The 57671-nt window shown below is 35.6% G+C and carries 44 protein-coding genes (2 of these 44 cut by a window edge); 41 read left to right on the top strand and 3 right to left on the bottom strand.

What is annotated here, in order from left to right:
- A protein-coding gene (locus tag CPHY_RS01585; RefSeq protein WP_012198325.1) for a DNA gyrase/topoisomerase IV subunit A crosses the window boundary here: on the bottom strand, nucleotides 1–746 show its beginning. The gene continues 1501 nt to the left of window position 1, outside the view; the window shows 746 of its 2247 coding nt (coding positions 1–746); it begins with the start codon at nucleotides 744–746; its stop codon lies beyond the left edge, outside the window.
- A gap of 244 nt (nucleotides 747–990) precedes the next feature.
- On the bottom strand, nucleotides 991–2919 hold the full coding sequence (locus CPHY_RS01590) for a DNA gyrase/topoisomerase IV subunit B (RefSeq protein WP_012198326.1): 1929 nt from the start codon (nucleotides 2917–2919) through the stop codon (nucleotides 991–993).
- A gap of 593 nt (nucleotides 2920–3512) precedes the next feature.
- Here CPHY_RS01590 and CPHY_RS01595 point away from each other — a divergent pair.
- The 28 genes from CPHY_RS01595 to CPHY_RS01735 all read left to right on the top strand — a co-directional run bounded on the left by CPHY_RS01595 (nucleotide 3513) and on the right by CPHY_RS01735 (nucleotide 36158).
- Nucleotides 3513–6452, top strand: a complete 2940-nt coding sequence (locus tag CPHY_RS01595; RefSeq protein ID WP_041703068.1) for a bifunctional glycosyltransferase/CDP-glycerol:glycerophosphate glycerophosphotransferase — start codon at nucleotides 3513–3515, stop codon at nucleotides 6450–6452.
- Entirely contained in the window at nucleotides 6452–7555 is a 1104-nt protein-coding gene (locus CPHY_RS01600) for a polysaccharide pyruvyl transferase family protein (RefSeq protein ID WP_012198328.1), read from the top strand. Before CPHY_RS01595 ends, CPHY_RS01600 begins: the two co-directional genes overlap by 1 nt.
- Before the next feature lie 24 nt (nucleotides 7556–7579).
- The gene (locus tag CPHY_RS01605) at nucleotides 7580–8608 is read left to right on the top strand and encodes a glycosyltransferase family 2 protein (RefSeq protein WP_012198329.1); all 1029 of its coding nucleotides are present in this window, start codon (nucleotides 7580–7582) and stop codon (nucleotides 8606–8608) included.
- Nucleotides 8609–8657: 49 nt separating this feature from the next.
- The gene (tagD, locus tag CPHY_RS01610) at nucleotides 8658–9044 is read left to right on the top strand and encodes a glycerol-3-phosphate cytidylyltransferase (RefSeq protein WP_012198330.1); all 387 of its coding nucleotides are present in this window, start codon (nucleotides 8658–8660) and stop codon (nucleotides 9042–9044) included.
- 177 nt (nucleotides 9045–9221) lie between these two features.
- Nucleotides 9222–10394 carry a CDP-glycerol glycerophosphotransferase family protein gene (locus tag CPHY_RS01615; RefSeq protein WP_012198331.1) on the top strand — a complete coding sequence of 391 codons (1173 nt, stop codon included), beginning with the start codon at nucleotides 9222–9224 and terminating at the stop codon, nucleotides 10392–10394.
- 465 nt (nucleotides 10395–10859) lie between these two features.
- On the top strand, nucleotides 10860–12119 hold the full coding sequence (locus tag CPHY_RS01620) for a diaminopimelate decarboxylase (RefSeq protein ID WP_012198332.1): 1260 nt from the start codon (nucleotides 10860–10862) through the stop codon (nucleotides 12117–12119).
- Between the two features lie 556 nt (nucleotides 12120–12675).
- On the top strand, nucleotides 12676–12948 hold the full coding sequence (flgM, locus tag CPHY_RS01625; protein WP_012198333.1) for a flagellar biosynthesis anti-sigma factor FlgM: 273 nt from the start codon (nucleotides 12676–12678) through the stop codon (nucleotides 12946–12948).
- A 51-nt stretch (nucleotides 12949–12999) separates the two neighbouring features.
- The gene (locus CPHY_RS01630) at nucleotides 13000–13515 is read left to right on the top strand and encodes a flagellar protein FlgN (RefSeq protein ID WP_012198334.1); all 516 of its coding nucleotides are present in this window, start codon (nucleotides 13000–13002) and stop codon (nucleotides 13513–13515) included.
- A gap of 45 nt (nucleotides 13516–13560) precedes the next feature.
- The gene (gene flgK / locus CPHY_RS01635) at nucleotides 13561–15423 is read left to right on the top strand and encodes a flagellar hook-associated protein FlgK (RefSeq protein WP_012198335.1); all 1863 of its coding nucleotides are present in this window, start codon (nucleotides 13561–13563) and stop codon (nucleotides 15421–15423) included.
- Between the two features lie 91 nt (nucleotides 15424–15514).
- The gene (flgK, locus tag CPHY_RS01640) at nucleotides 15515–17356 is read left to right on the top strand and encodes a flagellar hook-associated protein FlgK (RefSeq protein ID WP_012198336.1); all 1842 of its coding nucleotides are present in this window, start codon (nucleotides 15515–15517) and stop codon (nucleotides 17354–17356) included.
- Between the two features lie 69 nt (nucleotides 17357–17425).
- Nucleotides 17426–18958, top strand: a complete 1533-nt coding sequence (flgL, locus tag CPHY_RS20480; RefSeq protein ID WP_049762278.1) for a flagellar hook-associated protein FlgL — start codon at nucleotides 17426–17428, stop codon at nucleotides 18956–18958.
- 111 nt (nucleotides 18959–19069) lie between these two features.
- Nucleotides 19070–19540: a flagellar assembly protein FliW gene (gene fliW, locus CPHY_RS01650; RefSeq protein WP_012198338.1), complete on the top strand. Its 471-nt coding sequence runs from the start codon at nucleotides 19070–19072 to the stop codon at nucleotides 19538–19540.
- Nucleotides 19534–19752 carry a carbon storage regulator CsrA gene (csrA, locus tag CPHY_RS01655; RefSeq protein WP_012198339.1) on the top strand — a complete coding sequence of 73 codons (219 nt, stop codon included), beginning with the start codon at nucleotides 19534–19536 and terminating at the stop codon, nucleotides 19750–19752. The genes fliW and csrA overlap by 7 nt, the downstream gene beginning before the upstream one ends.
- Before the next feature lie 289 nt (nucleotides 19753–20041).
- On the top strand, nucleotides 20042–20530 hold the full coding sequence (locus tag CPHY_RS01660; protein ID WP_012198340.1) for a hypothetical protein: 489 nt from the start codon (nucleotides 20042–20044) through the stop codon (nucleotides 20528–20530).
- Between the two features lie 215 nt (nucleotides 20531–20745).
- Nucleotides 20746–21120: a flagellar protein FlaG gene (locus CPHY_RS01665; RefSeq protein ID WP_012198341.1), complete on the top strand. Its 375-nt coding sequence runs from the start codon at nucleotides 20746–20748 to the stop codon at nucleotides 21118–21120.
- A gap of 14 nt (nucleotides 21121–21134) precedes the next feature.
- Nucleotides 21135–23210 carry a flagellar filament capping protein FliD gene (gene fliD, locus CPHY_RS01670; RefSeq protein ID WP_012198342.1) on the top strand — a complete coding sequence of 692 codons (2076 nt, stop codon included), beginning with the start codon at nucleotides 21135–21137 and terminating at the stop codon, nucleotides 23208–23210.
- Between the two features lie 28 nt (nucleotides 23211–23238).
- On the top strand, nucleotides 23239–23619 hold the full coding sequence (gene fliS / locus CPHY_RS01675; protein ID WP_012198343.1) for a flagellar export chaperone FliS: 381 nt from the start codon (nucleotides 23239–23241) through the stop codon (nucleotides 23617–23619).
- 144 nt (nucleotides 23620–23763) lie between these two features.
- A complete protein-coding gene (locus CPHY_RS01680; RefSeq protein ID WP_012198344.1) occupies nucleotides 23764–24234 on the top strand; it encodes a hypothetical protein in 471 nt (156 codons plus the stop codon).
- A 168-nt stretch (nucleotides 24235–24402) separates the two neighbouring features.
- The gene (locus CPHY_RS01685; RefSeq protein ID WP_012198345.1) at nucleotides 24403–25239 is read left to right on the top strand and encodes a flagellin N-terminal helical domain-containing protein; all 837 of its coding nucleotides are present in this window, start codon (nucleotides 24403–24405) and stop codon (nucleotides 25237–25239) included.
- Nucleotides 25240–25417: 178 nt separating this feature from the next.
- Nucleotides 25418–26578 (top strand): flagellin lysine-N-methylase, encoded by a 1161-nt coding sequence (gene fliB, locus CPHY_RS01690; protein WP_012198346.1) that lies wholly within the window; start codon nucleotides 25418–25420, stop codon nucleotides 26576–26578.
- A 253-nt stretch (nucleotides 26579–26831) separates the two neighbouring features.
- A complete protein-coding gene (locus CPHY_RS01695; protein WP_012198347.1) occupies nucleotides 26832–28619 on the top strand; it encodes a hypothetical protein in 1788 nt (595 codons plus the stop codon).
- A 119-nt stretch (nucleotides 28620–28738) separates the two neighbouring features.
- Complete coding sequence (locus CPHY_RS01700; protein ID WP_012198348.1) at nucleotides 28739–30142, top strand: amidophosphoribosyltransferase; 1404 nt, start codon at nucleotides 28739–28741, stop codon at nucleotides 30140–30142.
- Between the two features lie 51 nt (nucleotides 30143–30193).
- A complete protein-coding gene (locus tag CPHY_RS01705) occupies nucleotides 30194–30760 on the top strand; it encodes a glycerol-3-phosphate responsive antiterminator (protein WP_041703071.1) in 567 nt (188 codons plus the stop codon).
- A 543-nt stretch (nucleotides 30761–31303) separates the two neighbouring features.
- Nucleotides 31304–32761: an NAD(P)/FAD-dependent oxidoreductase gene (locus tag CPHY_RS01715; RefSeq protein ID WP_012198350.1), complete on the top strand. Its 1458-nt coding sequence runs from the start codon at nucleotides 31304–31306 to the stop codon at nucleotides 32759–32761.
- Entirely contained in the window at nucleotides 32762–34024 is a 1263-nt protein-coding gene (locus CPHY_RS01720; RefSeq protein WP_012198351.1) for an NAD(P)/FAD-dependent oxidoreductase, read from the top strand.
- A gap of 12 nt (nucleotides 34025–34036) precedes the next feature.
- Nucleotides 34037–34405, top strand: coding sequence for a DUF1667 domain-containing protein (locus tag CPHY_RS01725; RefSeq protein ID WP_012198352.1), 369 nt, complete (start codon nucleotides 34037–34039; stop codon nucleotides 34403–34405).
- A 90-nt stretch (nucleotides 34406–34495) separates the two neighbouring features.
- A complete protein-coding gene (locus CPHY_RS01730) occupies nucleotides 34496–35521 on the top strand; it encodes a glycosyltransferase family 2 protein (protein ID WP_012198353.1) in 1026 nt (341 codons plus the stop codon).
- Nucleotides 35522–35708: 187 nt separating this feature from the next.
- Complete coding sequence (locus tag CPHY_RS01735) at nucleotides 35709–36158, top strand: signal peptidase II (protein ID WP_012198354.1); 450 nt, start codon at nucleotides 35709–35711, stop codon at nucleotides 36156–36158.
- 178 nt (nucleotides 36159–36336) lie between these two features.
- Here the strand turns inward: CPHY_RS01735 and CPHY_RS01740 are convergent, their stop codons facing one another.
- Complete coding sequence (locus tag CPHY_RS01740) at nucleotides 36337–37941, bottom strand: CTP synthase (protein WP_012198355.1); 1605 nt, start codon at nucleotides 37939–37941, stop codon at nucleotides 36337–36339.
- A 599-nt stretch (nucleotides 37942–38540) separates the two neighbouring features.
- Between CPHY_RS01740 and ftsH the strand changes: the two genes are divergently transcribed.
- The 13 genes from ftsH to CPHY_RS01805 form a co-directional block, all read left to right on the top strand.
- Nucleotides 38541–40586, top strand: coding sequence for an ATP-dependent zinc metalloprotease FtsH (gene ftsH, locus CPHY_RS01745; RefSeq protein ID WP_012198356.1), 2046 nt, complete (start codon nucleotides 38541–38543; stop codon nucleotides 40584–40586).
- A 218-nt stretch (nucleotides 40587–40804) separates the two neighbouring features.
- Nucleotides 40805–42691, top strand: coding sequence for an excinuclease ABC subunit UvrC (gene uvrC / locus CPHY_RS01750; RefSeq protein ID WP_012198357.1), 1887 nt, complete (start codon nucleotides 40805–40807; stop codon nucleotides 42689–42691).
- 208 nt (nucleotides 42692–42899) lie between these two features.
- Complete coding sequence (hprK, locus tag CPHY_RS01755) at nucleotides 42900–43829, top strand: HPr(Ser) kinase/phosphatase (RefSeq protein WP_012198358.1); 930 nt, start codon at nucleotides 42900–42902, stop codon at nucleotides 43827–43829.
- A gap of 193 nt (nucleotides 43830–44022) precedes the next feature.
- Nucleotides 44023–44961 carry an ROK family glucokinase gene (locus tag CPHY_RS01760; protein WP_012198359.1) on the top strand — a complete coding sequence of 313 codons (939 nt, stop codon included), beginning with the start codon at nucleotides 44023–44025 and terminating at the stop codon, nucleotides 44959–44961.
- 159 nt (nucleotides 44962–45120) lie between these two features.
- Entirely contained in the window at nucleotides 45121–46053 is a 933-nt protein-coding gene (gene murB / locus CPHY_RS01765; RefSeq protein ID WP_012198360.1) for a UDP-N-acetylmuramate dehydrogenase, read from the top strand.
- 41 nt (nucleotides 46054–46094) lie between these two features.
- On the top strand, nucleotides 46095–46952 hold the full coding sequence (gene rapZ, locus CPHY_RS01770; protein WP_041703843.1) for an RNase adapter RapZ: 858 nt from the start codon (nucleotides 46095–46097) through the stop codon (nucleotides 46950–46952).
- Between the two features lie 6 nt (nucleotides 46953–46958).
- Nucleotides 46959–47900, top strand: coding sequence for a DNA-binding protein WhiA (whiA, locus tag CPHY_RS01775; RefSeq protein WP_012198362.1), 942 nt, complete (start codon nucleotides 46959–46961; stop codon nucleotides 47898–47900).
- Between the two features lie 16 nt (nucleotides 47901–47916).
- Nucleotides 47917–48174: an HPr family phosphocarrier protein gene (locus CPHY_RS01780; protein WP_012198363.1), complete on the top strand. Its 258-nt coding sequence runs from the start codon at nucleotides 47917–47919 to the stop codon at nucleotides 48172–48174.
- 323 nt (nucleotides 48175–48497) lie between these two features.
- Nucleotides 48498–49889: a polysaccharide deacetylase family protein gene (locus tag CPHY_RS01785; RefSeq protein ID WP_012198364.1), complete on the top strand. Its 1392-nt coding sequence runs from the start codon at nucleotides 48498–48500 to the stop codon at nucleotides 49887–49889.
- A 201-nt stretch (nucleotides 49890–50090) separates the two neighbouring features.
- Nucleotides 50091–53651 (top strand): DNA polymerase III subunit alpha, encoded by a 3561-nt coding sequence (locus CPHY_RS01790; protein WP_012198365.1) that lies wholly within the window; start codon nucleotides 50091–50093, stop codon nucleotides 53649–53651.
- Between the two features lie 411 nt (nucleotides 53652–54062).
- Entirely contained in the window at nucleotides 54063–55067 is a 1005-nt protein-coding gene (pfkA, locus tag CPHY_RS01795) for a 6-phosphofructokinase (RefSeq protein WP_049762450.1), read from the top strand.
- A gap of 260 nt (nucleotides 55068–55327) precedes the next feature.
- Nucleotides 55328–57076 carry an ABC transporter ATP-binding protein gene (locus CPHY_RS01800; RefSeq protein ID WP_012198367.1) on the top strand — a complete coding sequence of 583 codons (1749 nt, stop codon included), beginning with the start codon at nucleotides 55328–55330 and terminating at the stop codon, nucleotides 57074–57076.
- A gap of 267 nt (nucleotides 57077–57343) precedes the next feature.
- Nucleotides 57344–57671, top strand: the 5' portion of a protein-coding gene (locus CPHY_RS01805) for a Tex family protein (protein ID WP_012198368.1). 1841 nt of this gene lie beyond the right edge of the window; the window shows 328 of its 2169 coding nt (coding positions 1–328); it begins with the start codon at nucleotides 57344–57346; its stop codon lies off the right edge, out of view.

A 57671-nucleotide genomic window follows, 5' to 3' on the forward strand; every position in this document is an offset into this window, starting at 1 on the left:
TCGATTTCAGTCTTTGCACGAACCTTGAGACGACCTTCACCAGTTTCATAAATATTCCTAATATCTTCGCTATTAATAATTGTTCCACCAGTCGGGAAATCTGGCCCTGGTATATATTTCATTAACCCTTCGGTAGTAATATCGGGATTGTCAATATACGCTATGACACCTTCGATAACCTCACTTGGATTATGCGGTGGCATATTGGTTGCCATACCAACTGCAATACCAGTAGTTCCATTAATTAATAAATTTGGAAGCATCGCTGGTAAGACAGAGGGTTCTTTCTCACTTTCATCAAAGTTAGGTACAAATTCAACAAGTCCCTTATCAAGATGATCAAGTAAAGTCATCGCGCCATCGGATAAACGTGCTTCCGTGTAACGCATCGCGGCTGCACCATCACCGTCAATGGAACCAAAGTTACCGTGACCATCGACAAGAGGGATTTGCATTGAATAAGGCTCTGTCATATGAACGAGTGCATCGTATATGGAGCTGTCACCATGAGGGTGATATTTACCCATCGTATCGCCAACAATACGGGCACTCTTTCTGTGTGGCTTCTTTGGATCAAGTCCTAGCTCTATCATGGAATAAAGGATTCTTCGTTGAACAGGTTTTAAACCATCACGTACATCTGGTATGGCTCTAGCCATGATAACACTCATCGCATAGTTACGAAATGAGGTTTTCATTTCTTCAGAAAAATCCAACTGTATTATATTTTCTGCTTCTTTTTTCATTTTAACTCCAATCCGCATGCTCTAGCACGCATAAAATTTGGAGGTTGATAAATCATTTTCTATTTTTCAACCTAATTCCATTTCGCGTGCTTTTGCACACATATTAATTAAGATAACTCTCAATCGTGTGACTTAGCACACGGACTAATCAAGAGTTTAACAACCAGTGTATGCCATAAGTAAGAAGTTCAAAAGCTTGCTATAAGTAGTGTACTAACGTTATCTTAATGAAGTGGTATTCTACTTATATATCAAGTTTTGCATATTTTGCTTCGTCCATGATAAATGCACGACGTGGAGGTACATTATTACTCATTAGCAATGTTGTAGTTTCGTCTGCATCGACAGTATCTGTGATGGATACTTGTGCCAATACTCTTGTTTCTGGATTTAAGGTGGTTTCCCACAACTGCTCTGCATCCATTTCACCAAGTCCTTTGTAACGCTGTATATGAATTATTTTATGCTTGGTATTTTTTCTAAACTTGTCCAATTCGAAATCATTGTAGATATATTCAAACTTCTTTTTCTTCTTTCCTTCCGAAGTTTCATATTCTACACGGTATAGTGGTGGAAGTCCGCGGTAAATTTTTCCCTCCATAATGAGCTCTGGCATAAATCGATAGAAAAAGGTGAGAAGTAAGGTACTAATATGTGCTCCATCGACATCGGCATCCGTTAGGATAATAATTTTATCGTAACGCAATTTTGAGATATCAAAATCCTCGCCAATTCCACAACCAAAGGAAGCAATCATGGATTTGATTTCATTATTAACTAAGATCTTTTCCAATGTTGCTTTTTCAACATTAATGATTTTACCACGTAGCGGAAGAACTGCTTGTGTACGACGATTTCTTGCTGTTTTTACAGTGCCTCCCGCGGAATCACCCTCTACGATATACACTTCACATTCCTCTGGTTTTTTAGAGGAGCATGAAGCAAGTTTACTCTTGGTGTCAATGTCATTTAGTTGCTTTAGTACAGCGCTACGTGCTTTGTCACTGGCCTTTCTAGCCGTGTAGGAGCGCATTGAGTTTTCTAAAATAGCCTTTAAAATCTCCACATTTTTATCAAAAAATCTGGTTACTTCCCCAGAAAAAACATCTTCGACTGCACTTTTTGCATCGGTATTACCAAGTTTTGTTTTGGTCTGTCCTTCAAATTGAGGGTCAGGATGCTTTATTGATATGATGGTTACAAGTCCATTACGAATGTCCTTTCCATCAAAATTTTCATCTTTTTCTTTCAGTACGCCAAGTTCTCTTGCATATTGATTCATGACACGTGTTAGAGCGGTTTTAAATCCAGTTACTAAGGTACCACCATCAACAACGTTGATTCGGTTACAATAAGCATTAATTTGCTCTGAAAAACTATTCGTATATTGAAGCGCAACTTCAACTTCGATGTCTCCGCTCTTTCCTTCAATATAGATGGGTTCTTCGTGGATTACGGAAGCCTCTCGGTTAATATAGGAAACAAAACTTTTAATACCGAACTCTTCACAATAGGTTTTCTTAAACCCAGTATTCTGATCGTAAAATACGATGGATAAGTTCTTATTTAAAAATGCCACTTCTTTTAGTTTTTTTGTTATGGTTTCTGCTTTAAATTCTACTGTCTCAAAAATAGTTGGATCTGGATAAAAGGTTACTTTTGTGCCAGTATCAGATTTGTTACACTTTCCAACGACAGGTAACATTCCGTTCTCAAGTTCTACACATGGATGTCCGCCATGCTCATATTCATCACGATAAATTTTCCCATCTCGTCTAATTTCTACAATCATACGAGTGGAAAGTGCATTTACGACGGAAGCACCTACACCGTGAAGACCTCCGGATACTTTGTATACGGAACCTCCAAACTTACCGCCGGCATGGAGTATCGTATAGACAACTCGTGCAGTAGGTATTTTTTTTGTTGGATGGATGTCGACAGGAACTCCTCGACCATGATCTGCGATGGAAATTCCGCCATCTTTTAGTAAAGTAATCTCAAGCTGGTTGCAAAAACCCGCTAAATGCTCGTCAATACCATTATCAAGAATCTCCCATATAAGGTGGTGTAGACCTCTTGTACCAGTACTACCGATGTACATACCAGGTCGTTTCCTAACGGCTTCTAAGCCTTCCAGTACTACAATTTGACTGCCATTGTATTGCTCCATAGTAAATTCCTTTCTATTTCTATATTCCTATTACTTTTAAATATATCGAATCCTAAATCTTAATCTGTAACAATAAGAGGTAAGGTGTCATAACGAAAAAATGAGATGTGTAAACACATCCGTATCCTAGTATTATAGCATAAAACATCTGTTCTTATCAAGCAAAGTAAGTATAGTTTGTGTTTAACTAGAAAATTAATATAACCTTAATTTACCAGATATATTTCAAAAATTCTATGTTACGATTACTTAAGTGCTTTTAAAGTAAGTTGGAAGAAAAGTGTATGGCAAAGTAAGAAAGTACAAAATTTACGTTAAAATGGAAAAAATATGTAAATAATAGAAGAAAGAAACCTAATCAAAATCTAGGAAGAGTGCTTAAATGTAAGTAAAACGCCTAGATTTCCTATTGAATAAGGTTTACAAAGGTTATATAATGAATTTAATGTAAATCTTTTGTAGTATTATAGGGATGTATACAATTTTAAAATCAGAATACGACAAGCTAAAATTGTATAGGAGTAATACGAATTTCTTGCGGAAATTCGTAGTCGATAACTTAGAATAGGATTTGAAATGAGGAGGAAGTTCAATTGGCACAATGTAAGGTTAGTATAATTATGCCGGTTTATAACGTAAGTCGTTATTTACGCAACTGTTTGGACAGTATTGTTGCTCAAACCATGGAGGACATTGAACTTATCGTGGTGAATGACGGAAGTACGGATGATAGTTTAAGTATTTTAAAGGAATATGAAGTACAATATCCAGAATGGATGCATGTATATACCACAGAGAATCGTGGTGTTAGCCATGCAAGAAATTATGGTATTGAACGTGCATCTGGGGAATATCTTTTGTTTGTAGATAGTGATGATTTCGTGGAACCAGAAATTTGTGAGAAGTTATATGAAAAGGCAGCACAGGATAATAATGATGTTGTTATCTGCCGTTATAACGATGTTTATGAAAATGCAGATAGTGATATGCTAACTGTAAAACAGGGAAAAGCATTCGAAATTGTGATTGGTAGAAATTTCAATATTCATGAAACAAAATTTGAATTGACACATATTTCTCCATTCCCATGGGACAAGCTTTATCGAAGAACATTATTTGAGACTATTCGTTTTCCTGAAAAGTTACGTTTTGAAGATCTTGCGATTATGTACTGCCTAATGACAAAGGCAACGAGTATAGGAGTCATCGAAGACAGACTTTATAACTATCGTAGAGCTAGTGAAGGAAGTTTTCTAAGTAATTTTAGTGAAGGAACCTTAGATATTGTCACTTCGTTAAGACTTTTCTTGAAGCAGATGAAGGAGCAGGGCAATTATGAAGAATTTAAAGAAGAAATCGAGTACATCTGTACAAGACATCTTTTAGTTCGTTATGATGCCATTTTTGATACTGCGACAAAGGGGAAATTGGACATAAAGAAGGAAATGATTCATAACTGCGTGGACTTCTTTCATGAATTCTTTCCAAAATGGAGAGAGAATCGTTATTTACTATATACTGCATCTGGAGCATCAAGAAAAAAGATGAGAAAGTATACGAGCAGAGGAAAGATGATTCGATCAGCAACTATGTGCGAGTATACTCCAGTGTTTGTTACGAAAACCCTTCGTAAGATGAAGAAGATACAAGATAAAATAAAGAAAAAGTGGAAGAAGTTCTCGAAAGCAAAGAATAAGTTTCGCTTTATCTATAACCATATCCCTGGAATCAAGTTACTTCATCTTCCAAACGATGTTCAATATACCATGTTCTATGAAAAACTTGGTGTGAATGAAAATGATGTGCTATTTGAATCAAAGCATGGCGATGATATTGCAGGTAATATCTTTATGATGTTACAAGCTATGGGGGATGATAAGTATCGTGATTTTCACATTATGGTTACCCTAAAGGAAGAGAATATCAGCGCATACAGTGCTTTACTTGCACGCTATGGGATTGATTATGTAGATATCATTACCACGGATAGCAAGGAATATCTAAAAGTTCTTGCAACTGCAAAATATCTGATTACGGATACTAGTTTTCCACCTTATTATATCAAACGTCCTGAGCAGGTATACTTAAATACTTGGCATGGAACTCCTTTAAAGGCGATGGGACGTATTGTACCAAAGAGAGAGTATGCGCTTGGTAATGTTCAGCGTAACTTTTATTTGGCAGATTATCTTTTATATCAAAATAAATTCTCCAGAGACATTTTCGTGGAGGATTATATGCTTGCGCCTATATTTAATGGGAAAGTTATGCTATCTGGTTATCCAAGAAACTCCGCTTTCTTTAATACAGAGCGTTATGATGCAATTCGTAGTGAGCTTGGTGTAGAGGATATGCAGGTCATGGGTTATATGCCAACATGGCGTGGTTTATTAAATAAAAAGGAAAATAAAAAACAAGTCTCTGAATTAATAAATTATTTTTATGAACTGGACATGTTACTTCGTGATGACCAGGTACTTTATGTTAAGCTACATCCATTTGTAAAATCGGAAGTAAATTATGACGACTTTACACACATTGTGCCGTTTCCAGAAGAATATGAAACTTATGATTTCTTAAATGCTACGGACTTATTAATAACAGACTACTCCAGTATTATGTTTGACTATGCCGTATCGAAAAAGAAGATTATTTTATTTACTTATGATCGTGAGGAATACCTTAACGATCGAGGTATGTACTTGGATTTAAATGATTTGGAGTTTCCAATTGCGGATACCGTAGAACAGTTAGTGAAAGAAATTAAAAAAGATTCCTCATATCCAAAATTCCATGAAGAGTTTTGTAGTTTAGACTCTGCGGATACTGCGGAAGAAGTATGTGAGACCTTATTCCTTAAGAAAGAGCCAAGTTTCTCGTTAGAACCAATACAAAGAGAGAACAAGAAAAAGGTATTAATTCTTATCAGTGGACTTAGAAATAATGCAACTTCAGAGCAATTAATGGAGCGTATTAACGAACTAGATACCGATCGTTATGACGTATTCCTTTGTGCAAAAGCATCCACGATTCGTAAGGCTACTTCTGTGTTGTCTAAATTAAGAGATGAAATTAATTACATTCCGCTAATGTTTGATGTAAACTATACGATCAAAGACCGTATAGCTTGTCTTAAGTCCTTTAAATTTGGATATAGTTCTAAGAGAACAGAAGGTTTAATCCGCAGGTTAGCAGAGCGTGAGAGAGTAAAATATTTTGGAGCTATTAATTTTGATATTGTAATTAACCTATCTTCTTTGGATCAGATTTTGTTCCATATGTGCAAATCCTTTGATGGAGTGAAGATATTCAATATGAAATCATTTGAATATAAAAAATATACACAGAACAAAGACTATCGTAAGTTTATGGATTACTTCCTAAATCGTTTGGACGGTTATGATTATGTTACGGGTACTAAGCAGATTCTCAAGTTAAATCAGGCAGTATTTGAACAAAATCAGGTAAAACATCTTATTGGCCATGAGTCAAAGCTTGAATTACCAGAGTTATTAAAGGAGGTTGACAGATAATGAAGGTAGGAGTTGTAACATTTCATAGTGCACATAATTATGGTGCAAGTCTTCAAGCTTGGGCACTTCAAAAAGTATTGAAAAATCTTGGGACAGAGCCAGGTGTAATTCATTATCATCCTGAAATTATTGATAAGCTTTATGTTGCACCTAAGCTAGATACTACAAAGAAGAAACTAAAATATCTACTTAAGAAAGAGTATCGTTCCCGTATACAGACTCAGGTTTATAAAAATAAGCGTTATTCAAAGTTTATTCGTGAAAAATTTCATCTCATTGGTGATTATAAGACATATGAAGAGTTGTTAAATGCCAATTTATCTTTGGATGCATATATCACAGGTAGTGATCAGGTATGGAACAGTGATCACACGGGAGGATTTGACCCTGCCTATACTCTAGACTTTGCAAAACCTGGGGCCAAGAAAATATCTTATGCAGCTAGTGTAGGAAGAGAGTATATTTTACCGCAGTATAGAGAACAATTCCGTCAGAGTCTTGAAAGCTATACTTCAATCTCGGTTAGGGAAGCTAGTTCAAAACCAGGCATTGAAGCACTGACAGATAAGCCAGTAGAGGTTGTACTTGATCCAACCTTATTACTTGAGAGAAAAGATTATGAGGAATTAAAAAAGCCAGGAAAGTTTAAAGGCCGCTATATTTTGGTTTATATGATGGAGTCGAATAAGGAACTTGTTCAGTTTGCAAATCGTCTATCTGTTGCAATCGGTCTTCCAATTATTCAAAGAAAATTACCTGGAGTATTTCGTAATGAACTTGGATCTTATTACGAAGATACAGCTGCTGAATTTTTAGGTGAAATTGAGAATGCAGAGTATGTGCTAACAAATTCTTTTCATGCAACAGTATTCTCTTTAATATATGAAAAACCATTTATCTCCATGCTCCATACGAGTACTGGAGCAAGAACGAGCGATTTGCTTAAATCAGTAGGATTAGAGTCGCATCTGTTGTATCATATCGGAGATTTTCATGACATGAATCAATTTGATATTGAGGATGTAGAAGCGTTAAGACAGAGAATACGCGAATTAAGAGAGTCCTCTATTGACTTCTTAAAACGCGCGCTTGATAAGAAATAAGGAATAGATTCTTGGAGGAAAGCTATGAAACGGTTAACGGCGGTTGTACCTTGTTTTAATGAAGAAGAAGTTCTTCCGATGTTTTATGAGGAAATCATGAATGTTGCAGAATGTTTGAAGAATGAAGTTGAATTCGAGGTATTGTTTGTTAATGATGGTTCCACCGATGGAACGTTACAGGAAATCCGAAAATTAAGAGAGAGAGACAAGCGGGTAAAGCTTGTCTCCTTCTCGCGTAATTTTGGTAAAGAAGCGGCAATGTACGCTGGCCTTGAACATTCAACCGGTGATTTCGTAGCTATCTTGGATGCTGATTTGCAGCATCCACCTAAGATGTTAATTGAGATGTATCATGGAATTGTCTTGGAAGGATACGATAGTGTAGCAGCAAAGCGTGTCACCAGAGATGGAGAACCAAAGATCCGCTCTTTTTTCTCTAAAAAATTCTATAATATCTTATGTAAGTTAAGTAAAATAGAGATTGTCGAAGGTTCTGTAGATTATCGTCTTATGACGAGACAGATGGTGAAAGCTGTTCTATCCATGAGTGAAAGGAATCGTTTTACGAAAGGAATCTTTGGATGGGTAGGTTTTCATACCAAATGGATTGCTTATGAGAATGTAGAGAGGGCAGCAGGGCAAACCAAGTGGTCGTTCTGGAAATTATTTAAATACTCTCTGGAAGGAATTATAGGATTTTCAACAGCACCTCTTGCGATATCATCTATACTTGGACTTGCTTTTTGTGGGTTTTCCGTTTTGGCTATCATTTATATTGTTATAAAAACAATAATATGGGGTGATCCAACAAGTGGTTGGCCATCCTTAGCTTGTATTATCTTGATGGTAGGCGGTATCCAATTATTCTGTATGGGTATTTTGGGACAATATATGGGTAAAACTTATATTGAGGTAAAAAATCGCCCAATATATCTAGCAAGCCTTGTAGAGACAGAGGAAGAGCAAGACGATAGGATGTCGGAAGCTAATCAAAAGCAAGATGAGATGTTGCCAGAAACTATATCAAAAGCAACAAATAAGGAAATAACGTAAGATGATAATAAACGACAAGATTAGGGCTTAGAAAGGAAGGGCAAATAAAATGAAAAAAGTAATTACCTACGGTACTTACGATTTATTACATGTTGGGCATATTAATTTGCTAAGAAGAGCGAAAGAATATGGAGATTATCTCATTGTAGTATTATCTTCGGATGAATTTAACGCAATAAAGCATAAGACCGCTTATCATTGCTATGAAGATAGAAAAACAATTCTGGAAGCAATTCAATATGTAGATGAAGTAATACCAGAATATAATTGGGAACAAAAAATCAAGGATGTTGTAGATAATAATGTAGATGTATTTGTTATGGGAGATGACTGGAAGGGGCAATTTGACTTTTTAAAAGATTATTGTGAAGTCGTATATCTACCAAGAACAGAAGGGATTTCAACATCAAAGATTAAGAATGATTTGCATAAGTAATAATGTTAGACTCAGTTTCAAAAGGTAGTACAAAAATAAAATTATAAGTAAAAAAGAAAAGCTTTGGCTAGTAAGATTACTTAGATGGTATCATTTTGAGATAGAGCATCAAATGTTAACCACATTAGTAGTGGGTTTAAATGTGCGTGTAGATAACGCACAGGAATAGGAGTGTTAATGCTACGAAAAATCATGAAAAAAGGGATATTGGCTATATACAGAATCCTAAGATTTTTACCACTCCAAAAGAGAACCATATGCTTTATGAGTAACTTAGGTAGAAGTTATGGTGGAAATCCAAAAAGTATTTACGAAGAAATGGTAAGGGAAGGACTCGATAAGGAGTTTCGTTGCATTTTTTTCCTTGAGGATACGAATGCGCCAATTCCTGGTAGGGTATGGAAAGTAAAGCTTTCTCGTTTTCGCTATTATTATTTCTTGGCTGTAGCCGGTATCTGGGTGAGTGATACAAGATTTCCGAACTACATAAAAAAACGAAAGGGTGTTACCTACCTACAAACATGGCATGGTACACCTTTAAAAAAGTTAGCCTTGGACATGACGTCATTAGTGATGGCTGGTGAGGAAACCTTAGAACAATATAAAGAAGAATTTAAGAAAAACTCTGCAACATGGGACTATCTTATTTCTCAGAATCCATTTTCTACGGAAACCTTTAGAAGAGCATTTGACTTTCAAGGAGAAATATTAGAATATGGATATCCAAGAAATGATGTCTTATTTCAAAAAAATAATTCTTATGATATTGATCAGATAAAGAAGAAACTAAATATACCTAGAGATAAAAAGATAATTCTTTATGCACCAACATGGCGAGATAATGAATACCACGATAAAGCAAACTATAAATTTAATGCTCCACTTGATTACAATTATTTATATGAGCAATTAAAAGATGAGTATGTGATATTGTTAAAGTATCATTATATGGTAAGAGAGAAGCTTCCGTTGGAGCAATACCGAGGATTTTACATGGTAGTGGAACAAGAGATTGATATTTCAGAATTATATCTTGTATCGGATATGTTAATTACAGATTATTCTTCTGTTATGTTTGATTATAGTCTTTTATATCGCCCAATACTTTTTTATGTATATGATTTAAAGGAATATGAGGATAATCTTCGAGGCTTTTATTTTGATTTTGTAGAGGAGGCTCCTGGACCATTATTTACTTCATCAAGAGAACTTGTTTCTATGGTAAAGAATTATTATCCAGAAGACTATGCTGACAAATATAAAGCGTTCTGTGATAAATATCATACATTTGAGAATGGAAATGCAGCGAAACGTACGGTTAGACTTCTATCAGAAAAGGGAATGAAGTAATTGCATGAGCTAAGATAGAAATTAATAGTATATAGAATGATTTTAATAAATAGAAAGAAGGGAGCTGTTGTTATTGACAGTCCCTTCTTTCTGTTTATCAAGTATGGACTGAGTTTTACGTTTTACAAAAGAGCAGTATAGGAAAGCTGACTTAAAATGAAGTTCGCGAAGTTACTTCCTTATACAATAATTCGTAAAATGAATAGTAGATATCAATATAATCTATTTTACATATGATGAGAAGGTATCTATAATGATACTAAGTAGCATGTGATATGATGTGATATAAATAATATAAATTTTCTATAAATTTGATAGAAGAATACAAGATTAAGTGATATGCTGCAGGTTAGTATAGTTCCTAGATGTTAGTATAAAATTAGATGATTTAGATATAAGTTTGTTTTTAGGATATTTGTCAATAGTCTTAAGAGATGCTATATATGCGCAGAAATGAGGATAAAGATGAAAAAACCGTTTGTCACGCTTGAAAAAGTGAATGAAATTGTTAATACACATAGTACACCGTTTTATATTTATGATGAAAAAGGAATCAGAGAGAATGCTAGAAAATTAAAAGAAGCATTTTCATGGAATAAAGGGTTTAAAGAGTATTTTGCAGTTAAGGCAACACCAAACCCATTTATATTACAGATTTTAAAGGAAGAAGGTTGTGGTAGCGACTGTTCTTCTGAGACAGAGCTTATGATATCGGAAGCTGTTGGAATTACTGGAAGTGAAATAATGTTTTCCTCCAATAATACACCGGAAGGTGAATTTACAAAGGCTAAAGAGTTAGGTGCTATTATCAATTTAGATGATTATACCCATATTGACTTCTTAAAGGAAGAGTGTGGAATACCTGAAACCATTTGTTGTCGATATAATCCAGGTGGTGTATATGAAGTAAGCAATGGTATTATGGATAATCCAGGAGATGCAAAGTATGGTTTTACAAAGCAACAGCTCATTGACGGATATAAGAAATTAATGGAGTTAGGTGCGAAAAACTTTGGTATCCACTCCTTCTTAGTAAGTAATACTGTTACCAATGATTATTACCCGGCCTTAGCAAGAACATTATTTGAACTTGCAGTGGAGTTGAAAAATGAAACCAATGCAAATATTACATTTATAAACCTATCCGGTGGAATAGGAATACCTTATTTACCAGAGGAAAAGGGAAATGACATCATGGTAATTGGCGAGGGTGTTCGTAAGGCTTATGAAGAAATCTTGGTACCAAATGGTCTTGGTGATGTTGCTATTTTTACAGAACTAGGACGATATATGCTAGCTCCATATGCTCACCTTGTAACAAAAGCAATCCATGAGAAGCATATCTATAAAGAGTACCTAGGTGTAGATGCGTGTGCAGTTAACTTAATGAGACCAGCGATGTACGGAGCTTATCACCATATTACGGTGCTTGGTAAAGAGGAGACTCCACTTGACACCATGTATGATGTGGTAGGTTCCCTATGTGAGAATAACGATAAGTTTGCTATTGATCGTATGTTACCTAAGGTTGACATGGGGGATTATCTTGTAATTCATGATACTGGTGCTCATGGTTTTGCTATGGGTTATAATTATAATGGTAAATTAAAATCTGCGGAACTCTTATTAAAGGAGGATGATTCGGTACAATTAATCCGAAGAGCAGAAACTCCAGAGGATTATTTCGCAACTTTTGATTTTTGCGATATCTTGAAACAAAAATAAGGGGCGGTTAAATGTAATATACTAAAGGAATAAAAATCATGTTCCGATAATCGAATTTACGATGCAAAAAATGCACCTTTTATCAGAATCTGCTTCGCATCTTCTGAAAGGTATTATTAGTGGTTATAAGATTTTTGTTGGACTTAATGACAACAAAAATCTTGTAACCATTTTTAGTTCAATAAGAAATAAATAAGATTCTAGCAGACCTTGTCGAATTATTGATAGAAACTAAAAATTACCGTTATTTCCTTTATTAGCCCTAATGTAAAGATTAAATTAGTACGATATAATAGCTGTTAATAAGATATAAGGCACACCATAAACAAAAGAAATTAGGAAAAATAAAAAAAATTATTTAATCTTCCTAATATAAAATAAAAAGGATAACTACAAAAGAAACTAGGCATATAGAATAAGAATAAAGCAATAAAATTATTTCTACTTAGTATAAAGTAAAAGAGAAAACATCCGATAAATAAGGTAGTTGAAGTTATTTATTGAAACCAAGAGCGTGTTTCAATAATCAAGAATTTTTAGTTAGGCGGTGAGTTGTATGCGTATTGATGCATTAAGTAAAATTAATCAACTTTATCAGACAAACGATACAAGAAAAGTATCCAAAACACAGAATGGAAATAAAAAGGACAGTGTGGAAATCTCTCAGATGGGTAAGGATTTTCAGATAGCAAAGCAAGCAGTGTCTTCGGCACCGGATATACGTCAGGAAAAGGTAGACGAAATAAAGAAAAAACTTGCGTCGGGTAATTATGAGATTAACCTTGAGGAGTTAGCTGATAAGATGATAAACGACTTCTTTGAAGAATAGTGGTTATCACAGAAAGAAGCTTGTAGCTACAGGTAGATCGGAGGTAATTCATTGGCAAGCCTGATACAGGAATTAATAACAACGCTTCGCGAAGAGGAACAACTTTATCAAGAGATGATTCCGATTGCAGCGAAAAAAACCAGAGTAATTATAGACAATGACCTCGCTTCCTTGCAGCAAATAACAGAAGAAGAGCAAGTTACTGTAGAAAAAGTAAATGCTCTGGAGCGCAAGAGAGAAGAGGTTATTGTAAACATTGGAACAGTGATAAATCGAAAGTCAGATACATTGACTATGAAAACGATTATCACGCTATTAGAGAATCAGCCAGAGGAGCAAAAAGAATTATCATTAATCCACGATTCTCTAACAACTACAATTAATCAATTAGTAGAACTAAATCATAAAAATAAATCTTTAATTCAACAGTCCCTAGAGATGATTGAATTCAATATGAATTTAATTCAGAGTACACGGATGTCACCGGGGAGCACCAATTATACCAAAGGCGCATCTCAGCTTGAGATGCCAGCTGCGCAGACAGGGATGTTTGATGCGAAGCAATAGGTAGAGATATAGCAAAGAAATGATGCAAAAGAGAGGTGAGATTCCATGAGCTTAATGAGTAGCTTATATGTAGGTGTATCTGGATTACAAGTCAGTCAAAATGGTCTGAATACCACAGGACATAATCTTGCAAACGTAGAAACGGAAGGTTATGTTAGACAGCAAACGGTATTACAGACATCTCAATATCGAACAATAGGACAATCGTATATTTCCCCAATGCAATTAGGCCTTGGAGCAGAAACAGCTGCTGTTCGTCAGGTTAGAGATATCTTTTTAGATAAATCTTATCGACAAGAGCTTGGGCGTCGAGGGTTCTATGATTCTCAGTATGAAACAGTATCCGAGATTGAAAACTTAATGGGTGAGCTTGAGGGCGTTGCGTTCCAGGATTCTATTGCTGACTTTTGGAAAAACTTACAAGAACTCGCGAAAGAACCGGATAGTTTAGTAAAGAGAGCTTCACTTGTAGAAACAAGTGTCGGCTTTGTTGAACGCTCTGAGAATTTATTCAAACAGCTTCGGGACTATCAATTAAATTTAAATTTAAAAATAACGAATACGATCTCTCGTATTAATGAAATTGGAGATCAAATCTCGAGTTTAAATGATAGAATTTGTGCTTATGAAAGCAATCGAGTAGAGCACGCGAACGACTTAAGAGACACGAGAAATAAATTATTAGATGAGTTGTCTCAAATGATTACCATTACATATCGTGAAAATGCAGATGGTAGAGTTACTGTAAATGCGGAAGGAGTTCCATTTGTAACAGAAGATCTTACACATCATATGGGGAGCATGACAGTAACACAAATCAGACAACGACAGCTTGACGAGGATGAATTTAATTCAACCGGTATGATGGAAAATTCGGATATGTTAATTCCGATTTGGCCAACGTATGGTAATGTAGAAGTATTCAATCGTGATTTGATACCAAATCCAGTAGATAATTCTGATATTGGTTCTTTAAAAGGCTTGATTTTAGCGAGAGGAACAAAAGTAGCAAAAGCTACGGATATTCCGATCGCACCTAATAAAGATAATTACTTGGACGAGTTTGGCGACTTAAAGGAAGATGAATATAATCTTGCATTAAAAGATTATAAAGAGGCTGTTAAGACATACAACAAAACAATAGAACCATCCATTGTTATGTCAACTCAGGCACAGTACGATCAGTTAATCCATGGTATTGTAACAAAGATTAATGACATCTTATGCCCTAACAAAGAAGTAGTTATCGCAGCAGGAACTACGATTCAACTTTCAAATGGTGATACGTATACTTACGATAAGGATACGGTAATTAAGATTTTTGATGATGAGAATGCTCCAATTGGAATCAATGGTGAAGGTGGTACGGAGTTATTTAGTCGTAAATCCATGCCTCGTTATATGGATTACCAAGAGATTACTTTGGCTAATGGGGATACCATTCTTGCTAAGATTTACAATGAGGAAGACGAGGCAAACAATTATTCCTTGTATACGGTTGGTGAACTGGTAGTAAATCAGGAGATGATTGAGGATAAGTCAAAGATTCCATTAAGCCAGAGTTCTAACACTGGAGATTATGATATCAAGACTACGGAGAGATTATTAAAAGCATGGCAGGAACCATTTGCAACCCTTTCTCCAAATACATTAACAAAATCAAACATTAATGATTATTACAATGCATTAATCGGAGGTATAGCAACTACCGGTGAGCGTTATCATACGATTGTTAAGAGTCAGGAAGGTATGGTAACAAGCATTGACAATCAGCGTCAATCAGTTCTTGGAGTAGCCTCTGACGATGAACTTACAAGTTTAATTAAATTCCAACATGCGTATAACGCAGCTGCTAGATATATAAACGTAATAGATCAAATGCTTGAGCATATTGTAACGAGAATATAGCTTATTAGAAGTTTGATTTTTAACTTCTAATAAAAGGTGTGTAGTATGCACCGTAAATATAACTTTAAGATAACAAGGGAGAGGTGAGTAAATGCCATCTACATTTTTTGGACTTTCCATAGGAAATAGTGGATTATATGCTTCGCAGGCAGGTTTAAATACCACTGCGCATAATATAGCAAATATTGAAACAGAGGGTTTCTCAAGACAAGTGGCAAAACAACAAGCTGGAACAGCTCTTCGAGTAAATAGTTCCTATGGTATGGTTGGTACTGGTGTTGATATCAAGGGTGTAACTCAGATACGTGACTCGTACTATGATTTGAAATATATGAAGAATAACACAATGTATGGAGCGTACTCCACCAAAGAGTATTATTTAACCTCCATTGAGAATTATTTTAATGAAGTTAAGTTGGAAGGGTTTTTGACTAATTTTGATAATATGTACAATAGCCTCCAGGAATTGAGTAAGCAACCAGAGGACTTAACCGTACGTACTCAGGTTACTAATATGGCTCAAAGTACCTGTGATTATGTAAATTCGCTTTCAACTAGCTTAAGCCGCTTACAGGAAGAATGTAATTTTGAGATTAAAAATCAAGTAGAACGCGTGAACTCCTTGGCACAACAGATTGCTATTGTTACGAAGCAAATCAACACGATTGAAGTTAATGGTGGTACCGCAAATGACCTTAGGGATCAACGTGCCTTAATGGTGGACGAATTATCCGGATTTGCAACGGTAAGTGTCAATGAGCGAATTGTTGGAGATAATGTCGGAGTTACGAGTTATACCGTTAAATTAGATGGTCAGACCTTGGTTGACAACTATGAGGCGAACCAATTAAAAGTCGTTCCAAGAGATACCAAAGTAAATCAGTTGGATGCGACAGGACTATTTAATGTTTGCTGGAGTAATGGACAACCCGTGGATCTTAATAGTCCAACCATGGGCGGAACGCTTAAAGCGTTGATTCAAGTACGTGATGGTAACAATAAGGAAGGTTATCAGGGAAAAGCAATAGCAAGTGCTGGTGATACAACAATTACAGTGACTTCAACGAATAAAAATAATGTAGAAGATTTAAACATTGCATCCAATGGTATTATTACAATAGGCAATAGAGAGTACCATTATAATGGATTTGCTGTTACAAAGGATGAAGATACAGGAGAATTTATCTACGAATTTTCCCTTGATGAACCAGTTAAAGTGGATGTGAATGAAGAAACTGCCCATATCGGAAAACAGGTTGATTATAAAGGAATCCCGTACTATATGGCACAGCTCAATAAATTTGCTAGAACCTATGCCAAAGCATTTAATGATGTACATAAATCAGGACAGGATTTAAATGGCGACCAGGGCTTAGATTTCTTTAATGGTGTTGACGTGGTAACAGGTAAGAACTTTATCTTTGATAAGTCACCTTCAGATGAAGGAAATGGTTATTTATTTACCTCTAAGACAGGGGCTTATGCTGGAGATTATGCGGATGAACCGAATTTTGCGTCATATTATTTGCTCACTGCCGATACCTTTGGGGTTACAAAGGCAGTTTATTCGGACCCTAAAAAGTTGGCGACTGCATCTTCAATTGAAAATGGTGTTGCTAACGCTGATAATGTTCAGAAGTTACTAGCATTAAAAGATGACGTTAGAATGTTTGGTCAAGGAAAACCAGCTCAATTTTTCCAAACTCTAGTAGCAGAGATTGGCATTGATGCGAAACAAGCAAGTAATTTTGCAGAAAACCAAATGAATATTTTATCAGCAGTTCAGAATCAGAGATTATCCATCAGTGGTGTAGATCAAGAAGAAGAGGCTATGAACTTAGTGCGTTACCAAAAAGCCTATAACTTATCTGCTAAGGTAATTTCTATTATGGATCAGATTTATGATAGACTCATTAATTATATGGGTGCATAATACGGAGTTAGAAACACAAATTTGTGCTGTTGCCCAAATTTGCAGGATTGCAACAGAATGGAGGTTAGTATGAGAATTACAAATAAAATGATGACAAACAATGTTCTTTATAATATTAACAATAATAAGAACAGTTTGTCCAAAACAGAACAACAATACTCCACCGGTAAGAAGATACAGCGTCCTTCAGAAGACCCTATCGTTGCAGTACGTGCGTTGAAACTTCGTACCAATCTTACAGAACTAAATCAATATTATGAAAAGAATATTCCAGATGCCCTAGCGTGGATGGATTTGACAGAAAGTTCTTTAAGTAACATTAATGAGATTCTAACGAAGATACACACATATTGCGTGAATGGTGCTAATGATACCTTAACGGAAGAGGATAGAAACAGTCTTGCAGTTAATTTAAATCAATTAAAGGACCAGATTTATCAAGAAGGCAATACAAACTATGCAGGGAGATATGTTTTTAGTGGATATAAGACGGATTCTAGTTTAGTTTTTTCTGAAAATACATCAAAATATAATTATTTATTAACAGAAAGATTAAGCGGAGCTAACTTAGATGTCATTCAAAAATCGATTAATTCCTTTGATCTATCTTCTTATAATCCAAATGCACCATGGGATACTAGTTTTGATGAAAAACCGAATTATATCACGGCACACCGTTTAAGATTAGCATATAACAATCTCAAAAACTTGGACGATGGACAATTAAAGATTGAGATTGCCGACCAAGATTCCGATGGTAATGTAATTCTTGACGGTGATGGAAATAGAACGTATACTGAATATAGTGGTATTATCGAATCGAGGTTATCAACAGATGAAGACGCGTATACTCCGCCAGATGGAACTATTTATTTTCTAGCTGATACTGGTGAATTGATTTTACCAGAGGATGTATATCAAGATTTCCGTGATAAGGTTGATATTAAGGTTTCTTACGAGAAGAATTCTTTTGTGAAGAATGATTTAAAACCTGAACATTATTTTGATTGCGTACAAACTGATTTAACAAGCGATGATCTTGTAGAGCGTAACTTTACAAAACAGAACCAGGAAATCCGTTATGAGATAAACTTTAGTCAATCAATGGTGGTGAATACGCAAGGTAGTGATGCAATCACTCACAATATAGGAAGAACCATTGATGATATTATTTTTGCGGTAAACAGTGTTATTGCAGTTGATAAAAAGATCTCTGAAGTTAATAAGATGTTAGCAAGCGGAAATATTACTGAAGAGCAAAAAACAACATTAAATCAGGCTTTAGAAGTATTAACGGCTGAGAAGATTCTAAAAGATGAGGTAATGCAAAAAACATTTGGAAGTGCCCTCTCAGGAATAAAAGAACAGCAAAATATTATCAATGTTGCAGTTTCTGATTTAGGTAGCCGATCTGTTAGAATACAGCTTACAGAAAGTCGTTTATCGATGGAACAAGTTGATTTTGAGGATCTACTCTCAAAGAATGAGGATGCAGATATAGTAGATACGATAATCAAAATGAAATCACAGGAATCTGTATATAATGCTTCTTTATCTGCTGCTGCTAAGATTGTAAAGAATTCGTTATTAGACTTCCTATAAAATAGATAGGAAACTCATTCTTAAGAATTCGCTGTTAGATTTCCTATAGGAAAAAAGATAAATACCATCTTAAAAAAGGATAGGTAGTAATGGCAGAAAGGAAGTGTACTTATGGTAATAGCAACAAAACACTTTGGTGAAATAGAGTTAGAAGAAGATAAAATATTAACCTTTGATCACGGGATATTTGGATTTGAGGATTGCAAACGATATACCATTCTATACGATGGAGAAGATGAGAATAGCAGTGTTATCTCCTGGTTACAAAGTTTGGATGAGGTATCCCTTGCGTTACCAATTATTCAACCTAGCCATGTTATTGATCAGTATAATCCAGTAATAGAGGATGAGCTGTTGGTGTCTTTAGGTGATATCAAAGAGGAAAATATCGTTGTTTTCTTAACATTAACAGTACCTTCCGACTTAACTAAAATGACTACAAATCTGAAAGCTCCATTTATAATTAATACTGCAAATAAGAAGGGCTGCCAGGTTGTAGTAGAAGACCCTATGTTTGTAGTTAAGTATCCTGTATATGAAAAATTTCAAAACAGGGCCAAGAAGGAGGATGGAGAATGCTAGCTTTATCAAGAAAATTAAACGAATCCATCATGCTTGGCAATGATATTGAAATTACCATTTTAGAAATCAAAGGTGATCAAGTAAAAATAGGAATTAAAGCACCAAAATCGGTTCCGATTTATCGAAAGGAAATATATCTTCAGATTCAAGAATCCAATAAGGAGGCTATTGACGGAGGCGTTTCCTTAGAAGCAATAAGTAAGTTATTTTAATAAATTATTCGTAACAAGAAAAGCATTAGAAGTTGCTTTTTCCATGATACGAAAGTTCATTTAAGTAATTATGGTTTATCTTAAATTGTTTATTAATATAGGATTTGATCCATAGAATCCTTAATATATGGGAGGGGCTTTGACGGTAAGGTAGTACCAGTCATAGCCCCGTTTTGTTACAAAAAGAAATTTGATTAACTTTAAAATTACAAAATAGATAATTTGTGTTGGAACATAAAATAGCAATCATTATAAAAAAGGCACGAAAGCGCTAGAATTGAGGTATTGCGTGGAAAAAAATGAAACAATTAAAACTTATTTATGTGCGTTGATTATAAGTTTAGAAAAGAAAGAACAAGTACTAATTAAACTAATATCAATAACAAAAAAACAAAAGATAGCATTAGAAGCTCAACCTCCTAATTTAGAGGAATTTAAATTAGAAGTATCAAATAAAGAAGTATTAATAAAAGAAATTAATGAATTGGATATTCAATTTGAATCATTGTTTCATAAAGTTAAAGCCTATGTTCCGGATGTTGCAACTGATTACGCTTTAGAAATTAAAAAAATGCAGGAGATGGTTCCAAGAGTTGTTGAACTTGGGGTTACTCTACGAGGTTTAGAACAGCAGAATAAAATGAAATTAGAGCTTATATCTACAACCAGGGCGAAAGAAGTAGTAAATGTGAAAAAGAGTAGTAAATCTGTTGCAGAGTGCTATAGAGCGATTCATAATTTAAAAGACAATAAGACGTGGTTAGATCAAAAGAAGTAATTTGTAACTAATGAAATAGAAAAAATCCATGTAGCCACCTTAAGTGTTTTTTGATAAAGGTGTGCTGACATCTATGCATTAATGATCAAACTGTAAGGTTTCATGGATATTTTTTTAATAACTCTTTACTAAAATGAAAAGGTGACGATATATACATAAGACAGAGTATATTTGCATAAAAAGGATATTTATATAATTCACATGGAGGTGGAGTTATGGAAATTAAGTCCATAAATGGAATAGCAAATTACGCAGAGTCACCGGTAGCAACCCCTACGGTAGGGAAAACGGGAACTGCAGCAGTATCACCAATTCAGAAAAAAGCACCAGCGGAAGCCATGGATTTGCCGAACAATAAACAAACGAATGAGCAACAAATAAAGTCAGCTGTAGATAAAGCCAATCAGGCAATGAAACATACACAAACAAGATGTGAGTTTTCTTACCATGAACCTACAAAGAGCATATCTATTAAGATAATAGATGAGCAGACAGATGAGATACTTCGAGAGGTTCCACCAGAGAAGGTCCTTGACATGATAGAAAAGATGTGGGAGATGGCTGGATTACTTGTAGATGAAAAAAGATAAGGAGGTACAAGGATATGCCAATACGTTTATCAGGATTAGCATCTAATATGGATACGGATTCTATTATAAAAGAGCTTATGAAAGCTCAAGGCTTAAAGAAAACAAAGGTCGAAAATAAACTTACAAAATTAGAATGGACTAAAGATATCTGGAAAGATATGAACTCTAAGATTTATAAGTTCTATACGGGACCATTGTCAAAGCTAAAAACACAAGGTAGCTTCGCAACAAAAAAAGCTACCTCATCTAATGAGAGTAAGGTTACGGTAAAGGCAGGCACAGGAGCAGCTACTGGTTCTCATAATGTACAGGTGAATAAGCTTGCTAGTGCCCAATATGTAACAGGTTTTAAATTAGATAAAGATAAAAATGAGATTGAGGTAACCGGAAAAACTACACTAGAGGATCTTGGATTTGCAATTGATGACGGGAGCCAATCTACAGATGGAAGTAAAAATGAAATAGTTATTAAAATTAATAATTCCGGTAAAACTACAAATCTTTATGTAACAGCTGAGACCACCTTAAATGATCTTGTGAATGCATGTGCAAAAGCAGGGCTAAATGCTAGTTATGATAATACTCAGAAGAGGTTGTTTATTAGTACAAAAGAAAGTGGTATTGATAATTATTTTGAAATGACGACAGATACGGTAGTTGTTACAGCTGACAGAGAAGAAGTTCGTAATTTATTAGGATATCATAATGAAGGCACATCTGGTTCGGCAAGATTCCAAATGGATCAAACCATTGATACTTATACAGAATTATTAGCTATTACTGACAGAACAAAAGAGCAGCAGAAAGCTTTTGATGAAGCTGAAAAAAAATTAAAAGAGTATACGAAAAGTAACACTATAGCTGATGTACAAAAGGATTATGATTCATTAACAAGCAATGTCGAGAATATTAAATGTCCAGGTAAAATCGAGGAAGAAATTCGAGATAAATATAAAGACTTAACTAATCCTCCTCCTGAAGAAACAATATTAGCAGAAATCAATGAAGCTGTTGACTCGGAAAAAAGTAAGTACGTTAAATATAAGTTAGATGAATACGAAAAGATAAATTCGGGGGAACTGCCTAGTACTGTAACTAATCGATTTTATGATAATCAGACTAAAATGTTAGGTGCATTAAAATCAGCAGGCATTAAGGATGCTACTAATAAAATTGATAACAATAACTTAGATGATATAGGAATTGGAACTATTACCGTTACAGATAACGTTTGCTCAACTTCAATATCAGGTAATAAGGTATCTATTATAAGTTCAGATAATAGTGAAATCATTTATAATGGAGCTAAATTAGAGGGAACTTCAAATCAGGTGACCGTGAATGGTGTAACTTTTGAACTACACGGTGTAACTGGTGAAAATGAAAAAGTAACTTTGACAGTTGCGAATGATACCGACGCTGTATACGATATGGTTCGTAATTTTGTAAAAGGTTACAATGAACTCTTACAGGAGATGAATAAGTTATATAATGCAGACTCTGCAAGAGGTTTTAATCCTTTAACAGAAGATGAAAAAGGATCCATGACGGACAGCCAGATTGAAAAGTGGGAACAAAAAATCAAAGATTCCTTACTGCGCCGTGATGATAATTTAAGCGGTTTACTTTCTTCAATGAGAAGTAATATGGCAGGAAGCGTCACTGTGAATGGTAAGAATTTATCTTTATCAACGTTTGGAATAGTAACGGGGGTTTATACTGAAAAAGGACTTTTGCATATCAACGGAGATGGTGAGGATCCGATATACGGTGGTTACGAAGATAAGCTAAAAAAAGCATTGGAAGAGAATCCTGAAGATGTAATGGCGGTACTTAATAAGTTAGCGGACAACCTTTATCAAGATATGTCAAATAAGATGAAAGGTACTTCATTGAGGAGTGCACTGACGGTTTATAATGATAAGGAAATGGCTAAACTGGAAAAGAGTTATAAAAAAGATATAGCAACGTTAGAAAAGAAATTAAAAGAGGTAGAAAATCGTTACTATAAGCAGTTCACTGCAATGGAAACTGCTATGAGTAAACTAAATTCTCAATCTGGCCAACTATCTAGTATGTTAGGCTTGTAAAGATATAGATAAGTAGGAGGATTTTAAAATGGCTCAAAATGCAGCAAGTATATATCAAGGAACTAAGATAAATACTGCATCACCAGCAGAGCTAACGTTAATGCTTTATGAAGGTGCAATTAAGTTTTGCAACAAGGCATTATATGGTTTAGAACAAAATGATATTGCGAAAGTAAATGAAAATTTGTTGAAAGCTCAAAAAATTGTTACTGAGCTTAGATCTACTTTAGATTTTAAGCATCCGATAGCAAGAGAATTTGACACTGTTTATGATTACATTAATCGTAGATTAGTTGATGCTAATATTAAGAAAGATACTGAGATATTAGAAGAAGCTCTTGACTATATTCGTCAAATGAGGGATACATGGAAAGAAGTAATGAAAAAAAATAATATATATGTTCAGTAAATATCATGGAGCCGTTGTGATAAAGAGGTTTTACTTCTCCTTATCACAACGGCTATGGTTATTCATGACAAGGAAAAGCTCGCGTAGCGTCCTTTTCTTGAATTACAAGTATATTAATTTGTTATACTATGAGGAGGAGGCTTCATGAAAGTGGAAATACTTCTTAAACTTAAAGAAATGTTAAATAAGAAAAAAGAATGTCTACAAAATATTTTATATGTAGCCAAAGAACAAGATGAGATTACGTTTGCTAAGGAAAGCGATTTAGAAATTTTTGAAAAATATATTGACGAAAAAGAAGATTTGATATTAGCACTCTCTAAATTAAATCAAGAATATGAAGAATTTATAGAACAAATGGGTGAAGCTAGCTCTGATAACGCTGACAGTGATATGAAACAGCAAATCAATTTGATAAATCAGGAAATAATCTCACTTAGTAAAGAAATTCAAGTTTTAGAGGGAAAAAGTAAGGAAAAATTTGAGGCTTATGTTCAACAAGAGCGAGAGAAGATTAAAAATTTTCGTTTAAATAGTCAAATGGCTTCAAATTACTATAAGAGTATGAATGTTGGACAATTAGAAGATTCCTATTTTATGGATCAAAGAAAATAATAGTTTAAATAGGTTAAAAAAATTAAGAAAAATTATAAAATAATGCTATTAACTTTATTATGTTTTTATTCGATATATAGTGTAAGTAAAGCAAATGCTTTTACTAATAGGTGTTAAACAAAGAATCAGTGGCATGGATGCTGCTGAAAATTCAAGGAGGAAAAAATTATGATTATTCAACACAATATGACATCTGCAAATACTAGCAGACAGTTAGGTATTACAACAGGAAACTTAGCAAAATCCAGTGAGAAGTTATCTTCTGGTTACAGAATTAACCGTGCTGGTGATGATGCTGCTGGTCTTTCTATCTCTGAGAAGATGAGAGGACAGATCCGTGGTTTAGAGCAAGGTTCTACAAACGCTCAGGATGGTATCTCTTTAATTCAGACAGCTGAAGGTGCATTAAATGAAGTTCATAGTATTGTTCAGAGAATGCGTGAATTAACAGTTCAGGCTTCCAATGATACTTATGTAGATGAAGATCGTACATCTATCTCTAATGAGATGAAGCAGTTATCTAAAGAAATCGACAGAATTGGTACTGATACAGAGTTCAATACCCTAAAATTATTTGCAGCTGATAATACAAAGTATAATTTCCAGGTTGGCGCAAACAGCGATCAGCTCATCGAAGTTACTATGAAACAAATTTCCGCTGCTAAATTAGGTATTGATGATGCGAAAATAGCTGATATTGTTGGAACTGCTGGTAAAACTGGTACTGATATAACAAAATTAATCGATACTGTTAATAGCGGATTAACTATCGTTTCTGCATTTAGATCTGACTTAGGTGCTGTTCAAAATCGTCTTGAGCATACAATTGCTAACGCAGATAATACTGCTGAGAACTTACAGGCATCCGAATCTCGTATTCGTGATACTAATATGGCTAAAGAAATGGTTAAATACTCTAAAGACAATATCCTACAGCAGGCTGCTCAATCTATGCTTGCTCAGGCTAACCAGTCTACACAGGGTGTATTATCTTTATTAAGATAATTTAGTCGAATCATCATAGTTTAATACTTTTAATTAAAAAGAGGCTTATGTATTCATTGAATACATAAGTCTTTTTGTAAAATATGATTTTATTCTGTAATCATTATTTATTAATAATGATATTTGACGATATATTAAGTATGATATAATAAATAATGAACAAGAATGTGAGGTAATAATGAAAATACTAAAGCCATATTATTATGATAAGTTTACATGTATAGGTAATAAATGTCCGAATACATGTTGTAAAGGTTGGAGGATAACAGTTGATGATGCTACTTATAAAGCATATAAAGATGTGGAAGGAACCTTTGGCAAACAATTGATTCAAAATATTGATTGTGAGGGAAAAGTTAAAAAATTTATACTTGATAGTGATATGAAATGTCCTTTTTTGAATGATAATCTATTATGTGATATTTATATTAATCTTGGAGAGGAGTTTATGTGTCGTACTTGTAAAGTATATCCCAGAGTGATTAAAGTTCATGCGGATGTTATAGAACAAACTCTGACTCTTTCTTGTCCAGAAGTTTCAAGATTACTAATTAGTTCTAATAAGGTTATTGACTTTAAGCTGGAGGAAGAAACTCATTCAGTATTTAAATCTGCTAAAACGATGGACGATGCTTTATTGAGTTGTTTATTACATGTAAGAAGTCTTATAATAGATATAATGCAAAAAAGACATATTAAATTATATTATCGACAATTATTAATAATTATTATTGCTGATAAAGTACAAACTTCTTTAAATAAAAAAGACTATAATGAAGCTGAAGTAATCATTCAGCGCTTTTATCATGAGGATATTATAAATTTATATATAGAACAGTTTAAAAATATAAAAGAGAATAAAAAAGTAAAATTTGATTTTATTTCAAAATTATTAGAACAAATCATATCTTGCTTTTTAGATAAAGATAAATATATATCTCAATTGTACAAAAAATATTTAATTGACTCTGGGATGACTATAGAATCAATTTTGGGAAAATACGAAGAACAGTTTGATCAATATTACGAATCTCATCAGTATGTATATGAAAATTTTTACGTTCACACCATTTTTAGATACTGTCTTGATGCACTTGATGATGGGGATATTTCGAAACAAGTAGTATTAGCAAACATTGGATATATTATAATACATGTATTTGATATAATTTCTTGGATGGATAATAATAAAGAATTGTCAATAGACAATCAAAGCCTTATTATGGGAGGCTTTTCATTCGCTTTTGAACATAACCCAATAAAGTTTAATGCGTTAAACGAATTTCTAGAAAAAAATAATTTAAGTTCGTTAGCATTTCAAGCACTTATGTTAACATGATTTCATAGTGTTGCAGGTGGTCATTATAAACCTCTAATTAGGATAATAAACGGAAGAATTACATTAATTGAGATAGTGAAGATGTACTTATCTTAAGAAAAAGTAACGATTCGTATTTATTATCCTATTTTATCTAAATTATTTACTATATTTGCCGATAACCATTATAGAGATACATGCAAACAAAGATATTTCGCCACAAAGTCTATATAAGATATGATAATATAGGTGGTGGATAAGAAGGAGAGTTGATATGAAAATTGATACTAAAACACACAGGAAATGGAATAATTATTCCAACTTTGTAAAGTTTCTAGGTTGTTTTCTATTATTGTTCGCATTTAGTGTGAGCTTGATTGCCTTTGGTAAGTTGACTGCTTATGGTCAAACAGGACGAAGTGTTACATATAGTGACATCACCATTGATCATACAAAAGGTGAGATAAGAATTTCTGTACAATCTGGTGATACAATTCTTTACTGTGATGCTAAAAAACTAGATTGGATGGAAGCAACCACAACGGTTAATGGTACTAATTCGGTTGCAGTTATTGATATATCCTGGATTAACCGTTCCAAAGAGTATATTCTTGGTATCAAGAATAAAGATGAGACTTCCGATGACGCTATGGTGCAAATCAACTTACGTCCAAGAGAAGAAGGACTTAAAGTAGGGTTAAGCGGGACATCTACCCTTATTGATAAAGTTGTTAACAAGCCATTGGAATTGGTATATCCGACCAATTATACGATTAATTCAGTATGTAAAGAATATGGTTATATATACTTTTATACAGGCAATGGTAGCACGGCAAGATATTACGAAGAGTATGATAACATTGAGTGGAAAAATGGCGCTGATGGAGTATGGAGAGAGTTTAAAGAATTAAATCCTGCAATCTATGCCAACAAAGGAGCCTCCCTTTATTTCAGAGTTAAGACTGCAGTGGAAGAAAAATTGACTACTACTGTTGACAAGCAAGGAGTTTATGTAACAAAAGGCGCTCCTGCTGGTAAAGAAGTTCGTTTTAGTTATCCAAAGCTTGCTAATGCTCCAAAGGTAGCTTTGAATGGCGGTGATTTAACAGTTGCATTACGTGCTGGATATGAATATCGCCTTCCAGGTGGTGAGTGGGTTAATGTTGTGGATGCACATGCAAACTCATTAGGAAAAATAGACCCAGTATCTCTTTACTCGCTATATGAGAAATATAATAGAAATGATAATTCACAAAATAAAAAATTTACATTCCAGTATCAAGAGTTTGTGATGCAAATTAGAGTTGCAGCAACATCAAAGAAGCCATCTTCAAAATCATTTAATTTAAATGTAGAGGCTCCAAAAGCTACAGAGACGACAGGAATCGATATTTCTTATACACTACCATATAGTAAAAAAGATGGAATTTCGTTTACTAATTCTAATCCAGACAGTTATCAAGTAGCACTTATTAGTAGTAAGTTCTGTGGTGGAGTCGGTACTTTCGATGCATCTAAGGTGGATTATAAACAAGTTAAGTGGTATACTGTAAAACCTGGAACGACAGAAAAACCATCTGTAGTAAAGATCGCTGGTACTGCGTATACAGGGAAAAATGAAATAGAACAACCAATTCTTATTTACCGTTTAGCACCAATTAATGAATCGAAAACACAAAAGCAAATGATTGCTTCTAAGGCTATAGCAGTAAATTTACCAACAGAGGTAGTTCAAACAGTAACAGATTCCGTTCAATCTAAGGTTGAGCTTGTGCAAGGAGCTGCAGCAGAAGGTAAAATTGAAGTTTCGACTACGAATGTTTCCGTAGGAGCGACTCCAAAGATTTCAGCTCTTAAAAAACCAACAGGTATTACAATTACTGCTGATAAAGTAAAAACAGATGGAAAGTTTACTATCTCAGTAAAAATTACGAGTGCGGCTAAGGTAGTTGATTCCTATAAATTTAATGTAACAATTGAAGGCGTAACTAAGGAATACTCAGTTACTATAAAGGAAAAACCAGCACCAACCCCAACGGTAACACCGACACCTACTCCGTAGATTCAGTAGCTATAATTGCTAAACCCATTAATTTTTATAATAAATAGAAAAATAGTTAATCCGCCCATAATCTGATATAATTAGTATTAAGAACAATACTGATTAATTGGAGGAATCATATGGGCGGATTTTTTGGTGTAGCTTCTAAGACAGATTGCGTATTTGATTTATTCTTTGGAACGGATTATCATTCCCATCTCGGAACGAGAAGGGGTGGTATGGCAGTTTACGGGGAAGATGGATATGATCGTTCCATTCACAATATTGAGAATTCCCCATTTCGTACCAAGTTCGAGAAAGATGTAAATAATTTAAAAGGGAATATTGGAATTGGCTGTATCTCGGATTTTGAACCACAGCCTCTTATGGTACGTTCCCATCATGGTACTTATGCGATTACAACCGTAGGTAAAATAAATAATAGCGAGGAACTCGTAAATCAAATATTTCAATCTGGAAATCCTCACTTTTTAGAAATGAGTGGTGGAGATATCAATCCTACAGAGCTAGTAGCAGCGATTATCAATCAAAAAGATCATCTAGTCGAAGGAATTCGCTATGCTCAGGAAATCATAGATGGATCTATGACATTACTTATAATGACACCAAAGGGGATCTATGCAGCAAGAGATAGAATGGGGAGAACTCCAGTATCCATTGGGCAAAAAGAAGGGGCATTTTGTGCTTCTTTTGAAAGTTTTGCGTATTTAAATCTTGGCTATTCAGAGTATAAAGAACTTGGATCGGGTGAAATAGTTGTTATCACACCAGAGGGAGTGCAGACGTTAAGCGAGCCAACTTCTGATATGAAGATATGTACTTTTCTATGGGTCTATTATGGTTATCCATCCTCTTCTTATGAGGGAGTCAGTGTAGAGCAAATGCGATATCGCTGTGGTGATTTACTTGCGAGGAGAGATCAGGTTAAACCGGATATTGTTGCTGGTGTACCTGATTCTGGAACAGCTCATGCGATTGGATACGCAAATCGCTCTGGTATTCCATTTTCTCGTCCATTTATCAAATATACACCGACGTGGCCGCGTTCTTTTATGCCAACAATCCAGAGTAAGAGAGATTTGATTGCGAAGATGAAATTAATCCCGGTTCATGACTTAATTAAGGACAAGAGCATGTTACTAATTGATGATTCGATTGTACGCGGAACACAACTACGAGAGACAACAGAATTTTTATATCAAAGCGGAGCGAAAGAAGTTCATATTCGAACAGCTTGTCCACCGTTATTATACAAATGTAAATATTTGAATTTCTCTAGGTCAACGTCAGAAATGGACTTGATTACGAGACGTGTTATCATGGAAGCAGAAGGTGAACACGCAAATGAAGTGTTACCAGAGTATGCAAATCCAGAATCGGATCGCTACCTTTATATGCTCGACCAGATTAGGTCAAAACTCAATTTTACCTCGTTGCGTTATCAGCGACTGGATGATATGATTAAGTCAGTGGGGATCTCACCATGTAAATTGTGTACTTACTGTTGGAATGGTAAGGAATAATAAAGTAATCATCATTAATAAAAGGTGCTAAGTGCCAGAATGGATGTTAATATGAAACATACATTTACAAAAACACTGGAAGATTGTCCAGTCATTGCTGCATTAAAAGATAATGAGGGGTTAGAACAATGTCTTTCGTCTGAGAGTAGCACTGTATTTATCTTGTATGGAGATATCCTTACAATTTCAGATATTGTTAATCGCGTGAAGGAATGTGGAAAACTTGCTATGGTTCATGTAGATTTGATATCAGGACTTAGTTCGAAAGAAATTAGTGTTGACTTTATTAAAAAGCATACAAAGGCAGACGGAATTATATCGACAAAACCAATGCTAATTAAGAGGGCAAAGGAATTATCGTTATACACAGTTTTACGCTTTTTTGTGATTGATTCCATGGCTTACGAGAATATTGAAAAACAATGTATGAATGTAAAACCAGATTGTATTGAGATTCTTCCTGGAATTATGCCTAAGGTAATAAAAAAAATCTGTAATACTAGGGATATACCTGTAATTGCAGGTGGTTTAATATCAGACAAAGAGGATATAATGCAAGCTTTAGATGCTGGGGCTGTATCTATTTCAACAACCAACCCTAAGGTCTGGTTTATGTAATGGCATTTGGACTGTTTTGTTTGCAAATGGAAATTTTATGTGCTAAACTGAATATATTAATAGTAGAATAATCTGGTTATTGTACGAAGATTATTTGCTAATAATGCTTAGAGGATAATCGACATTTCTTAAAATGATTATCTGTATTATCTATCAAGAAATTACTAATGATTGAGTTCTATATGTGTATTATAAAATATACTCTTTGGTAAAGTTGTTATATCATGGTATTTGTGTCTTAGCCCACTATGTTAAACACTAACATAGTCATGAAGAGATGCTATAACAATCGGATTTTAAAGTGGAAATTGCAGAAATGCATTAAGACAACTAAATATTATTGCATGAGAATTGGAGTCAAGCAAATAGTATGCTGCCTAGGCAGTGTATTTTGCTTGGCTCTTTTTTTGATTATGAAACAAAAATTACATCTTAAAAAAAGAAATCACAATATAGTTTGGATTTATAAGGTTTGTCATAAAGGAACGAAGGTAGTGCAACACGGAAAAGGAAGTATATTGTTTGTGAAAGGAAGGGGATTTTATGTATGATGTCATAATTATTGGTGCTGGTGTTATTGGCTGTGCTGTAGCAAGAGAATTATCAAAGTATGAGAGAAAAGTTCTAGTAGTGGATAAGGCGAGTGATATCTGTGAAGGAACATCAAAAGCGAATAGCGGTATTATTCATGCAGGATTTGATGCAAAGCCAGGGAGTCTAAAAGCAAAATTTAATGTTCTTGGGAATCAGATGATGGAGGAACTCTCAAAGCAATTAGATTTTCCATTTCAGAGAAATGGTTCTTTTGTACTTGGTTTTTCAGAAGAGGACCTCATAGAACTAGAGAAGTTAAAAGAGCAGGGTGAGAAGAATGGTGTAAAAGAGTTGGAAATACTAACCGGTGAAGAAGCAAGAAGTTTAGAGCCGAATTTATCGAAAGAGGTTATATGGGCTTTGTATGCAAAGCAGGGAGGAATTGTTTGTCCATTTAATTTGACAATCGCACTGGCAGAAAACGCATTTATGAATGGTGCCCAATTTAAACTAAATACAGAGGTTCTATGTATCAATAGAATATCTTCCACAGAGGAAATTCCATATGATTTTTATCATATTGAAACAAATTTAGGAATATTAAGAAGTAGGACAGTTGTTAATGCTGCCGGAGTATATGCAGATCAATTTCACAATATGGTTAGTGAACATAAGATAAAGATTATACCTCGAAAAGGTGAGTACTGCCTTTTTGATAAAAGTGTTGGCAACTATGTTCATAAGACAATCTTTCAACTACCAACAAAGATGGGGAAAGGTGTATTAGTTACTCCAACCATACACGGAAATCTTCTAGTAGGACCAACAGCAGAGGATGTATTCGATAAGGAAGATATCAGTACATCATTGGATGGGTTAAATGAGGTACTAAATAAGGCGTCAAAGAGCGTAAAAGACCTTCCTAGGAAGCAAGTGATTACTTCGTTTGCAGGACTACGGGCACATGAAGAATCCGGAGACTTTATCATTGAAGAATGTGAGGATGCAAAAGGTTTTTTTGATGTAGCAGGAATCGAATCACCAGGACTTACTAGCGCTCCTGCGATAGGAGAGTATATCTCGAACTTAATCATGGATTATTTACCAGCGTATTTAAATTCATCGTTCAAACCTTATCGCAAAGGGTTTATCTCCATTGCTCATGCCAGCTTTGAAGAACGAAAACAATACTTTCAAGAGAATCCAGCCTATGCGAATGTTATTTGTCGCTGTGAAATGGTTACAGAAGGGGAGATTATGGATGCTATCCATAGACCTCTTGGAGCTACGACTCTTGATGGAATAAAACGTAGAACCAGAGCTGGGTCGGGACGATGTCAAACAGGTTTTTGTTCTCCAAAGATTATCGAGATTTTAGCGAGGGAGTTAAAAGTAGATCCTTCTACCATAACGAAATTAGGAGATGGATCCAATTTCCTAACCGGATTTAATAAGGAGGAAGTGTGAATGAATTATGACATTGTAATTATTGGTGGGGGTCCTGCAGGATTAGCAGCAGCTCTTGGGGCAAGAGAGTCTGGGGCATCCTCTATCCTTATTATAGAGCGGGATAAAGAGCTTGGAGGTATCTTAAATCAATGTATCCATACAGGATTTGGTCTTACTACTTTTAAAGAGGAATTAACTGGCCCAGAATATGCGCATCGTTATATCGAACAAATAAAAGAAAAAGATGTTACTGTAATGCTTCAATCAATGGTCATTGAAATAACGAAAGAAAAGCAGATTATGGTGATGAACCGAGAGAGAGGCTGCTTTATGATTGAAGCAAAAGCCATCATCCTTGCCATGGGATGTAGAGAACGACCGAGAGGGGCCTTAAATATCCCGGGATATCGACCTGCTGGCATTTATACTGCTGGTACAGCGCAGCATTATGTAAATGTGGAAGGTAGAATGCCAGGGAAAGAAGTTGTTATCCTAGGGTCGGGTGATATCGGGTTAATTATGGCAAGAAGGCTAACCTTAGAAGGAGCAAAAGTCAAGCTGGTAGCAGAGCTTCTGCCATATTCCAGTGGTTTAAAGCGTAATATAGTACAATGCCTTGAGGATTATGAGATACCGCTAAAGCTAAGTCATACAGTGGTAGCAATCGATGGGAAGGATAGAGTGAAGGGAGTTACCCTGGCGAAGGTGGATGAGCAGTTACAAACTATAAAAGGTACGGAAGAATATATTACCTGTGATACTTTACTTCTTTCTGTTGGGTTGATACCAGAAAATGAATTATCTGCTTTACTATCTGCTACCATAAATCCTACAACTGGTGGTCCTATTGTCAATGAAAGTCTTGAAACGAGTGTAGATGGAGTTTTTGCCTGCGGTAATGTACTACATGTACATGATTTAGTTGATAATGTATCATCTGAGGCGAGATCCGCGGGGAAACATGCGGTAGAGTATTTAAATCACGTAACAGAAGAAGAAGTAGAGAAGGAGATTCTCGTACAATCAGGAGAGGGGATTCGTTATACGGTTCCTAATCAGCTGCGTTTTTCAAGATTAGATGAACAAACCATGATACGTTTCCGAGTAACGAGACCATTTAATACCGCCTACTTTAGTGTTTACTTTGACGATATTCGAGTAGATCGAAAGAGTAAGAAAAATTTAACACCAGGTGAGATGGGGCAAATAATTATAAATAAAAAGGAAATCGAAAAATATCCGAATTTAAATAAAATTACGGTGAAAATTGAAGAGGATTAAGTGAGGTGTAGAATGGAAACAAGAGTATTTACGTGTATCAGATGTCCTATGGGTTGCGAACTTACTGCGACTATAAATGATAATGGTGTAATAACTGTAAAAGGTAATGCCTGTATTCGCGGAGAGCAATATGCAAGGAAGGAGTTGACGAGCCCATTACGAGTTTTGACCACTACAGTTCGTGTAATAGGAGGAACTCAGGCTATGGTTCCTGTGAGAACAAAAGGCGACATTCCGAAAGAAAAAATAATGGATGGAATAAGGCAGTTAAAGCAGATACAGGTAAAAGCTCCAATTCAAATTGGAGAGGTGATTGTTGAGAACCTTGTGAATACAGGGATAGCAGTAATTGCAACGAAAACTGTACAAAAAAGAGCATAATTGTTATTATATATTAAAGAATATTCTGAAAAATGACGAAGTATGTAGAAATCTATTGAATTGTATTTTGAAACATAGGAGGAATAATTTATGATAACAGTATCCGCTTGTCTTATTGTTAAAAATGAGGAAGAAGTGTTAGCAAGATGCTTAGATTGTGTACAGAGGGTAGCAGATGAGATTATCATTGTGGATACTGGCTCAACAGATCGGACCAAGGAGATTGCAAGTCGTTATACGGATTTAATCTATGATTTTAAATGGGTGGATGATTTTTCCGCTGCAAGAAATTTTTCTTTTTCCAAGGCATCAATGGAGTATTTGTATGTTGCTGATGCAGATGAAATAATTGAAGAAGAACAGATACATAATTTCCTACGATTAAAAGAGACATTATTTCCAGAGATTGAAATTGTACAAATGTATTATTGCAATCAGCTGGAATTTAATACAACCTATAATTTCGATAAAGAGTATCGACCAAAACTTTACAAGAGAGTGAGAGAATTTCGTTTTTATGATCCATTACATGAGGCGGTTCGTTTGGAACCCGTTATCTATGATAGCGAAATAGAGATTGTTCATAAACCGCTTTCAAATCATGCTCCACGAGACTTTACTACCTATCAAAAAATCATAGCACGAGGGGAAAATCTATCTGATAAGTTACGATCTATGTATGCTAGAGAGCTATTTATCGCAGGTGAGGATAGTGATTTTATTGATGCGTATTCCTACTTTTATGAAACCGTACTTCATACTACCTTAGGATTAACCGAACTAAAACAATGTCAGTGTGTATTGGCTAGAGGTGCTAGACTACAACAGAAGGATCAAGATTTTTTTAAAGTTTGTTTAAAGAATGTCGCTTGTAGTGTGACTTCTTCTGAAATATGCTTTGAATTAGGTGAATACTACCTGCAAAATGGAGATGAATTGGAAGCTATTCTTTGGTATTATAATGCTGCATTTGAGACAGAGGCAGAACTTAATCTTCATTATCAAGGGGATTATCCGTTAAACAAACTTGCCCTTTGCTATCAGGCCTTAGGAAATGACGAAGAGGCTTTAAAATATGTAAACCTACGAGATGAATGGAAAGCAGAAGAGCGGTAAATCCTATCCATAGAAAGGTATGAGATACACAGTAATAATAAATAACAATAAAATAACAATATTCGATCAATCGTTCGAATGCATGCTTGATTATTCCTTAGGTTAGAGTTATCATATGGCTAGAAAGTAATATTATATGACTAAGGGGTATGAAAGAGCCTAAGAATTATAATGATGAGGTGATGGTATGATTTTTTTTATAATTGCAATAGCGATTTTTGTATTAGACTTTTTTATTAAGCAATATATTGAGAAAAACAAAACGTTAGGTAAAAGTGAAAAGATATTTAAAGATCGTATTATTGTTACAAAATATCATAACCAGGGTGCCTTTTTGAACTTTATGGAAAAGAAAAGAGAAATCCTCTTGTTATTATCCGGGATTATGATTGGTGGTATTACGATATTAATGGCAATCATATTTCCTCAAAAGGGAAAACGAATTCTAAAAACAGGTATTGCATTTTTAGCCGGTGGTGCTGCTAGTAATGTATATGATAGGCTTAAAAGAGGTTATGTAGTAGATTATTTTAGTTTCTCTTTTTATCAGAAAGTGATATTTAATATATCAGACTTTTTCATTTTCTTAGGTAGTATTGTTTTGGCTGTTCGCATTATTTTTAAAGGATTAGAGTAAAAGCTACTTATAGGTGAAAAAGAATCTTCTAACTGAAAAATAGAAGCATAAGAAAGTGTCAAATTTCCCACTTCTTATGCTTTTTTTACCTCTATAAATTCCTACAGAAAGAGTACGAGTTAAGCAGACCTAGAGAAAGTCTAGCAGCTTATGTCTACTGCTTTGATTAATGAAATTGCTATTTTGAATATTCTAAAGCCGCACCTACAAATCCTTTAAATAGCGGATGAGGACGATTTGGACGTGATTTAAATTCAGGGTGTGCTTGTGTGGCTAAAAACCATGGGTGATCTAGAAGCTCGATCATCTCAACGATTCTTCCATCTGGGCTAAGACCAGATAATTTTACACCATGTCGAATCAGTTCGTCTCGATAATAATTATTCACCTCATAACGATGACGATGACGTTCAGTAATCGTTGTGGTCTGATATAGCTCATAAGCTTTGCTAGTTTTGTCAAGAATACATGGATAAGAACCAAGCCTTAATGTTCCACCAATATCCTCAATACCATCTTGTTCAGGCATTAGGTGAATCACTGGATGAGTAGTCTCTGGACTTAACTCCACACTGTGTGCATCAGAAAAACCAAGAACATGACGAGTAAATTCTACAACGGCAAGTTGCATTCCAAGACATAGTCCAAGGAAAGGAAGTTTATGTTCTCTTGCATATTGAATTGCTAAAATCTTTCCTTCAATACCACGATCACCAAATCCACCCGGGACTAGAACACCGCTCACCTCTTGCAAAAGATCTGCTACTGATTCCTTTGTTACAGATTCCGAAGGAATCCATTTAATTTGAATGGAGGCATTGTGGGCAACCGCTCCATGCTTTAAAGACTCTACTACACTAATATAGGCATCGTGAAGCTGTGTATATTTTCCGACTAAGGCTACCGTAACATCACGAGTAGGATTTTTTAAAGAATAGACCATATCCTCCCAATCCCTTAGGTCAGGTTCTGGGCAGTCTAGATGAAGGCACTCACAGGCAACATCAGCAAGGTGTTCCTCCTCCATCATAAGTGGAATTTCGTATAAGGTATCAGCATCTAAATTCTGAAGAACATGATTGCGAGGAACATTGCAAAACAAAGCTATTTTTTCACGAATTCCTGTCTCGAGAGGGAGTTCAGTACGGCACATAATAATATCTGGCTGAATCCCCATTCCCTGAAGATCTTTCACGCTTGCTTGAGTTGGTTTTGTTTTCATTTCACCCGAGGCTTTTAAGTAAGGAATCAAAGTTACATGAATAAGAATTGCATTTTCTCTTCCGACATCATGTTGAAACTGACGGATTGCTTCGAGAAAAGGCTGGCTCTCAATATCACCTACAGTTCCACCAACTTCAATAATAGCGATTTGTGTTTCATCACAACCATCATTACGATAGAAACGGCTTTTAATTTCATTTGTGATATGTGGAATAACCTGAACTGTTCCACCTCCAAAGTCGCCTCGGCGTTCTCTGGATAATACGGTCCAATAAATCTTACCAGTAGTTACATTGGATTGCTTTGTTAGACTTTCATCGATAAAACGTTCATAATGGCCAAGATCAAGGTCAGTTTCAGCACCATCATCCGTTACAAAGACCTCACCGTGCTGAATTGGATTCATAGTACCCGGATCGATATTAATGTACGGATCGAATTTTTGCATTGTTACATGGTACCCTCTTGCCTTTAATAAACGTCCAAGAGAAGCGGCGGTGATACCCTTGCCAAGACCAGATACGACACCGCCAGTTACAAAAACATATTTTACGCCCATAGTTGCTCCCTCCTATTAGTGATCTAGGTTTGCCAGTGGGTGTATGGCTTCCTAGTAAAAAACAAAAAAAGCATTCAAAATCTTGGCCTTTGGTAGAAAAAGGGTCACGGATGTCCGGACAATTCAAGATTTTAAACGCTAACACCTTTGCTAGTGTATTAAAAAAACAATTTATATTATAATACTATTGGGGCATAAAATCTAGTGTCCTTTTCATTGAAACGAAAAAAATCTTATAAATATAAAGTTAGTAATATGTGAAATCAAGGGAAAATATCGCATTATGAGCAATTTCATTTATTTTATGAAATAAATATGGAATAGTCATGAAACAAATATGAAAAGGGAAAACACAAAATCTAGCGAACCTTACGCCGTATCTTGTTACATGTGCTACATTTTATAGCATGTATATACTATAGGATTTGCGGATAACATCTGTTATAATTGTAGTTAAATAGTGCGAAAATAAAAGAATTCTTTCATAATTAGGACACAAAAAATTCAGAACTTAAAACTTGATTTATATTTTAAGTATCATTATAATGAAACTATGTTTTTGCTGGAATAAAATAAAACGAATTCATTAGGAGGATCCGATGGACAATAGAGATAAAAACGGTGGAGACAAGAAAAAGAACTGGCCGGGAAAACGCGGTTGGATTTTTAGTCTTGTTGCAGCCTTAATCATGGTAATGCTCTTTTCTTATATGACAAAGCAATTAGAGCGGAGCAGAATCGAAGAAATATCATTTAATGAATTTCTTGCGATGATTGAAAATAACAACCAAAATAAGATAGATCATATAGAAATTGATTATAGTAAAAACCAGTATACGATTTATACTGAACTAGCTAAAAATAATCCCCGAGAGAAGATTTATGTTGCGGGTATTCCACGTGATTATCCTGTTAGCGAGTTATTGATAGAAAAGGGAATTAAAGAATTACCAAATCGTAATGATAATGAAACAACTATCGTTGATATATTGTTGGCGTATGTGTTACCTTTTGTTTTAATTTATGGTGTTATGTTCTTTTTATTCCGTATGATTTCTAAGAGTGGCGGCGGAATGATGGGGGTTGGAAAAAGTAATGCGAAGGTCTATGTCGAAAAAGAGACTGGTGTGACATTTAAAGATGTAGCTGGTCAGGAAGAGGCGAAAGAGTCTCTGACAGAATTAGTGGATTTTCTTCATAACCCTGGAAAATATACAAGAATCGGTGCGAAACTTCCAAAAGGTGCTCTTCTTGTGGGACCTCCGGGTACTGGTAAAACTCTATTAGCAAAAGCTGTAGCGGGAGAAGCGAAAGTTCCGTTTTTCTCTCTATCAGGTTCTGATTTTGTTGAAATGTTTGTTGGTGTAGGAGCATCTCGTGTACGTGACTTGTTTAAGCAAGCACAAACTCAAGCACCATGTATCGTGTTTATTGACGAGATTGATGCCATAGGTAAGAGCAGAGATTCCCATTATGGCGGTGGAAATGATGAGCGAGAGCAAACATTAAATCAGTTGCTTTCTGAGATGGATGGTTTTGATACTTCCAAAGGTATTGTTATCTTAGCTGCTACGAACCGACCAGAAGTACTAGATAAGGCACTTCTTCGTCCAGGACGATTTGATCGAAGAGTTATTGTAGATAAACCGGATTTGAAAGGCCGTATTGAGACTTTAAAGGTTCATGCAAAGAATGTATTAATGCATGACTCTGTGGATTTAGAAGAAATTGGACTTGCAACCAGTGGAGCAGTTGGATCTGATTTAGCCAATATGATTAATGAAGCTGCAATATTAGCAGTGAAAGAAGGTAGAACAGTAGTTACTCAAAACGATTTGTTTGAATCGGTTGAAGTCGTTATTGCTGGTAAGGAGAAGAAGGATCGTATTCTTGGACCAGAAGAAAAGAAGATAGTTGCATACCACGAAGTGGGACATGCTTTAGTAACAGCTTTAGAGAAAAATGCTGAGCCAGTTCAAAAGATTACCATAGTACCACGTACAATGGGATCTCTTGGTTACGTAATGCAAGTACCAGAAGAAGAAAAATATCTGATGAGTAAGGATGAGTTGTTAGCACGAATTGTTACCTTATATGGTGGACGTGCCGCGGAAGAATTAGTATTTGGTTCCATTACTACTGGAGCTTCCAATGATATTGAGAAGGCAACCTCTCTTGCCCGTGCAATGGTAACACAGTATGGTATGTCAGATCGATTTGGTTTGATCGGATTAGAATCTGTGGAAAATCGTTATCTGGATGGTAGAGCGGTACTTAATTGTGGAGATGCCACTGCAGCTGAAATTGATAGCGAAGTCATGGCAATTCTTAAGAAGTGCTATGACCGTGCAAAAGAGCTTTTGGCAGGTAATCGTGATGTATTAGATAAGATTGCAGACTTCCTAGTAAACAAAGAAACGATTACAGGAAAAGAATTCATGAAGATTTATCATGAAGTAAAAGGGATCCCTGAAGAAGAGAAGGAGTTGATCTCTTCCGAAGAAAGAAATAAAATTAGAGAAGTATCTGTAAGAAAACAGGATAATCATGAGTCAAGTTCATCAATAGTAAGAGCAGCAGAACTGAAGGAAAAAACGGAAACTGAGGAAGAAATGAATAGTAACTCAGGGAATACCGTGTTATAGTGACAAGGATAAGAGTTACTACGGATGAATGTCCCTAGTAACTCTTTCCGATTAAAGAAGATATTTTCTAATTAATCACTGTTTGAAGAAGCTTTATATCTCAAAATAATACCCATCGCATATCAGACCCGCTCGCAAATTTGATACTGTAGTAAGAAAAAGTGGGAAAATTATTTGTTATTTTAACCCTATATTCGACAATAGAAATGAGGATGACTATGTTTGACTTAGACGAAGAACTGAAAAAACTTCCCGCGAAGCCAGGTGTCTACATAATGCACAATAATAAAGACGAGATTATCTATGTAGGCAAGGCAATCAGTCTAAAAAATCGTGTAAGGCAGTATTTTCAGAGTAGTAGAAATTTATCAACAAAGATACAGCAGATGGTAAGTAATATCGACCATTTTGAATACATTATCGTAGATTCTGAGATGGAGGCACTGGTACTTGAGTGTAACTTAATTAAAGAGCACCGTCCAAAGTATAATACGATGCTTAAGGATGATAAAAGCTATCCTTATATTAAAGTAACTGTGAATGAGGCTTATCCAAGAGTACTATTTGCAAGACAGCAGAAAAAAGATAAGGCAAAGTATTTTGGCCCATATACGAGTTTGGGGGCAGTGAAAGATATTTTAGATCTACTTCGTCGTCTTTATTTTATTCGTACCTGTAATCGTAATCTGCCAAAAGACATAGGTTTAGAACGTCCTTGTCTTTACTATCATATCAAACAATGTAAGGCGCCATGTCAAGGGTATATTTCGGAAGAGGAATATCGTAAGTCGATTGATGAAGTTATTGAGTTTTTGAATGGAAACTATGCACTAGTTACGAAGGATTTACAAGCTAAGATGAAGGCAGCCTCCGAAAACTTAGAATTTGAAGAAGCAGCAGGGTATCGTGATTTAATACTTAGTGTTGAAAAATTAAGCCAGAAACAAAAGGCGTCTGATGTGGATGGCGTTGATCGAGATATTATAGCATTTGCAAGTACTGGCGACGAAGCAGTAGCTCAGGTATTTTTTATTCGAGATGGTAAGATGCTAGGAAGAGAACATTATCATATTACTGGAGTGGCAAATGAGAGTAGGTCGAGTATTATGACTAACTTTGTAAAGCAATTTTACGCAGGAACTCCGTACATCCCTAGAGAGTTATTATTATCAGAGCCTTTAGAAGAAGAGGAACTAATCAGTGAATGGTTAAGTACAAAGCGAGGACAAAAGGTAAGAATTCATGTTCCGAAAAAGGGAGATAAAGAACGTCTTGTTGAGCTTGCTGAAAAAAATGCATCACTGGTATTACAACAAGATTCTGATAAGATACAACGGGAAGAAGCTAAAACCATTGGAGCTGTTAGGCATATTGCAGATATGCTTTCTCTTCCTGGGATATATCGTATGGAATCCTTCGATATCTCTAATACCAACGGATTCGAATCTGTTGGTTCTATGGTAGTTTATGAAAATGGTAAACCAAAACGAAATGATTATCGAAAGTTTAAAATTAAATCAGTACAAGGACCAGATGACTATGCTTCGATGCGAGAGGTATTGACTAGAAGGTTTTCTCATGGTCAAAAGGAAGCGGAAGAACTCGCTAAGAAAAATATCGATATTAGTCATGGAAGTTTTACGAGATATCCGGATTTGATTTTAATGGATGGTGGTAGAGGACAGGTAAATATTGCTCTAGAGGTAATGAATGAACTTAAATTAACTATTCCAGTTTGCGGTATGGTGAAGGACGACAACCATAGAACTCGAGGGTTATATTTTGATAATGTTGAAATTCCAATTGACACTCATAGTGAAGCGTTTCGATTAATAACGAGAATTCAAGATGAGACCCATCGTTTTGCAATTGAGTATCATCGCTCCCTACGTTCTAAGGCGCAAGTACATTCCATTCTTGATGATATCGATGGTGTTGGTCAGACGAGAAGAAGAGCACTTATGAAACATTTTGCATCCATAGATGCGATCAAAGCGGCAAGCATGGAGGATTTAATGGCGGTACCATCGATGAACAAGCTTTCCGCAGCGAAAGTATATGAGTTCTTTCATACTTCTTCCGAGAGAGGGACTGAGACCACATAATTATATAAGATAAGCTTGGTTTTAAATAAATGTAGTAAGATTTGTTACTTACATGTTGATAAAAAACTATCGTTATTCCACTGAAATCTCATTTGTGAATGTTGCTTATAAAAGGTGAATATGATAGAATGTGGGAAGAATGAGCTATAGCATTCGTAAGTCGAATATGATTTATGATTGATATAGAAAATACGTAAAGGAGATTGCTATGTATACTGTTGAATTGGGAAAATTAGTGGAAAAGATGAACCTGGAAAACTGCACTCCTGAAATTGATATCAGCAGCATTCAAATAACACAGCCTGATGTGAATCGTCCTGCGTTACAGCTGACTGGTTTTTTTGATTATTTTGATTCTGATCGTGTACAAATTATTGGAAATGTTGAGCACGCTTATATGCAAAAGATGGAGAAGGATCACGGACTTGGTATCATGAAAAAGCTTATGAGCTTTAAGATGCCATGTATCGTTTTCTGTCGTGGTATTGAAGTTTCTGAAGACTTTAAAGAAGTTGCAATAGAGGAAGGAGTACCTATTTTCCGCACTGAAAAGACAACCTCCTCTTTTATGGCAGAAGTAATTCGCTGGTTAAAAGTAGAATTAGCACCAAGAATATCAATCCATGGAGTATTAGTTGATGTCTATGGTGAAGGTATTTTGATTATGGGCGAGAGTGGAATTGGAAAAAGTGAAGCAGCTCTTGAACTAATTAAACGTGGACACCGTCTTGTTACAGATGACTTAGTAGAGATTAAAAAAGTTAGTGATGATACCTTAATTGGTACAGCACCAGATATCACACGTCACTTTATTGAATTACGTGGTATTGGTATTATTGACGTAAAGACGTTATTCGGTGTTGAGAGTGTTAAGAATACACAATCAATTGACTTAGTAATCAAATTAGAGGAATGGAATAGAGATAAAGAGTATGACCGTCTTGGTCTTGAGGAACAGTACATTGAATTCCTTGGTAATAGGGTAGTATGTCATAATATACCGATTCGTCCAGGACGTAATCTTGCTGTTATTTGCGAGTCTGCAGCTGTTAATTACCGTCAAAAGAAGATGGGTTATAATGCAGCTCAAGAATTATATAATCGTGTAACAAATAATTTATTAAAAAAGAGTAAGTAAGAGAAGGTAGAAAGAAACTTTAAGGAACTAATAAACTTAAAGTAACTAAGAGATTTTACGGAGCATAGGAAACTTTACGGAGCAAAGGAATACTAAAAACTCTTGCAAGAAGTTTTTATTGATTTAGATTTATAATACAAGAATATAGTGAAGAACGATATTCATTATAAAAAATACCAGGGGGATTGGCAACATGGACAAGTTTTGCTTTGGAATTGACATTGGTGGCACAACAATTAAATGCGGATTATTTACAGCGAATGGTGAATTAAAAGAAAAATGGGAGATTCCTTCTAGAACAGAAAATGGCGGAATTCAAGTACCACAGGATGTAGCGGATACGATTGATGCCAAATTAAAAGAATTATCCATTGAGAAAAAGGATGTTCTTGGAGTTGGTATTGGTGTACCCGGTCCAATTACCGAAGATGGAACTGTCTTAAAATGTGCTAATCTAGGTTGGGATATTTTTAATGTAAATGAAAAAATGAGTGCACTTACCGGACTAAAGGTAGCAACTGCAAATGATGCCAATGTTGCTGCTCTAGGAGAAATGTGGATGGGCGGTGGCAAAGGTTATAAGAACATCGTTATGGTTACTCTTGGAACCGGCGTAGGTGGCGGAGTTATTTTAAATGGTAAGATTGTTGCAGGAAGTAATGGCGGTGGTGGTGAAATCGGCCATATGACAATGAATCTTGATGAGAAAGAGACATGCGGTTGCGGTAAACATGGCCATTTAGAGCAATATGCTTCTGCTACAGGCATTGTACGTCTTGCTAAAAAACGTTTATTAGATACAAGTGTTACTACTTCACTTCGTGAGCTTGCCGAGGTAACAGCGAAAGATATTTTTGATCACGCGAAAGCGGGAGATACGGTCGCACTAGAGCTTGTTGAAGAACTAGGTAGATATCTTGGGTTGGCATTATCTCATGTTGCTGCTGCGGTTGATCCACAGGTATTTGTAATTGGTGGTGGTGTATCAAGAGCTGGCTCTATGTTACTTGATGTGATTTCAAAATATTATAATCAGAATATCATATTCGCACTATCAAATAAAGAGTTCCGTCTTGCTGAACTTGGAAATGATGCAGGGATCTATGGTTGTGCAAAATTAGTGATTGGCTAATTACTAGTAAAGATGATTTCTTTCTATGAATTTTTGATTTTAGCTCTATTTTTCTGATTCATATTGAATTACAAAAGAAATCTCTAGGCATATTATGTAGTAATAACAGTTAGAAAGAAAGGTTTGTTCTACTATCATAAAACAAACCAGAGGATATAAGTGAATAATGTAATTTTGCAAGAATTAAAAAATATAGTTTCAACGGAACGAGTGACTTGTAATGAGCCCTTAAGTAAACATACGTCATTTAAGATTGGTGGCCCCGCAGACTACTTTGTGATAACAAAAAAAATAGAGGAGACAGCTGCTGTTATTCAGTGTTGTAATCAGCATAATTTGCCTCTACTTATGATAGGAAAAGGTAGTAATCTACTAATCTCAGATGCAGGCATACGTGGAGTTGTACTAAAGCAAGAGGATAACACGGAGGGCTTTTTTGTAACCCAATGTGAAGAGGGTTATTTGGTTACTGGTGGCGCTGGAATGAATCTTTCTGCTTTTGCGATGAAGATTGCAAATGAAAGCTTAACTGGATTTGAATTTGCAGCTGGGATCCCTGGAAGTTTAGGTGGGGCTGTTTATATGAATGCAGGAGCTTATGGTGGGGAAATCAAAGACTGTATAAAAAGTGCACGTGTTTTAACAAAAGAAGGACAGATCCTATCTCTTAACAGGGAAGAATTGGAGCTTTCCTATCGAAGCAGTATTATACAAAAAAAAGGGTATTATGTTATTGATGCTACTTTTTTATTACAAAAAGGAAATCAAGAAGATATCCTTAGAAAAATTGAGGAACTTAACCAAGCAAGAAAAGATAAACAACCGTTGGAGTATCCAAGTGCTGGGAGCACATTTAAACGACCAGAAGGATATTTTGCAGGAAAACTAATTATGGATGCAGGGCTCCGAGGATACCGAGTTGGTGGAGCTATGGTGTCGGAAAAACATTGTGGCTTTGTGATAAACACAGGTGATGCAACTGCGAAAGACGTATTGCAACTTATTGACGATGTTAGGCGTATTGTAAAAGAAAAATTTGGCGTTACTTTAGAACCAGAGGTACGTTTAATTGGTGAGAAAGTTAACCCTTAAGCTTAAGGTACCGGGGGATGTCGGAGGATGTGGATGAACATATGAGATTTGTAATAGTCACAGGTATGTCAGGAGCAGGGAAAAGCTCGGTACTTAAGATGTTAGAAGATAGCAGTTATTTTTGTGTGGACAATTTACCAATCCCATTTATCATGAAATTTGCAAGGCTTGCGGTAAAAGAAAGTGCGAATATTACGAAAGTAGCACTCGGAATCGATATACGTAGCGGTCAGGCATTAGAAGAACTTGGTAAAGTATTAGAGGATGTAAAGTCGGCTGGTTATCAGTATGAAATTTTATTTCTCGAGGCCAGCACAGAAATTTTAGTAAAACGCTATAAAGAAACACGCAGAATGCATCCCTTATCTGGTACTGGGCGTGTGGATAAAGGCATTGAATTAGAGCGTAGAAAGCTAAGGTTTTTAAAAGAACGGGCAGATTACATTATTGATACAAGTAGATTGCTTGTACGGGAATTAAAAACAGAGATTGATAATATATTTGTACAGGATGGCACCTATCGGAACTTCTTTATTACTGTGTTATCCTTTGGATTTAAATATGGGTTACCAAACGATGCGGATTTAGTTTTTGATGTGCGATTTTTACAGAATCCGTATTATGTTCCTAAGCTAAAGTCAAAGACAGGAAATGAACCAGAAGTTCGAGACTTTGTACTCTCGTTAGAGCAAGCGGAGGAATTCTTAACGAAACTTATGGATATGCTATTGTTCCTGATTCCGAATTATATTGCAGAAGGAAAGAATCAATTGGTAATTGGCATTGGATGTACTGGTGGTAGACATCGCTCGGTGACATTGGCAAATGAGATTACCAAACGATTATCTGCTACGGAATACGGTGTTAAGGCAGAGCACAGGGATGTTGAGAAGGGGTAGAGAATTTTGTCATTTTCTAAAGAAGTTAAGGAAGAAATCACAAAGCAAATGAACAATGCGCGGCACTGTAGACTTGCAGAGATAGCTGCGTTACTTAGCGCATGCGGCCACGTCATTCAGAAGGATGGGGAAATAAAAAGCATTGTCTTACAGACAGAAAATATCTTAGTTGCAAGAAAATACTTTACATTATTGAAAAAAACATTTAATATTAATACTGAAATTTTAATTAGAAAAAATAAGGCTGGAAAAAACAGTTTGCTTTTTTTGCTCGTCGTAAAGCTACCAAAGCAAGTATCACTTTTATATCAGGCAACGAAACTATCCTTACATCATGAACTCGGTGATAAGGCACTGGTAGTAGATCCTATAGTGGTACAAAATACTTGCTGTAAACGAGCTTTTGTACGAGGGTTATTTTTGGCAGCAGGTTCCATGAGTGATCCAGAAAAAACTTATCATTATGAGATTGTATTTCCGGATTTAGAACGTGCCAGTCAATTGCAAGAGATTATCAATTCCTTTCTCATTGATGCGAAGATAGTACTTCGAAAGAAATATTATGTCGTCTATGTGAAAGAGGGTTCACAAATAGTTGATTTATTAAACATTATGGAAGCTCATACCAGTCTGATGGATTTTGAGAATGTCAGAATTCTAAAGGAGATGAGAAACTCTATCAATCGCCAAGTGAACTGTGAAGCAGCTAACATTAATAAAACAGTAACTGCAGCTGCAAAACAAATTGATGATATACTATTTATAAGAGACACCATAGGGTTTGACAACTTAACCGAAGGGTTAGAGGAGATTGCAGAACTAAGAATTTCTTATCCTGAAAGCTCTTTGAAAGAATTGGGGGCAATGTTGAATCCGCCGATTGGTAAATCAGGCGTGAATCACCGACTAAAAAAACTGTGTTCTATTGCGGATGGTCTTAGGCAATAAAAGGAGGAAACAAGCGATGATTTCTAAGAAAATTGTTATTAAAATACCAACAGGATTAGAGGCTAGACCGGTAGCGTTATTGGTTCAGGTAGCCAGCCAGTATGAAAGCAACGTTTATGTAGAATGTGAAGAGAAAAAAGTAAATGCGAAGAGTATTATGGGGATGATGAGTCTCGGGCTTCCAGCCGGAGAGGAAATCAATGTAATCGTAGATGGTTCCGATGAGGAAGTTGCGATGGAAAACATTGAAAAATATCTTTGTGGAAATAAATAAATTAAATTGAGAGCTTTTGCAAATCAGGGTAATTCTGGAGCAAAAGCTCTTTTCTTAACTTTTGACAAATGATTACAAATTCCTTATACTAATTCTGTAAATATAAATTGAGAAAACAGGTGTTCTAGTGCTATAATAAGAGTAAAGATTGAAGGTGCAAAAGCAGCACCTTTTATCAGAAGTTTAAAAGCAAACCTCTGATAAGCTAGACTCAAGAAGTTCTAGGAACTTCTCATTAGATAAGCGGTGCAAAAGCAGCACCTTTTATTAGAAGCTTAAAAACAAACTTCTAATAAGCTATATTACAGGAATGGAGGATATGGATGGATAATCAGAAAAAGCCAAAGGATGGTAAGATAACACTTCGTAAGGTTACAAAGATATTGATAATGGAAGGACTTATCCTTTCTGTGCTCTTTATTAGTTTTGCTATGAAACGCCTATCAGATAATAAAGTGGATCCAGTAGAAACGACAAAACCAGTGGTTCAGACCAGTAATAACAATATTACTATTACTCCAACCGCCGATCCGATGAGGGAAGTAAAAAAAGAGCAGGAAGCGAAGCAGCAAGAGGTATTAAAGGAAGCAAAACTATTAGCAGCAGGCTATGATTATGATAAAGCGATTAACATGCTAAAATCAGAAAAAGGTTACGAAAATGTCGATTCCTATATGGTTGCTATAAACGAATTTGAGGAAGAAAAGAAATCCCTCGTTCCGTTAGGCGCTTATAAATCTTCTGAAGAGGTAAGTCATTTATTTTTTCACTCCTTAATCTATGATACTAGTAAGGCATTTGATGGAGATTACAAAGAGAATGGCTATAACTATTATATGGTTACCGTAAAAGAATTTAAAGAGATGCTAAGACAGTTATATGAAAATAACTATGTATTAGTGAGCGTTCATGATTTAGTAACGAAGGTTACGAAGAAGGATGGAACAACGACATATCAGGACGGAGAGATTTTATTACCTCCAAATAAAAAACCGTTTGTGCTATCACAGGACGATGTGAATTACTATGATTATATGGATGGTGATGGATTTGCCAGCCGAATGGTGATTGATGAAAATGGCAAGCCTTCTACGCTTATGATAAATGAGGATGGCACGACTACCGTAGGTGATTACGATATGGTACCTATTGTAGAACGATTTATTGAGGAACACCCTGATTTTTCTTATCGTGGTGCAAGAGGTATTATTGCACTGACCGGTTATGAAGGCGCACTTGGTTATCGTACGGATCCAGCATCAAAGAATTCAAAAACTTATGCTCAGGATAAAGAAACAGTAAAACAGGTTGCGGAAGTTATGAAACAGTACGGATGGGAGTTCGCCAGCCATAGTAATGGACACCGTGATATGGGAGCATGTACGGAGGAATTCTTAAAAAAGGATACCGATAAATGGTTGAAATATGTGGGTTCCTTGGTTGGAGAAACAGATCTTTATATCTTCCCTTATGGAATCGATATTCAAAGTGGTGCAGGTACTTATAAAAATGCAAAGTTTCAGTACTTAGACAGTGTTGGATTTCATTATTATTTTGGAGTTTTTAAGGAACCTTGGATACAAGTAAAGGATAATTATGTTCGTATGAGCCGTCGTGCTATCGATGGACAAGCGATGCTTCAGTATCCAGAACGGTTGAAAGATATATTTGATCTGAGTACGATCTTGGATGATGTGAGACCAGCTCTAAAGTAAAGTGGAAAAACTTCGTTTAGATAAAAGAACATTCATTAAATGAAAACAACACTAAGGTAAAAACAATCACTTAGGTAAAAAAATATTCACTTAGCTGAAAAAATCTATTACTTAGTAAAAGATAAATCGTTTATACATCAAGTATGTGCTCGCGTTGCAGCTCACTTGAGAGGAACAAAGCAGCGCAGAAATGAGGAAATTATGAGTTTTACACATTTGCATGTGCATACAGAGTTCAGTCTACTAGATGGCTCTGGTAAAATAAAGGAAATGGCTGCCCAAGCGAAAAAACTTGGGATGGATGCACTAGCAATTACGGATCATGGAGTTATGTATGGTGTTATTGATTTCTACCGTGCATGTTTGGCAGAAGGAATAAAGCCAATTATCGGTTGTGAAGTTTATGTTGCACCAAACTCCAGATTTGATAAAGAAGGTAGTGCGAGTGAGGAACGATATCATCATCTTGTTTTATTAGCGGAGAATGATATCGGTTATCACAACTTAATTAAAATTGTATCAAGGGGCTTCACAGAAGGCTTTTATTATAAACCAAGAGTAGATCATGAATTATTAAAGGAATACAGCGAAGGTATCATAGCGCTGTCGGCATGTCTTGCTGGTGAAGTTGCAGTGATGCTTCGAAGAAATTTCTTTGAAGAAGCGAAAGCATCGGCCTTAAAGTTGCAAGAGATTTTCGGTGCTGGGAATTTCTTTTTGGAATTGCAAGACCATGGTTATCCGGAGCAAAAGTCAGTGAATCAAGGTTTACTAAGAATAAGTGAAGAAACCAATATTCCACTGGTTGCTACCAATGATATTCACTACACCTATGACACTGATGAAACTGCCCATGATATTTTACTTTGTATCCAAACACAGAAGAAAGTAACGGATGAAGATCGTATGCGTTATGCGGGTGGTCAATTTTACATGAAATCTCCAGAGGAGATGAGAGAGTTATTTCCATATGCTCTGCAGGCGCTTCAAAATACAGAGGAGATAGCAAAGCGTTGTAATGTAACAATTGAATTTGGTCATTATAAACTTCCGAAATATGATGTCCCAGCGCCTTATACAGTAAGCCCTGGAAGTGGAAGCACTGATGATGAGGGCGACATCAGTGCAAGCCAAAATATCAGTACAAACACTGATATTTTGGCCAGAGAGTATTTAAGAAAGCTCTGTGAAGAGGGATTGGTACGTCGCTATAAGGACCCATCAACGGAACTTTGGGATAGATTAAACTATGAGCTTGAAACAATAGAGAACATGGGATTTGTCGATTATTTCTTAATTGTTTGGGACTTTATTAAATATGCAAAAGACAATGATATTATTGTAGGTCCTGGTCGTGGTAGTGCTGCGGGAAGTGTTGTCTCTTACTGTTTGGAGATTACAAATATTGACCCAATCAAATATAGCCTCTTGTTTGAGCGATTTCTAAATCCAGAGCGTCTTACGATGCCAGATATTGATATCGATTTTTGTTTCGAGCGTCGTCAGGAAGTGATAGATTATGTGGTATCGAAGTATGGAAAGGATCGAGTAGTTCAGATTGTTACCTTTGGAACAATGGCAGCAAGAGCGGTAATCCGTGACGTGGGTCGTGCACTTGATATGCCGTACGCTTCAGTTGATGTGGTTGCAAAGATGATTCCAACAGAACTTGGGATTACCATTGAAAAAGCACTTAATATTAATCCGGATTTAAAGAAGCTCTATGAATCTGATCCAGAAGTAATGCATTTAATAGATATGTCAAAGCGTTTAGAGGGTTTACCACGCCATACCTCCATGCACGCTGCAGGCGTTGTTATCAGTAATGCTCCGGCAGATGAATATGTTCCATTATCTAGGTCATCAGATGATTCCATTACAACTCAGTTTACGATGACTACCTTAGAGGAACTTGGATTACTCAAAATGGACTTTTTAGGACTTCGTACCTTAACAGTAATTCAAAATGCAGTTTTGCTTGTGAACCAAGCGAAAGCTAGACTCGGAGAGACCGAAGAGAATTTTCTTAACATTGATGAAATTGATTATAATGACTCAAAAGTATTGGATTTAATTTCTTCTGCAAAGACAGAGGGTATTTTTCAGCTAGAAAGCTCAGGAATGAAGAGTTTCATGAAGGAATTAAAACCTCAGAACCTAGAAGATATTATCGCCGGTATCTCTTTATACCGTCCTGGTCCAATGGACTTTATACCAAAATACATTCAAGGAAAAAATAATCAAAAAAGTATTCAGTATGAATGTAAGGAACTAGAACCAATCTTATCACCAACTTATGGTTGTATCGTATATCAGGAGCAGGTTATGCAGATCGTTCGAGAGCTTGCAGGATATAGCTTTGGACGAAGTGACTTGGTGCGCCGTGCAATGTCGAAAAAGAAAGCATCCGTAATGGAGAAAGAGAGACAAAGCTTCGTATATGGAAATGTTGAAGAAGGGGTACCTGGTTGTATATCCAAAGGTATTCCAGAAGCCGTTGCCAATCACATCTACGATGAGATGACAGACTTTGCAAAATATGCTTTTAATAAATCTCATGCGGCTGCATATGCGGTAGTATCTTATCAAACAGCATATCTAAAATGTTACTATCCGGTAGAGTTCATGGCAGCACTAATGACTTCCGTGATTGATAATCCAAGTAAGGTGGCAGAATATATCTATACTTGCCGCCAGATGGGAATAAAACTTCTACCACCGGATATTAATGATGGATATGCTACCTTTACGGTAAGTGGTGAAAATATTCGATATGGACTCTCTGCAATTAAAGGGCTTGGAAGACCAGTGATTGATGCCTTGGTAATTGAGAGAGAAGAAAATGGTCCATATCTTAACTTAAAGGATTTCGCGTCAAGACTTTCTGGAAAAGAAGTGAATAAACGAACCATTGAAAGTTTCATCAAATCAGGCGCTTTTGACAGCATGCCAGGAACAAGAAAGCAATTAATGCATGTCTATGTCGGGGTACTAGATGGAGTAAGCCAAGAAAAGAAAAGAGCGATGACGGGGCAGATGAGCCTGTTTGATCTTGATGGTGATGCGAAGGTTATGAATGAGGAGATTATTTTCCCAGAGGTAGGGGAATATTCGAAAGAAGAGTTACTTGCATTTGAGAAGGAAGTACTTGGAATCTATGTTAGCGGTCACCCATTAGAGGCCTATGAACTACTGTTAAAAAGAAATGCAACTGCGAATACAGCGGATTTTATCGTCGAAGAGGAGACGAATACAGTAAAAGTAGCAGATGGTGATACGGTTACTGTTGGTGGTATGATAACCTCTCGAACGTTAAAAACAACGAGAACGAACGCTGTTATGGCATTCATTACATTGGAAGATATGTTTGGTACGATGGAAGTCATCATCTTCCCACGTGATTACGAGAAGTTTAAATACACATTGGAAATTGATAATCGAGTATTTATCAAAGGAAAAGTGGCAGTAGAAGAGGATAAACCGGCAAAATTAATCTGTCAATCGATAACTCCTTTTGCGGATATTAGTAAAGAGTTATGGGTAAAATTCTCGGATAAAGAAGCATTTTTAAATAACGAAAAGGCATTGTATGAAATCATAAAGAATTATGATGGCAATGATCGTATTACAGTATATTGTGAGAAGGAAAAAGCGATTAAAAAATTACCACTAAGTCAAAGTGTTATTATCGAAGAGGGACTTCTTGAAAACCTAAGAAATGCATTTTCTGAGGAGAATATAAAAGTTGTTGAAAAGTTATAAGTTTCCATAAAAGCAACCATTTAATGGAATGAAAGATTCTGAAAGAAATGTAAGCGCTTTCATTGGAAAACTCAAGTCAAAGTACCAAAAAAACCTCATATTTTCGCATATTTTCGCACAAAATGCTATTGAAAAAAAGTATTGAATAGATTACAATATACGCAGATAAAAGGAAGTATTTATCCAAGACAAGGCGTCAAGGCAGATTGCCTAGAGTAACCTTGTCTTGTATTTATAGCAAGGGAGTTTTGAGGGAGTTCCCTTGTAAACATTACCGATGATGGTAGTTATCAAATCCTAATATCCATTATATTAGGACTAGCCATGAAAGCGTATGTTGATCCTAGCAAGAATTATATACAAAATCATATAAATTCTGGAGGTAGTACTATGACAAGTTCGAAGGATGTAATGTTTGAGCAGTTGGGTGCTTCAAATGAAATTACTAGTAATGTAAAGACAATTGGTATATTAACAAGTGGTGGAGATGCTCCTGGTATGAATGCTGCTATTCGTGCAGTAGTACGTACAGCATTAGCGAATGGTTTAGAGGTAAAGGGAATTCGCAGAGGATTCACAGGACTTTTAGAAGAAGATATTATTGATCTGAATGCAAATAGTGTGTCAGATATCATCCAACGTGGTGGTACAATATTATATACAGCTCGTTGTCCTGAGTTCGTTACGAAAGAGGGTCAGGATAAAGGCGCCGAAGTCTGTAGAAAGCATGGAATTGATGGATTAGTAGTGATTGGTGGAGATGGTTCTTTCCAAGGTGCAAAGCAATTAGCAGCAAGAGGAATTAATACTGTTGGACTTCCAGGAACCATTGATCTTGATATCGCATGTACAGATTATACAATTGGTTTTGATACAGCTGTAAATACAGCAATGGAATCAATTGATAAAGTTCGTGATACATCAACTTCCCATGAACGTTGCAGCATTATTGAAGTTATGGGTAGAAATGCTGGATATATCGCATTATGGTGTGGCATCGCAAATGGTGCAGAAGATGTTCTTACAACAGAGCGTTATGACCATGATGAGCAGAGAATTATTAGTAACATCATTGAAAAGCGCAAAATTGGTAAGAAACATCATATCATTGTAAATGCAGAAGGAATCGGCGATTCCTATGGAATGGCGAAAAGAATTGAAGCTGCAACTGGTATGGAAACTCGTGCTACTATTATTGGACATATTCAACGTGGTGGTAGTCCAACTTGTAAAGATCGTGTTTATGCATCAGCCATGGGAGCAAAAGCAGTAGATATCCTATGTAGAGGTGGCAGTAACCGAGTTGTTGCTTATAAACATGGTGAATTTGTAGACTTTGATATCAATGAGGCTCTTGCAATGAAAAAGGATTTGGATGAGTACTTATTCCAGATGTCAAAGAAATTATCAAGATAAGTGATCGTTTTAAAAGAGTAGAATTTCATAATCGTACAAGAAAGTAGGATAGTTTCTTTCTACTATTGATTTTAAAGCGAATTTTAAGTAGAATAGAGTTAGAATATTAAAAAGCTGTTAATAAAGTAAATTATGCTAGAATAAGCAGATTACTCTATTAACGGCTTTCTTGTTGCTTATTGATCACTATATATTGTAATAAATGCTATGGCAGGTGATATATAGTAGATTATGAAATACTATCAAAGAAAGGACAACATATGAACCCCAGAGCAAAAAAATTCTTATCTTATTATAAACCGTATTGGAAACTATTTTTAGCAGATATGCTATGTGCATTAACTGCTGCTGGTATTTCCTTGGTTTATCCGTTAATCGTTCGTTACATTACACAGGATGTATTAGTTAACAACGAAATTAATCAAGCAATACAAATAATTATACGAATGGCAGCTGTGCTAATCGGATTGGCAATACTTGAATTTGGATGTAACTTCTTTATTGCTTATAAAGGACATATCATGGGTGCAAAGATGGAATATGATATGAGAAATGAAATCTTTGGACATTTCCAAAAGCTATCCTTTAACTTTTATGATAATCAAAAAACAGGGCAATTAATGACTCGTATCACAAACGATTTGTTTGATATCACCGAACTATGCCACCATGGCCCTGAAGATATTGTAATCTCAATTATCAAATTCGTTGGTGCATTTATTATCTTAGTTCGTATTAACTGGAAATTAACCATCATACTTTTCTTGTTCATTCCGATGATGTTTATATTTGCTTACATTATGAAAGGTCGAATGAACCGTGCTTTTCGTAAAAACCGTGAGAGAATTGCAGATATCAATGCACAGATTGAAGATAACTTATCCGGAATTCGTGTAGTAAAATCTTTTGCCAATGAAGATTGTGAGACCTCGAAGTTTGATGCAGGTAACAAGCGTTTCGTCGATAGTAAGAGTCATGCATATTGGCAAATGGCAACCTTTCATTCTGGACTTTCGTTCTTTACAAATCTTATTAATGTTGCTGTGATTGTTGGTGGCGGAATATTGATTGCACTCAGTGGAATTCTGCTAAGTGATATGTTAACCTTTATGTTATATGTTAATAATATCATAGAGCCAATACGTAAACTGATTAACTTTACAGAACAATTCCAAAATGGTGTCACAGGATTTAGCCGATTTATGGAGATAATTGAGACGAATCCGGATATCGTAGATTCACCAGATGCAAAAGAACTGAAAAATGTTCGTGGAGATATTAGCTTTGAAGAGGTATCTTTTAAATATCAAGATACAACCAGCGAAGTATTTAGAAATATCAATCTGCAGGTACCAGCTGGTGAATATATTGCACTTGTAGGTTCCTCAGGTGTAGGAAAAACAACCATGTGTAGCTTAATCCCTAGATTTTATGAAGTAAGCACAGGAAGAATTACAATTGATGGACAGGACATTCGTAGCCTAACTCAAAAATCCTTACGAAAAAACATAGGAATTGTGCAACAGGATGTTTATCTTTTCGCAGGAACAGTTGCAGATAATATCCGCTATGGCGATTTAGATGCTACCATGGAGGAAGTTATTGAAGCAGCAAAGAATGCAAATGCACATGAATTCATTATGAATCTTCCGGAAGGATACAACACCTATATTGGACAGCGTGGTGTGAAACTATCGGGAGGACAAAAACAAAGACTAAGCATTGCAAGAGTATTTTTAAAGAACCCACCTATCCTAATCTTTGACGAGGCGACATCAGCGCTTGACAATGAGAGTGAAAAGATAGTTCAAGAGTCTTTAGAAAAATTAGCAAAAAACAGAACCACCTTTGTTATTGCTCATCGATTAACAACGATAAAAAATGCGAGAAACATTATCGTATTAACAGAAGAAGGTATCAAAGAACAAGGAACTCATGAAAAGCTGTTATCGTTAGACGGTATTTATGCCTCCCTTTATCACTTGAATTATGAAAAGCAGCAGGCATAATCCTAAGAAATTTTTAAATTATGAAAAGCAATAAGCATAATCCAAAGAAATTTTTAAATTATGGAAAGCAACAGGCATCATCATCCTAAGTTTCAATCCCGTTAAAAGGTGAATCGCTTGCGTTCTAAACATTGGAATGATAAAATAAATCGAAAGATTGCACAAGAATAAAAGGAACGAATTTTTAATTTATGGACAGTGTTGTACCAAAGGAATTTGCTACAAACTGAAAGTGAGAAAACATGTGCAGGAATAGGAGCTATCCGAATGAAAATTTTCGAACAATTAAAAGAAGAGTTAGGAATTAAACTGGAACAGGTCGAAGCTACTGTAAAGCTCATCGATGAGGGAAATACGATACCTTTTATTGCTAGATATCGAAAAGAGGTTACCGGTTCTTTAAATGATGAGGTACTACGAAGTCTATCAGAGCGTTTAACCTATCTGCGAAACTTGGAAGAGAAGAAGGCTTCTGTACTTGCAAGTATCGAAGAACAGGGAAAATTAACAGAAGAGTTAAAGGCACAGATTGAAGCTGCGGCAACCTTAGTAGTAGTAGAAGACTTATATCGCCCATATCGTCCAAAACGTAGAA

The organism is Lachnoclostridium phytofermentans ISDg (genome assembly GCF_000018685.1).
Lineage (GTDB): Bacteria > Bacillota > Clostridia > Lachnospirales > Lachnospiraceae > Lachnoclostridium > Lachnoclostridium phytofermentans.

Coding starts and splice junctions, on each gene's coding strand:
- CPHY_RS01590 (WP_012198326.1), bottom strand. CDS start 2,919: ATGGAGCAATACAATGGCAGTCAAATTGTAGTACTGGAAGGCTTAGAA.
- CPHY_RS01600 (WP_012198328.1), top strand. CDS start 6,452: ATGAAGGTAGGAGTTGTAACATTTCATAGTGCACATAATTATGGTGCA.
- CPHY_RS01605 (WP_012198329.1), top strand. CDS start 7,580: ATGAAACGGTTAACGGCGGTTGTACCTTGTTTTAATGAAGAAGAAGTT.
- tagD (WP_012198330.1), top strand. CDS start 8,658: ATGAAAAAAGTAATTACCTACGGTACTTACGATTTATTACATGTTGGG.
- CPHY_RS01615 (WP_012198331.1), top strand. CDS start 9,222: ATGCTACGAAAAATCATGAAAAAAGGGATATTGGCTATATACAGAATC.
- CPHY_RS01620 (WP_012198332.1), top strand. CDS start 10,860: ATGAAAAAACCGTTTGTCACGCTTGAAAAAGTGAATGAAATTGTTAAT.
- flgM (WP_012198333.1), top strand. CDS start 12,676: ATGCGTATTGATGCATTAAGTAAAATTAATCAACTTTATCAGACAAAC.
- flgK (WP_012198335.1), top strand. CDS start 13,561: ATGAGCTTAATGAGTAGCTTATATGTAGGTGTATCTGGATTACAAGTC.
- flgK (WP_012198336.1), top strand. CDS start 15,515: ATGCCATCTACATTTTTTGGACTTTCCATAGGAAATAGTGGATTATAT.
- flgL (WP_049762278.1), top strand. CDS start 17,426: ATGAGAATTACAAATAAAATGATGACAAACAATGTTCTTTATAATATT.
- fliW (WP_012198338.1), top strand. CDS start 19,070: ATGGTAATAGCAACAAAACACTTTGGTGAAATAGAGTTAGAAGAAGAT.
- csrA (WP_012198339.1), top strand. CDS start 19,534: ATGCTAGCTTTATCAAGAAAATTAAACGAATCCATCATGCTTGGCAAT.
- CPHY_RS01665 (WP_012198341.1), top strand. CDS start 20,746: ATGGAAATTAAGTCCATAAATGGAATAGCAAATTACGCAGAGTCACCG.
- fliD (WP_012198342.1), top strand. CDS start 21,135: ATGCCAATACGTTTATCAGGATTAGCATCTAATATGGATACGGATTCT.
- fliS (WP_012198343.1), top strand. CDS start 23,239: ATGGCTCAAAATGCAGCAAGTATATATCAAGGAACTAAGATAAATACT.
- CPHY_RS01680 (WP_012198344.1), top strand. CDS start 23,764: ATGAAAGTGGAAATACTTCTTAAACTTAAAGAAATGTTAAATAAGAAA.
- CPHY_RS01685 (WP_012198345.1), top strand. CDS start 24,403: ATGATTATTCAACACAATATGACATCTGCAAATACTAGCAGACAGTTA.
- fliB (WP_012198346.1), top strand. CDS start 25,418: ATGAAAATACTAAAGCCATATTATTATGATAAGTTTACATGTATAGGT.
- CPHY_RS01695 (WP_012198347.1), top strand. CDS start 26,832: ATGAAAATTGATACTAAAACACACAGGAAATGGAATAATTATTCCAAC.
- CPHY_RS01700 (WP_012198348.1), top strand. CDS start 28,739: ATGGGCGGATTTTTTGGTGTAGCTTCTAAGACAGATTGCGTATTTGAT.
- CPHY_RS01705 (WP_041703071.1), top strand. CDS start 30,194: ATGAAACATACATTTACAAAAACACTGGAAGATTGTCCAGTCATTGCT.
- CPHY_RS01715 (WP_012198350.1), top strand. CDS start 31,304: ATGTATGATGTCATAATTATTGGTGCTGGTGTTATTGGCTGTGCTGTA.
- CPHY_RS01720 (WP_012198351.1), top strand. CDS start 32,762: ATGAATTATGACATTGTAATTATTGGTGGGGGTCCTGCAGGATTAGCA.
- CPHY_RS01725 (WP_012198352.1), top strand. CDS start 34,037: ATGGAAACAAGAGTATTTACGTGTATCAGATGTCCTATGGGTTGCGAA.
- CPHY_RS01730 (WP_012198353.1), top strand. CDS start 34,496: ATGATAACAGTATCCGCTTGTCTTATTGTTAAAAATGAGGAAGAAGTG.
- CPHY_RS01735 (WP_012198354.1), top strand. CDS start 35,709: ATGATTTTTTTTATAATTGCAATAGCGATTTTTGTATTAGACTTTTTT.
- CPHY_RS01740 (WP_012198355.1), bottom strand. CDS start 37,941: ATGGGCGTAAAATATGTTTTTGTAACTGGCGGTGTCGTATCTGGTCTT.
- ftsH (WP_012198356.1), top strand. CDS start 38,541: ATGGACAATAGAGATAAAAACGGTGGAGACAAGAAAAAGAACTGGCCG.
- uvrC (WP_012198357.1), top strand. CDS start 40,805: ATGTTTGACTTAGACGAAGAACTGAAAAAACTTCCCGCGAAGCCAGGT.
- hprK (WP_012198358.1), top strand. CDS start 42,900: ATGTATACTGTTGAATTGGGAAAATTAGTGGAAAAGATGAACCTGGAA.
- CPHY_RS01760 (WP_012198359.1), top strand. CDS start 44,023: ATGGACAAGTTTTGCTTTGGAATTGACATTGGTGGCACAACAATTAAA.
- rapZ (WP_041703843.1), top strand. CDS start 46,095: ATGAGATTTGTAATAGTCACAGGTATGTCAGGAGCAGGGAAAAGCTCG.
- CPHY_RS01780 (WP_012198363.1), top strand. CDS start 47,917: ATGATTTCTAAGAAAATTGTTATTAAAATACCAACAGGATTAGAGGCT.
- CPHY_RS01785 (WP_012198364.1), top strand. CDS start 48,498: ATGGATAATCAGAAAAAGCCAAAGGATGGTAAGATAACACTTCGTAAG.
- CPHY_RS01790 (WP_012198365.1), top strand. CDS start 50,091: ATGAGTTTTACACATTTGCATGTGCATACAGAGTTCAGTCTACTAGAT.
- pfkA (WP_049762450.1), top strand. CDS start 54,063: ATGTTTGAGCAGTTGGGTGCTTCAAATGAAATTACTAGTAATGTAAAG.
- CPHY_RS01800 (WP_012198367.1), top strand. CDS start 55,328: ATGAACCCCAGAGCAAAAAAATTCTTATCTTATTATAAACCGTATTGG.